This is a genomic window from Agrococcus sp. AC640b, from assembly GCF_979255995.1.
Genome location: NZ_CEEDMM010000016.1, coordinates 1 through 54,640, shown reverse-complemented (window position 1 = coordinate 54,640; position 54,640 = coordinate 1). Strand labels below are relative to the sequence as shown.

46 protein-coding genes, 1 tRNA gene and 1 pseudogene are annotated in these 54,640 nt (G+C 72.7%); 20 read left to right on the top strand and 28 right to left on the bottom strand.

All coding sequences use genetic code 11. The features are described from left to right. Positions 1 to 204 (top strand): annotated as a pseudogene (locus ACZ6H8_RS07805) (hypothetical protein); the annotation flags it as partial. 36 nt (positions 205 to 240) lie between these two features. Here ACZ6H8_RS07805 and ACZ6H8_RS07800 read toward each other — a convergent pair. Genes ACZ6H8_RS07800 through ACZ6H8_RS07775 form a run of 6 tightly spaced genes read right to left on the bottom strand, consistent with a single transcriptional unit; the run spans position 241 to position 4,336 of the window. Next, positions 241 to 885 carry a hypothetical protein gene (locus ACZ6H8_RS07800; protein ID WP_464146106.1) on the bottom strand — a complete coding sequence of 215 codons (645 nt, stop codon included), beginning with the start codon at positions 883 to 885 and terminating at the stop codon, positions 241 to 243. A 10-nt stretch (positions 886 to 895) separates the two neighbouring features. Next, positions 896 to 1,582, bottom strand: coding sequence for a metal-dependent transcriptional regulator (locus ACZ6H8_RS07795; RefSeq protein WP_464146104.1), 687 nt, complete (start codon positions 1,580 to 1,582; stop codon positions 896 to 898). Between the two features lie 9 nt (positions 1,583 to 1,591). Continuing rightward, entirely contained in the window at positions 1,592 to 2,206 is a 615-nt protein-coding gene (gene rdgB / locus ACZ6H8_RS07790) for an RdgB/HAM1 family non-canonical purine NTP pyrophosphatase (RefSeq protein WP_464146102.1), read from the bottom strand. Beyond that, positions 2,203 to 2,925: a ribonuclease PH gene (rph, locus tag ACZ6H8_RS07785; protein WP_464146100.1), complete on the bottom strand. Its 723-nt coding sequence runs from the start codon at positions 2,923 to 2,925 to the stop codon at positions 2,203 to 2,205. The genes rdgB and rph overlap by 4 nt, the downstream gene beginning before the upstream one ends. 1 nt (position 2,926) lies before the next feature. Then, complete coding sequence (gene murI / locus ACZ6H8_RS07780; RefSeq protein ID WP_464146098.1) at positions 2,927 to 3,760, bottom strand: glutamate racemase; 834 nt, start codon at positions 3,758 to 3,760, stop codon at positions 2,927 to 2,929. Positions 3,761 to 3,769: 9 nt separating this feature from the next. Continuing rightward, entirely contained in the window at positions 3,770 to 4,336 is a 567-nt protein-coding gene (locus tag ACZ6H8_RS07775; RefSeq protein WP_464146096.1) for an N-acetyltransferase family protein, read from the bottom strand. Positions 4,337 to 4,361: 25 nt separating this feature from the next. On the opposite strand from ACZ6H8_RS07775, the gene ACZ6H8_RS07770 reads away from it, so the two are divergent. Then, entirely contained in the window at positions 4,362 to 5,699 is a 1,338-nt protein-coding gene (locus tag ACZ6H8_RS07770) for a nicotinate phosphoribosyltransferase (protein ID WP_464146094.1), read from the top strand. Here the strand turns inward: ACZ6H8_RS07770 and ACZ6H8_RS07765 are convergent. From ACZ6H8_RS07765 to ACZ6H8_RS07755, 3 genes are read right to left on the bottom strand one after another with little or no spacing between them, the layout of a single operon-like run. Next, positions 5,675 to 5,947 carry a DUF3039 domain-containing protein gene (locus tag ACZ6H8_RS07765; protein ID WP_464146092.1) on the bottom strand — a complete coding sequence of 91 codons (273 nt, stop codon included), beginning with the start codon at positions 5,945 to 5,947 and terminating at the stop codon, positions 5,675 to 5,677. The two genes, ACZ6H8_RS07770 and ACZ6H8_RS07765, sit on opposite strands and share 25 nt — an antisense overlap. 4 nt (positions 5,948 to 5,951) lie before the next feature. Beyond that, positions 5,952 to 7,385, bottom strand: coding sequence for a hypothetical protein (locus ACZ6H8_RS07760; protein WP_464146090.1), 1,434 nt, complete (start codon positions 7,383 to 7,385; stop codon positions 5,952 to 5,954). Then, complete coding sequence (locus ACZ6H8_RS07755; RefSeq protein ID WP_464146088.1) at positions 7,361 to 8,731, bottom strand: ABC transporter ATP-binding protein; 1,371 nt, start codon at positions 8,729 to 8,731, stop codon at positions 7,361 to 7,363. The genes ACZ6H8_RS07760 and ACZ6H8_RS07755 overlap by 25 nt, the downstream gene beginning before the upstream one ends. Before the next feature lie 202 nt (positions 8,732 to 8,933). Here ACZ6H8_RS07755 and ACZ6H8_RS07750 point away from each other — a divergent pair, with 202 nt between their 5' ends. The 4 genes from ACZ6H8_RS07750 to ACZ6H8_RS07735 all read left to right on the top strand — a co-directional run bounded on the left by ACZ6H8_RS07750 (position 8,934) and on the right by ACZ6H8_RS07735 (position 12,103). Next, on the top strand, positions 8,934 to 9,623 hold the full coding sequence (locus ACZ6H8_RS07750; protein ID WP_464146086.1) for a phosphocholine cytidylyltransferase family protein: 690 nt from the start codon (positions 8,934 to 8,936) through the stop codon (positions 9,621 to 9,623). 70 nt (positions 9,624 to 9,693) lie between these two features. After that, entirely contained in the window at positions 9,694 to 10,491 is a 798-nt protein-coding gene (locus tag ACZ6H8_RS07745) for an ABC transporter permease (protein ID WP_464146084.1), read from the top strand. Beyond that, entirely contained in the window at positions 10,491 to 11,228 is a 738-nt protein-coding gene (locus ACZ6H8_RS07740; protein ID WP_464146082.1) for an ABC transporter ATP-binding protein, read from the top strand. Before ACZ6H8_RS07745 ends, ACZ6H8_RS07740 begins: the two co-directional genes overlap by 1 nt. Continuing rightward, positions 11,225 to 12,103: a hypothetical protein gene (locus tag ACZ6H8_RS07735; protein WP_464146081.1), complete on the top strand. Its 879-nt coding sequence runs from the start codon at positions 11,225 to 11,227 to the stop codon at positions 12,101 to 12,103. The genes ACZ6H8_RS07740 and ACZ6H8_RS07735 overlap by 4 nt, the downstream gene beginning before the upstream one ends. Here ACZ6H8_RS07735 and ACZ6H8_RS07730 read toward each other — a convergent pair. Then, positions 12,093 to 13,379, bottom strand: coding sequence for a CDP-glycerol glycerophosphotransferase family protein (locus ACZ6H8_RS07730; protein ID WP_464146079.1), 1,287 nt, complete (start codon positions 13,377 to 13,379; stop codon positions 12,093 to 12,095). The two genes, ACZ6H8_RS07735 and ACZ6H8_RS07730, sit on opposite strands and share 11 nt — an antisense overlap. A gap of 32 nt (positions 13,380 to 13,411) precedes the next feature. Between ACZ6H8_RS07730 and ACZ6H8_RS07725 the strand changes: the two genes are divergently transcribed. After that, the gene (locus tag ACZ6H8_RS07725) at positions 13,412 to 14,476 is read left to right on the top strand and encodes a glycosyltransferase family 2 protein (protein WP_464146077.1); all 1,065 of its coding nucleotides are present in this window, start codon (positions 13,412 to 13,414) and stop codon (positions 14,474 to 14,476) included. On the opposite strand, the gene ACZ6H8_RS07720 is transcribed toward ACZ6H8_RS07725, so the two are convergent. Beyond that, the gene (locus ACZ6H8_RS07720) at positions 14,473 to 17,190 is read right to left on the bottom strand and encodes a CDP-glycerol glycerophosphotransferase family protein (RefSeq protein ID WP_464146075.1); all 2,718 of its coding nucleotides are present in this window, start codon (positions 17,188 to 17,190) and stop codon (positions 14,473 to 14,475) included. The genes ACZ6H8_RS07725 and ACZ6H8_RS07720 overlap by 4 nt on opposite strands. 104 nt (positions 17,191 to 17,294) lie before the next feature. Beyond that, positions 17,295 to 18,764 (bottom strand): S1C family serine protease, encoded by a 1,470-nt coding sequence (locus ACZ6H8_RS07715; RefSeq protein WP_464146074.1) that lies wholly within the window; start codon positions 18,762 to 18,764, stop codon positions 17,295 to 17,297. Positions 18,765 to 18,864: 100 nt separating this feature from the next. Between ACZ6H8_RS07715 and ACZ6H8_RS07710 the strand changes: the two genes are divergently transcribed. Next, complete coding sequence (locus tag ACZ6H8_RS07710) at positions 18,865 to 20,073, top strand: aminotransferase class I/II-fold pyridoxal phosphate-dependent enzyme (RefSeq protein ID WP_464146072.1); 1,209 nt, start codon at positions 18,865 to 18,867, stop codon at positions 20,071 to 20,073. A 4-nt stretch (positions 20,074 to 20,077) separates the two neighbouring features. On the opposite strand, the gene ACZ6H8_RS07705 is transcribed toward ACZ6H8_RS07710, so the two are convergent. After that, a complete protein-coding gene (locus tag ACZ6H8_RS07705) occupies positions 20,078 to 20,899 on the bottom strand; it encodes a carbon-nitrogen hydrolase family protein (protein ID WP_464146070.1) in 822 nt (273 codons plus the stop codon). A gap of 69 nt (positions 20,900 to 20,968) precedes the next feature. On the opposite strand from ACZ6H8_RS07705, the gene ACZ6H8_RS07700 reads away from it, so the two are divergent. Both ACZ6H8_RS07700 and ACZ6H8_RS07695 read left to right on the top strand, forming a co-directional pair. Beyond that, positions 20,969 to 21,304, top strand: coding sequence for a thiamine-binding protein (locus tag ACZ6H8_RS07700; RefSeq protein ID WP_464146069.1), 336 nt, complete (start codon positions 20,969 to 20,971; stop codon positions 21,302 to 21,304). Beyond that, on the top strand, positions 21,301 to 22,008 hold the full coding sequence (locus ACZ6H8_RS07695) for an AIM24 family protein (RefSeq protein ID WP_464146067.1): 708 nt from the start codon (positions 21,301 to 21,303) through the stop codon (positions 22,006 to 22,008). Before ACZ6H8_RS07700 ends, ACZ6H8_RS07695 begins: the two co-directional genes overlap by 4 nt. 37 nt (positions 22,009 to 22,045) lie before the next feature. Here the strand turns inward: ACZ6H8_RS07695 and ACZ6H8_RS07690 are convergent, their stop codons facing one another. The 4 genes from ACZ6H8_RS07690 to ACZ6H8_RS07675 form a co-directional block, all read right to left on the bottom strand. Next, on the bottom strand, positions 22,046 to 22,387 hold the full coding sequence (locus tag ACZ6H8_RS07690) for a CHY zinc finger protein (protein ID WP_464146066.1): 342 nt from the start codon (positions 22,385 to 22,387) through the stop codon (positions 22,046 to 22,048). Between the two features lie 89 nt (positions 22,388 to 22,476). Beyond that, positions 22,477 to 22,553, bottom strand: a tRNA-Met gene (locus ACZ6H8_RS07685). A gap of 62 nt (positions 22,554 to 22,615) precedes the next feature. Further along, complete coding sequence (locus ACZ6H8_RS07680) at positions 22,616 to 25,612, bottom strand: UPF0182 family membrane protein (RefSeq protein WP_464146065.1); 2,997 nt, start codon at positions 25,610 to 25,612, stop codon at positions 22,616 to 22,618. A gap of 96 nt (positions 25,613 to 25,708) precedes the next feature. Continuing rightward, positions 25,709 to 26,773, bottom strand: a complete 1,065-nt coding sequence (locus ACZ6H8_RS07675; protein ID WP_464146063.1) for a YlbL family protein — start codon at positions 26,771 to 26,773, stop codon at positions 25,709 to 25,711. 83 nt (positions 26,774 to 26,856) lie between these two features. On the opposite strand from ACZ6H8_RS07675, the gene ACZ6H8_RS07670 reads away from it, so the two are divergent. Further along, positions 26,857 to 28,221 (top strand): zinc-dependent metalloprotease, encoded by a 1,365-nt coding sequence (locus ACZ6H8_RS07670; RefSeq protein ID WP_464146062.1) that lies wholly within the window; start codon positions 26,857 to 26,859, stop codon positions 28,219 to 28,221. Between the two features lie 732 nt (positions 28,222 to 28,953). Here ACZ6H8_RS07670 and ACZ6H8_RS07665 read toward each other — a convergent pair. Together ACZ6H8_RS07665 and nudC are read right to left on the bottom strand one after the other, a co-directional pair. Then, positions 28,954 to 30,639, bottom strand: a complete 1,686-nt coding sequence (locus ACZ6H8_RS07665; RefSeq protein WP_464146060.1) for an ATP-dependent helicase — start codon at positions 30,637 to 30,639, stop codon at positions 28,954 to 28,956. Next, positions 30,636 to 31,538, bottom strand: a complete 903-nt coding sequence (gene nudC, locus ACZ6H8_RS07660) for an NAD(+) diphosphatase (RefSeq protein WP_464146058.1) — start codon at positions 31,536 to 31,538, stop codon at positions 30,636 to 30,638. Before nudC ends, ACZ6H8_RS07665 begins: the two co-directional genes overlap by 4 nt. 66 nt (positions 31,539 to 31,604) lie before the next feature. Between nudC and ACZ6H8_RS07655 the strand changes: the two genes are divergently transcribed. Then, positions 31,605 to 32,696 carry a phosphotransferase gene (locus tag ACZ6H8_RS07655; protein WP_464146057.1) on the top strand — a complete coding sequence of 364 codons (1,092 nt, stop codon included), beginning with the start codon at positions 31,605 to 31,607 and terminating at the stop codon, positions 32,694 to 32,696. Between the two features lie 27 nt (positions 32,697 to 32,723). Here the strand turns inward: ACZ6H8_RS07655 and ACZ6H8_RS07650 are convergent, their stop codons facing one another. Both ACZ6H8_RS07650 and ACZ6H8_RS07645 read right to left on the bottom strand, forming a co-directional pair. Then, positions 32,724 to 35,870 carry a UvrD-helicase domain-containing protein gene (locus ACZ6H8_RS07650; protein WP_464146056.1) on the bottom strand — a complete coding sequence of 1,049 codons (3,147 nt, stop codon included), beginning with the start codon at positions 35,868 to 35,870 and terminating at the stop codon, positions 32,724 to 32,726. Continuing rightward, positions 35,867 to 38,893, bottom strand: a complete 3,027-nt coding sequence (locus ACZ6H8_RS07645) for a PD-(D/E)XK nuclease family protein (protein WP_464146054.1) — start codon at positions 38,891 to 38,893, stop codon at positions 35,867 to 35,869. The genes ACZ6H8_RS07650 and ACZ6H8_RS07645 overlap by 4 nt, the downstream gene beginning before the upstream one ends. A gap of 96 nt (positions 38,894 to 38,989) precedes the next feature. Here ACZ6H8_RS07645 and ACZ6H8_RS07640 point away from each other — a divergent pair, with 96 nt between their 5' ends. Continuing rightward, positions 38,990 to 39,208, top strand: coding sequence for a DUF3107 domain-containing protein (locus ACZ6H8_RS07640; RefSeq protein ID WP_464146052.1), 219 nt, complete (start codon positions 38,990 to 38,992; stop codon positions 39,206 to 39,208). Further along, complete coding sequence (locus tag ACZ6H8_RS07635; protein ID WP_464146050.1) at positions 39,208 to 39,501, top strand: hypothetical protein; 294 nt, start codon at positions 39,208 to 39,210, stop codon at positions 39,499 to 39,501. Before ACZ6H8_RS07640 ends, ACZ6H8_RS07635 begins: the two co-directional genes overlap by 1 nt. A gap of 16 nt (positions 39,502 to 39,517) precedes the next feature. Here ACZ6H8_RS07635 and ACZ6H8_RS07630 read toward each other — a convergent pair whose 3' ends face one another. Beyond that, a complete protein-coding gene (locus ACZ6H8_RS07630) occupies positions 39,518 to 40,234 on the bottom strand; it encodes a ferritin-like fold-containing protein (RefSeq protein WP_464146048.1) in 717 nt (238 codons plus the stop codon). 132 nt (positions 40,235 to 40,366) lie between these two features. Here ACZ6H8_RS07630 and ACZ6H8_RS07625 point away from each other — a divergent pair, with 132 nt between their 5' ends. Then, on the top strand, positions 40,367 to 41,833 hold the full coding sequence (locus ACZ6H8_RS07625) for a DEAD/DEAH box helicase (protein WP_464146108.1): 1,467 nt from the start codon (positions 40,367 to 40,369) through the stop codon (positions 41,831 to 41,833). A gap of 50 nt (positions 41,834 to 41,883) precedes the next feature. On the opposite strand, the gene ACZ6H8_RS07620 is transcribed toward ACZ6H8_RS07625, so the two are convergent. Together ACZ6H8_RS07620 and ACZ6H8_RS07615 are read right to left on the bottom strand one after the other, a co-directional pair. Then, positions 41,884 to 42,564 (bottom strand): suppressor of fused domain protein, encoded by a 681-nt coding sequence (locus ACZ6H8_RS07620; RefSeq protein WP_464146046.1) that lies wholly within the window; start codon positions 42,562 to 42,564, stop codon positions 41,884 to 41,886. A gap of 106 nt (positions 42,565 to 42,670) precedes the next feature. Then, positions 42,671 to 43,531: a PHP domain-containing protein gene (locus ACZ6H8_RS07615; protein ID WP_464146044.1), complete on the bottom strand. Its 861-nt coding sequence runs from the start codon at positions 43,529 to 43,531 to the stop codon at positions 42,671 to 42,673. A 50-nt stretch (positions 43,532 to 43,581) separates the two neighbouring features. Between ACZ6H8_RS07615 and ACZ6H8_RS07610 the strand changes: the two genes are divergently transcribed. Continuing rightward, positions 43,582 to 44,589, top strand: coding sequence for an endonuclease/exonuclease/phosphatase family protein (locus tag ACZ6H8_RS07610; RefSeq protein WP_464146042.1), 1,008 nt, complete (start codon positions 43,582 to 43,584; stop codon positions 44,587 to 44,589). A gap of 386 nt (positions 44,590 to 44,975) precedes the next feature. Here the strand turns inward: ACZ6H8_RS07610 and ACZ6H8_RS07605 are convergent, their stop codons facing one another. From ACZ6H8_RS07605 to ACZ6H8_RS07595, 3 genes are read right to left on the bottom strand one after another with little or no spacing between them, the layout of a single operon-like run. After that, positions 44,976 to 45,770, bottom strand: a complete 795-nt coding sequence (locus ACZ6H8_RS07605) for a ferritin family protein (RefSeq protein WP_464146040.1) — start codon at positions 45,768 to 45,770, stop codon at positions 44,976 to 44,978. A gap of 51 nt (positions 45,771 to 45,821) precedes the next feature. Then, on the bottom strand, positions 45,822 to 48,113 hold the full coding sequence (locus ACZ6H8_RS07600; protein WP_464146039.1) for an HAD-IB family hydrolase: 2,292 nt from the start codon (positions 48,111 to 48,113) through the stop codon (positions 45,822 to 45,824). Next, a complete protein-coding gene (locus tag ACZ6H8_RS07595) occupies positions 48,110 to 48,910 on the bottom strand; it encodes a hypothetical protein (RefSeq protein WP_464146038.1) in 801 nt (266 codons plus the stop codon). The genes ACZ6H8_RS07600 and ACZ6H8_RS07595 overlap by 4 nt, the downstream gene beginning before the upstream one ends. Before the next feature lie 63 nt (positions 48,911 to 48,973). On the opposite strand from ACZ6H8_RS07595, the gene ACZ6H8_RS07590 reads away from it, so the two are divergent. Genes ACZ6H8_RS07590 through ACZ6H8_RS07580 form a run of 3 tightly spaced genes read left to right on the top strand, consistent with a single transcriptional unit; the run spans position 48,974 to position 52,104 of the window. Further along, complete coding sequence (locus ACZ6H8_RS07590; RefSeq protein WP_464146036.1) at positions 48,974 to 49,729, top strand: SDR family NAD(P)-dependent oxidoreductase; 756 nt, start codon at positions 48,974 to 48,976, stop codon at positions 49,727 to 49,729. A gap of 9 nt (positions 49,730 to 49,738) precedes the next feature. Next, on the top strand, positions 49,739 to 50,440 hold the full coding sequence (locus tag ACZ6H8_RS07585) for a lysophospholipid acyltransferase family protein (protein WP_464146034.1): 702 nt from the start codon (positions 49,739 to 49,741) through the stop codon (positions 50,438 to 50,440). Then, complete coding sequence (locus ACZ6H8_RS07580) at positions 50,437 to 52,104, top strand: FAD-binding oxidoreductase (RefSeq protein ID WP_464146033.1); 1,668 nt, start codon at positions 50,437 to 50,439, stop codon at positions 52,102 to 52,104. Before ACZ6H8_RS07585 ends, ACZ6H8_RS07580 begins: the two co-directional genes overlap by 4 nt. A gap of 29 nt (positions 52,105 to 52,133) precedes the next feature. Here ACZ6H8_RS07580 and ACZ6H8_RS07575 read toward each other — a convergent pair whose 3' ends face one another. Next, a complete protein-coding gene (locus ACZ6H8_RS07575) occupies positions 52,134 to 52,856 on the bottom strand; it encodes an esterase/lipase family protein (RefSeq protein ID WP_464146031.1) in 723 nt (240 codons plus the stop codon). 49 nt (positions 52,857 to 52,905) lie between these two features. Here ACZ6H8_RS07575 and ACZ6H8_RS07570 point away from each other — a divergent pair, with 49 nt between their 5' ends. Further along, on the top strand, positions 52,906 to 54,396 hold the full coding sequence (locus ACZ6H8_RS07570) for an aminopeptidase P family protein (RefSeq protein ID WP_464146029.1): 1,491 nt from the start codon (positions 52,906 to 52,908) through the stop codon (positions 54,394 to 54,396). The last annotated feature ends 244 nt before the right edge of the window (positions 54,397 to 54,640 follow it).

The window sequence follows — 54,640 nt, the reverse complement described above, 5'->3', positions numbered from 1 at the left end:
CACACCCTCAAGCACGCCACCGCCTGGACCGTCGCACACCCACACCCCGGCGAGCTCCGCTGGCGATCACCACTCGGACACACATACATCGACAAGCCACCACCGGCAGGACCGACCTTCACAGACCTGCAACCCACCTCCGCTGCCCCCGACCCGGAAGACCGCTGGGGCGACGCACACGACGACGCCGACGCGCCCTTCTGACGTCAAGCCGAGCGTGCTCCCTGCGCACGCCGTCGCTCAGGCGAGCAGCTCGGCGAAGCCCGGCAGGTCCTGCGGGCGATGTCCGGCGCCGACCAGCACCCGATGCGTCGCGCCCGCCGTCACGAGCGCGGCAGCGATCGCCTCGTACTCCGCGTTCCACGCGCCGGTGACGACCGTCGTCGCGACCCCGCGCACGTCGTCGGCGACGATGCCGTGGCCCCACGGCGACGGCACGCCGGCGAACCACGTGGCCGTCGCCCGCTCCGCGTCCCATCGTCCGTCGTCGAAGGGACCGCCGAGCAGGATCGGCCGCGCAGCGCGCCAGAACGCCTCGATGCCGTCGTCTGCGAGGGCGCGGTGCGCCCTGCCCATGCCGGTCACGTGCGCCTCGATCGCCGGGTCGCCGCGCGCCACGTCGTACAGCGCAGGCTCGAGGAGCACCAGCCGACGCGGCCGCACGATCGAGAGGGCGAGCACTGCCGGGATCGCACCGTGCGAATGCGCGACGACGGTGGACCGCTCCGTGGTCGCCGCCGCCACGACCTCGGCCTGCGCGAGCACGTCTCGCGTACCCGTGAGGTCGAGCGCATGCCCGCCAGCGACCCCCGAGCGTCGCCACGCAGCGGCACCCGCCGCACCCGCACCGTGCACGAGCACGAGGTCGGCGGGCACCGCGGGCACGACGCAGGCCTCAGCCCTCGTGCGTGTGCGTGGGCTCCTGGCACGGCGCCGACAGCCAGATCGCGGCTGCGACGTCGTCGCCGACGGTGTGCTCCGCGCCGTCGACCTCGACCGTGAGACCGCCGGTGAAGCGTCCGCGACCGACGTAGCGCATGCGCTCGTCGAGCTCGACGCCCTGGTCGGCGAGGAACCGCAGCAGCTCGGGGTCGGCATCCGAGATGCGCACGACCGTGCCCACGTAGCCGTCGTGCGCCTCTGCGAGCAGCGTCGCGCTCGGCTGCCTCGTCGTGCCATCGGCTGCGGGGATCGGGTCGCCGTGCGGATCGCGCTCCGGATCGCCGAGCGCGTGCGCGATCGACTCGACGAGCCGGTCGCTCATGCCGTGCTCGAGCACCTCCGCCTCGTCGTGCACCTCGTCCCACGCGTAGCCGTGCTGCTGCACGAGCCACGTCTCGATGAGCCGATGCCTGCGCACCTGCCGCAACGCGAGCGCACGCCCCTCGTCGGTGAGCGCGATCGTGCCGTACGGGCGGTGGTCGACGAGCCCCTGCGCGCTCAGCTTCTTCACCATCTCGGTCACGGTCGACGCCGCGAGACCCAGGTTCGTCGCGAGCCGCGACGGCGTCACGGGCTCCGGCTGCCACTCCGTGTAGGCGTAGATCGCCTTCACGTAGTCCTCGACGGCGGTCGTCTGCATGGCGGGAGGCTATCCCTCGGCAGGCGCGTGCGCGACGGACGCGGACGCGGCGAGCGCAGCCGCGAGCGCGCGGAACGCGCGCCGCCGGTGGCTCAGCGCGTCCTTGTCCTCCGGCGACAGCTGCGCCGCCGAGACGGGCGCGTCGTCCGGCTGGAAGATCGGGTCGTACCCGAAGCCTCCCTCGCCGGCAGCGGCTTCGAGCACCGAGCCGCGCCAGACGCCCATCTCGACCAGCTCGCGCTCGCCGTCGACGTAGGCTGCGGCGCACACGAATGCGGCGCCGCGGTCGGCGACCCCCTCGAGGTTGCGCAGCAGCAGCTCGAGGTTGTCGCGGTCGTCTCGCGTCCCCGCGTAGCGGGCAGAGAAGATGCCGGGCGCACCCTCGAGCGCGTCGACGGCGATGCCGGAGTCGTCGGCGATCGACGCGACGCCTGTCTCCTCGAACGCCTCGCGTGCCTTGATGAGCGCGTTCTCGGCGAACGTCACGCCGTCCTCCACCGCCTCGGGCCCCTCGTACGCCTCGAGCACGGCATCCGGCAGGTCGTCGGCGAGGATGCGCTGCAGCTCGGCGACCTTGTGCGCGTTGTGGGTCGCGACGACGATGCGCGTGCGTGCCTCGCTCATGCGAGCACCTCCCGCTGCAGCCTGGCGAGCTCGTCGCAGCCTGCGACCCCGAGGTCGAGCAGCGACCCCAGCTCGCTGCGGTCGAACGGGGCCCCCTCCGCAGTGCCCTGCACCTCGACGAACAGCCCCCTGCCCGTGACGACGACGTTCATGTCGGTCTCGGCGCGCGAGTCCTCGACGTATGCGAGGTCGAGCAGCGGCTCGCCGTCGACGATGCCGACCGAGATCGCCGACACCGAGTCGATGAGCGGCGTCGCCGATGCGGGGATGCGCTTCTGGCCCTTCGCCCACTCGATCGCGTCGGCGAGCGCGACGTACGCACCGGTGATCGATGCGCAGCGCGTGCCGCCGTCGGCCTGCAGCACGTCGCAGTCGACGACGATCGACAGCTCGCCGAGCGCCCGCATGTCGACGACGGCGCGGAGCGAGCGACCCACGAGGCGCGAGATCTCATGCGTCCGACCGCCGATGCGGCCCTTGACGCTCTCGCGATCCATGCGCTCGTTCGTCGATCGCGGCAGCATCGAGTACTCGGCGGTGACCCACCCCTTGCCCTTGCCCGCCATCCACCTGGGCACCGACGGCTGCACCGACGCGGTGCACAGCACCTTGGTGCCGCCGACGGAGATGAGCGCGGAGCCCTCGGCCTGCGCGGACCAGCCGCGCTCGATCGAGACGGGGCGCAGCGCATCCGCCGTCCTGCCGTCGTTGCGTGTCATGTCAGATCCTCTCGGGGAGCTCGATGACTCCCGTCTGCGTGAACTCCACGTGCGTCACCTCGGGGCCGAGGAATCGACGAGCGAGGCGCAGGAACGGCTCCTGCGCCTCGGTCGTCGCCTCGAAGGCGTAGGTCGGCTGCGTCGACGGCGCAGCGAGCGCCCCGGCGTCGGACAGCCGCCGATACACGTCGGATGCGGTCTCCTCGGCGCTCGAGATCAGCCGCACGTCAGGTCCCATGACGTAGCCGATCGCGCCCGCGAGCAGCGGATAGTGGGTGCAGCCGAGCACGAGCGTGTCGATGCCGGCTGCGCGCAACGGCTCGAGGAGCTCGCGCGCGGACGCGAGCACCTCGTCGCCCGTCGTGACGCCCGACTCGACGAAGTCGACGAACGGCGGGCACGCGGCGGCGTCGACGTGACCGATGCCCGCCTGCGCGAACGAACGCTGGTACGCGTGCGAGCCGATGGTGCCTGCGGTGCCGATGACGCCGATCGACCCGGTGCGCGTCGCACGGATCGCAGCGCGCACGGCGGGCTGGATCACCTCGACGACGGGGATGCCCATGCCCAGCTCGTACCGCTCGTAGGCGACGTCGTACATCGCCGCCGATGCGGTGTTGCAGGCGATGACGAGCATCTTCACGTCGCGATCGACGAGCGTGTCGAGCGCTGCGAGCGCGAGCCTGCGCACGTCGTCCTGCGAGCGCGGGCCGTACGGGCCGTTCGCGGTGTCGCCGATGTAGGTGAGCGACTCGTTCGGCAGCTGGTCGATGAGCGCGCGAGCGACGGTGAGACCGCCGAGCCCGCTGTCGAAGACTCCGATCGGGCGCTGCACCCGACCAGCCTAGCCGCGGCCCGAGTCGACGCCCGTGCGGACCATCCTGCGCATGGGCACGTGGTTCCACGTCGGCCCCGTCGAGACCTCCTCGCCCCACATCGCGAAGCCGCGACGCTCGTAGAACCGGCGGGCGCGCTCGTTGCCTGCGATGAGCCACAAGGTGATCGGCTCGTCGTCGACCACGAGCGCCAGCAGGCGGTCGGCGAGTCCGGTGCCGTGCTGCGAGGGTGCGACGTACAGGGTGTCGAGCGCCCGATCGACGGGCGCGGGTGCGAAGCCGAGCCCCTCCTCCCATGCCATGGGGCTCGCGGTCGTCGACGCGACGCCCACGATGGCGCCGTCGAGCCATGCGACGGCGATGCGGGAGACGCCCGACGCCAGCTCGTCACGCAGGGCTGCCGCGTCGTCGTCGAGACGCGCGAGCTGCTGCTCGAGGAAGTCGGGCTGCAGGCTGCCCTCGTAGGTGCGGGCCCGTTCGATCGCGACGAACCGCACCCACGCGGCGGCGTCGTGCGGGTCGAGCGTCTCGACCGTCGGCTGCGCTGCGCGCACGTGCTGAGCTTCCGTTCCCATGGCCGATCCAGCCTAGGCTGGCGACGTGACGACGGCACTGCAGACCGACCGGTACGAGCTGACGATGATCGACGCGACCCTCGCCACGGGTCGCGGTCTTCGCCCGAGCGTCTTCGAGGTGTTCGCGAGGCGGCTGCCCGGTGCACGTCGCTACGGCGTCGTCGCCGGCACCGGACGACTCCTGGATGCGATCGAGCGCTTCCGCTTCGACCATGCCGAGCTCGCCTTCCTGCGCTCGGAGCGCATCGTGTCGGACGCGACGCTCGACTGGCTCGCCGACTACCGGTTCTCCGGCGACGTGCGCGGCTACGGCGAGGGCGAGGCGTACTTCCCGAACAGCCCGCTGCTCGTCGTCGAGGGCTCGTTCGCCGAGTGCGTCGTGCTCGAGACCCTCGCGCTCTCGGTGCTGAACTACGACTCGGCGGTCGCGAACGCGGCGACGCGCATGGTGCAGGCCGCGAAGGGGCGTCCGCTGTCGGAGATGGGCTCGCGCCGCGCGAACGAGGATGCGGCGATCGCCGCGGCGCGCGCGGCGTACATCGCGGGCTTCCGCGCCACCTCGAACCTCGCAGCCGGCGCTGCGTGGGGCATCCCCACGATGGGCACGGCCGCGCACTCCTTCACCCTCCTGCACGACTCGGAGGAGGAGGCGTTCGCAGCGCAGGTGGCAGCCCTCGGCACGGGCACGACGCTGCTGGTCGACACCTACGACATCGAGCGCGGCGTCGAGACGGCCGTGCGGGTCGCCGGCACGGGCCTCGGCGGCGTGCGCATCGACTCCGGCGACCTCGTCGAGGTCGCGCAGCAGGTGCGCACGCAGCTCGACGCCCTCGGCGCGAAGGACACGCGCATCACGGTGACGAGCGACCTCGACGAGTACGCGATCGCCGGGCTCTCCGGCAGCCCCGTCGACGCGTTCGGCGTGGGCACGAGCGTCGTGACCGGCTCCGGCTCCCCCGCCGCGGGCATGGTGTACAAGCTCGTCGCCCACCGGGGCGACGACGGCTCGTGGGTGTCGGTCGCGAAGCAGTCGGACGGCAAGGCCTCGCACGGTGGCGAGAAGACCGCCGTGCGCACGCTCGTCGGCGGCGTCGCCACCGAGGAGACCGTGTTCGTCGGCGGCGAGCCGGACGCGTCGATCGGGCGCGCCCTGCAGGTGCCGCTCGTGCAGCAGGGCGTCATCGTCGACGAGCACCGCGGCGCCGCAGGCGTGGCTGCCGCGCGCGAGCGCTGCGCGGCCGCCGTCGCCGAGCTGCCTGGCGACGCGATCCGGCTCGCCCGCGGCGAGCCGGTGATCCCGACCGTCTTGCGCCGACCGTCACGGTCGGCGCGCCGGGGTCACTCGCCCTTGAGACCCTCGTAGATCTCCTTACACGTCGGGCAGATGGGGAACTTCTCGGGGTCGCGCCCCGGGGTCCACTTCTTGCCGCACAGCGCGCGCACCGCCTTGCCGGTGAGCGCCGACTGCAGGATCCGCTCCTTCTTCACGTAGTGCGAGAAGCGGTCGTGGTCGCCGTCGTCGACCTGCTCCTGCCGCAGCAGCTCCTCGAGCTCGCGGTCGAGCACGTCGGTGCCGCCGCCACCGGTGCCGGGGTTCGATGGATCGCTCATGCCCTCAGTCTCGCATGGCGGCTGCGAGCACCTCGGGGCCGCGGCGGTCGATGACCAGGCCGCCGACGGCGATGCCGAGCGCGAGCACGAGCACCGCGTAGCCGGCGCCGAGCCACCCCCACTGCTCGTCGGGCGACGAGAGCTCGAGGACGACGGGCGCCACGATCGGTGCCGACACGGCGATGGACGCCACGAGCGCACCAGCCTGCGTGAGCGCCGCTGCCCACGACTGCGCCGCGGGCGCCTGGAAGACGCTCGCCTCCGGCCCCGAGACCGGGTACGGCCACCGTGCGCTCACCACCGACGACACGGCGAGCGAGGAGCCCAGCAGCGCGAGGCTCGCTCCCAGCACCGGTGCGAGCAGGTCGAGGTCGCCGTGGACGCGCACGCCGACGACCGCTGCGAGCGACACGAGGGCGGCGGCGACCACCGCGAGGGGCAGCGTCCTGCCGAGCCGATCCTGCCAGCCGGGCACGCGTGCGGCGAGGTGCATCCACCATGCGGAGCCGTCGTAGGCGGTGTCGTCGTGGATCGACCAGCCGATGAACAGCGCGAGCGCCGCAACGGGCAGCAGCGTCCACGTCTCGCGGGGCAGCCCTGCGAGCCACAGCGGCACGGCGAGCAGCACCGGCAGCACGACGACGGCGATCGCGATCGCCTGGTAGCGGCGGTCGCGACCCCAGCCCGTCACCGTGCGTGCGAGCACGACGACCCACGGCTGCGCCGGCACGAGACGCAGCAGGCCGAGATGCTCGCGCAGGCGCGGTCGGTCGACGCGACCCATGCGCCACGCCACGATGGCGAGCCATGCCGCGGCGAGCAGCACGACGGTGCCGAGCGCGACGAGCACGCGGGCGGGCTCGAGCAGCCACCCCGTGGATGCTGCGAACGGCGATCCCGCCAGCACGCCGATGCCGGCGTCGAGGCCGCCGACGAGCGGCGCGGCCGCGAGCGCAGCGAGCAGCACGAGCAGGCTGCCTGCGATCCACGGCCACGTGCGCGCGCTCGCGCCGACGTCGACCACGAGCCGCACGAGCGCGACCGTCACGGCGAGGAGCGGTGCGGCGAGCACGACGAGCCCCGCGCCCTCGTCGAGCCCGCAGGCGATGCCGACGCCGAGCGCGACGACCGTGAGCGGCGACACGAGGGCGCCGAGCCCCGTGCCGAGCGCGACGGCGGGCGGCTGCGCGAGACCACGGAACGCGCGCGGGTCGAGCGCCGCGTCGCGCTGCCCCACCAGGCCGACGCCTGCCGCGACCAGCACCACCGCCGTCGTGGCGAGCGTCGAGGGGAACGCGTCGCGCGCGGCGAGCACGATCGCGGCTGCGGCGAGCGCGACGGCCGCCAGCCACGGCAGCAGCGCGCGGCCGAGCCCTCTCGGGTCGTGCCGCAGCGCGGCGAGGGCCGCGACCCTCAGTCGAGCGACGGCGAGAGCCACGGGAGGTCCTGGGCGGGCGACGAGCCGACGATCCTGGTGAAGCGCTCCTCGAGCCTCAGCCCGTCGCGCACGTCGTCGATGGCGCCTGCTGCACGGACCACGCCGTCGCGCAGCACGAGCACGTGATCGCATGCGCGCTCGACGAGCGTCATGTCGTGGCTCGTGAGCACGACGGCGCCGCCGCGGCGTCGGAGGTCGCCGAGGATCGACAGGATCGTGTCGGTCGCGACGGGGTCGATCGACTCGAACGGCTCGTCGAGCACGACGACGCGCGGCGCGTGGATGAGCGCGGCGGCGACGCCGACGAGCTGCTGCATGCCGATGGAGTAGTCGGAGACGAGGCGGTCGGCGTCGTCCGTCAGCTCGAATCGCTCGAGCAGGGTCGCCGCCCTCGAGATCGCGTCCTTGCGCGGCACGCGACGCAGCAGCGCTGCGTGCACGAGCAGCTGCCTGCCGGTGAGGCGGTCGAACAGACGCATGCGGTCGGGCACGACGCCCAGCTGCGACTGCACGCCGCGTGCGCGCACGTCCTTGCCGTTGACCTCGACCGTGCCCGCCGTGGGCCGCATGAGGCCGCCAGCGAGCGACACGGTCGTGGACTTGCCTGCACCGTTGAGCCCGACGATGCCGTGGCACTCCCCCGCGCGCACCACGAGGTCGATGCCGTCGACGGCGACGGTCGAGCCGAAGCGACGCGTGACGCCCGTGAGCTGCAGCACGATCGCGGGCGCGTCGGACGCGTCGGGCGCGTCGGACGCGTCGGACGTCGCCGTCGTCTCGGGCTCGTCGCCGACGGCTGCTGCACGGTCATCGGCGTCTGCGCGCTCCTGCCTCGCGAGCATCGTCGACGCGTCGGGGTCGGACTGCACCGTGACCACCTCGAACGGGTCGTCGTCGTCGGCGCGGACCTCGGGCTCGGTCGGCTCGGGCTCGACGACCGGCTCCGGCTCGACCACCGGCTCCGGCTCGACCACCGGCTCCGGCTCGACCACCGGCTCCGGCTCGACCACCGGCTCCGGCTCGACGACCGGCTCGGGCTCCGGCTCGGCGACGGGCGCGGGCTGCGCAGCAGACGCCTTCGCCTGCGCAGCGCCCAGGGCGCGATTGCGAGCTCGCGTCGCAGCGGCCTTGCGCGCCGCCTCGCGACGTCGCTCCGTCTGCTCCTGGGGACTCAGCTCCGCCCACGGTCGTCTCTGATCTCCAGCACCCACGCCATCCACCGTATCGACCGTCGGCTGGGCATCCGACGACGCGCCGCCGCCGCGGCCGGACACGAACGCGCGCCATGCGTCGCGCGCCGCAGAGGATCGCGAGGCGTCACCCGCGGGCACGTCGTCCGGCTCCATGGATCGAGCGTACGCAGCGGGGCTGGACGGGGGCCTCGCGAGCGTCCGCGAATCGCCCCGTCCACAGCGATCCCACCGCCGCCAACGGTCGTTTGCTACGCTGGAGGACGGCACAGTGAGGTGTCTCCCGGGTTCCACCCGGGTGAACGTCAGGGAAACAGGCCACCATTGGCCGTCCCGCACCACCGCATTGGAGAAGGCAATGACCACGCAGATCGTGATCCTCGCAGCAGGCATGGGCTCGCGCCTGGGCCGTTCGCTGCCCAAGAGCCTGACGATGCTCAACGACGGCCGCACCATCATGCAGCAGCAGGTCGAGAACGTCCGGGCGACGTTCGACGACGCGCGCATCACCACCGTCGTCGGCTACAAGGCCGACCACATCATCGACGCGTTCCCCGAGAACACGTACGTCTACAACGACGAGTACGACGTCACGAACACCTCGAAGTCGCTGCTGCGGGCGCTGCGCGCCTCGAAGCCGGGCGGCGTGCTGTGGATGAACGGCGACGTCGTCTTCCACCCCGGCCTGCTCGCTCGCGTCGCCGACCGCGTCGCCGCCGACCAGTCGACCGTCGCCGTCGACACCTCGAAGGTCTCCGACGAGGAGGTCAAGTACACGCTCGACGCTCGCGGCAACATCCAGGAGCTGTCGAAGACCGTCAAGGGCGGGCTCGGCGAGGCCATCGGCATCAACTACATCGCGTCGACCGACAAGGCCACGCTCATCCGCCACCTGCAGCGCTGCGATGCGCAGGACTACTTCGAGCGGGGCATCGAGACGGCGATCGCCGAGGCGGGCATCCGCGTGCAGCCGCTCGACATCTCCGACCTGTTCGCGGTGGAGGTCGACTTCGCCGAGGACCTCGAGCGCGCGAACCTGTACGTCTGATCGCTCGCGCGACGCCGGCCGCCCCGTGGCGGCCGGCGTCGTCGTGTGCGCAGCCACCTAGGATGCGAGAGTGACCGCCCCGACCCACGCGCGCGACTCCTGGTCGCCCGCTCGTCGCTACCGGCACAGCCTCTGGCTGCTCACCTCGCGCGACCTGCGCGTGCGGTACTCGACGTCGTTCCTCGGCTACCTGTGGAGCGTGCTCGACCCGCTCGCGATGAGCGCGATCTACTACTTCGTCTTCACCGTCGTCTTCCAGCGCGACGTCGGCTTCGAGCCGTACATCGTGTTCCTCCTCAGCGGCCTGCTGCCGTGGATGTGGCTGAGCGGCGCCGTCTCCGACTCGACGAGGGCCTTCATCAAGGAGGCGAGGCTCATCCGGTCGACGAAGGTGCCGCCGACGATCTGGGTCGCACGCCTCACGCTCGCGAAGGGCATCGAGTTCGTCGCATCGATGCCGGTGCTCGCGCTGTTCGCGATCTTCTCGGGTGCGACGGTCGGCTGGGAGGTGCTCCTGTTCCCGCTCGGCATCCTGCTGCAGGCGGCGCTCGTGCTCGGCATCGGCCTCATCGTCGCGCCGCTGACGATCTTCTTCCGCGACCTGGAGCGCGCGGTGAAGCTCGTGCTGCGGTTCGCCTTCTACGCGACGCCCATCATCTACTCCCTGCACGACCTGCCGCCGCAGCTGCAGACGCTCGGGGCCTTCAACCCGCTGGCCGGCATCCTGTCGATCTACCGCTCCGCGTTCTTCCCTGAGGCGCTCGACTGGGTGGCCGTCGGCATCTCGGCCGGCATGACCGCCCTCGTGCTGCTCGTCGGCGTGCTCGTGTTCCGCAGGAGCATCCGCGCGGTGCTGAAGGAGGTGTGATGGCCGTCATCGACGTGGCGGGGCTCGGCATCCGCTTCAAGCGCTCGCGGTCGTCGAGACGCTCGTTCAAGGACCTGTTCGCCGGCAAGCAGCGCCGCACGCGGCCAGGCGAGTTCTGGGCGCTGCGCGACGTGTCGTTCTCCGTCGAGGCGGGCGAGGCGATCGGCGTCGTCGGTCGCAACGGACAGGGCAAGTCGACGCTGCTGAAGCTCGTCGCGGGCGTCGTGCTGCCCGACGAGGGCTCGGTCGACGTGCACGGCGGCGTCGCGCCCCTCATCGAGATCACGGGCGGCTTCGTCGCCGACCTCACGGTGCGCGAGAACGTGTACCTCGCGGCAGGCCTCCACGGTATGACGAAGGCCGAGATCGACGCGGCGTTCGACGAGATCATCGCGTTCGCAGGCATCGACGACTTCGTCGGCACGCCGTACAAGCACCTCTCGAGCGGCATGAAGGTGCGCCTCGCGTTCTCGGTCGTCTCGCGACTCGACGAGCCCATCATGCTCGTCGACGAGGTGCTGGCCGTGGGCGACAAGGCGTTCCGCGAGCAGTGCTACCGACGCATCGAGAGCCTGCTGGCGGAGGGGCGCACGCTCTTCCTCGTGTCGCACAACGAACGCGACCTGAAGCGCTTCTGCACCAGGGGGTTGTACCTCGACAAGGGGGCGCTCATCATGGATGGGCCGATCGAGGCAGTGCTCGAACGCTACGGGAACGAGCACGGGGGGAAGACATGAGCGACGACGTGCAGCAGGACATGGGCTGGCTGGTCAGGACGATCGACACGGTGGTCGAGAAGCAGCGACCGCTCGTGGTGAGCCATCTGCGGGAGGTGCGCAGACGCAACCCGCAGATCACGCCGGAGCAGCTCATCTCGCGGCTCGAGAGGCAGTACCTGGCTGCCGTGTCGACGTCGGGAGCCGCCGTGGGGGCGACGGCCGTCGCGCCCGGCGTCGGCACCGCCGCATCCCTGGGGCTCACGGTCGCCGAGACCGTCGCGTTCCTCGAGGCGAGCGCGTTCTTCGCGCAGGCCGTCACCGAGGTGCACGGCCTGCACGTGCGCGACCCCGAGCGCTCGAAGGCGCTCGTGATGTCGCTCATGCTCGGCAAGGAGGGCTCGTCGCTCGTGAAGCGACTCACCGAGCAGTCGTTGGGACGCGGCGCCGCAGGAGGCGCGTTCTGGGGGCAGCTCATCACGACGACCCTGCCGTCGGGCTTCGTCGCGAACACGGTCGTCGACTACCTGAAGCGTGCGTTCTTCCGCCGCATGACGGCGCAGACCGGGAAGTCGATGCTGGGCCGCGCGCTGCCGTTCGGCATCGGCGCGGTCGTCGGCGGCGTCGGCAACCACATCCTGGGTCGCCACATCGTGCGCAACGCCCGCGAGGCCTTCGGTCCCGCTCCGGCATGGTTCGATGCCGAGCTCGAGCCGGTCGAGAAGGCGCAGCGCCCGAAGCGCCTGCGCCGCGGCGCGATGTCGGAGGACATGCAGCGCACGTACGACGCGAACCGCAAGCCCGGCTTCGGCGGCCGCGCGCTCGAGCGGCTGCGTCGCACGGGCAAGCACGACGACGGCGCCGGCGACCAGCCGCCCGCGGATCCTACGGCGTAGAGCCCTCGACGGCCTCCGGCGCGTCGTCGTCGATCTCGACCTCGAACCTGTCGGTGCGGTGCCGTTCGGCGTGCTCGGCCCAGACCGCCAGCAGACGGTCGATGGCGGCATGGAATCGCGCGGTGGCGCTGCCTGGGCTCGTGTCGCCGAAGTAGTGGGTGCTCCACTGCTCGAGCCGTGCGAGCGCCTCCGCGTCCTCCGCGACCCTGTCGATCTCCGCGAGCGGGTCGGCGAGGCCGGCCTCGAGCCATTCGCAGGCACCGAGGTAGCCGCGCTCGTCGACGTCGGCCTCCTGCGACACGGGGCGTGCGATGAGGATGGGCTTGCCGACGGCGAGGCGGTCGTAGACCATCGCGGACACGTCGGTGATCGCGACGTCGGCGTCGGCGAGCTGCCAGCCGAGCTGCGGACCGTCGTCGTAGACGTGGTGCGCGGACGCGTCGCGACGGTTCGCGGCCTCGATCATGCTCACGATGCGCTCATGCGCCGCCTTGTACGCGGGATCGAGCACCCCGGAGCGCGGGTGCGGGCGGTAGACGAGTCGGTGCGCGTCGCTCGCGAGCACCGCGGCGGCGACGTCGAGCCCGTGCGACACGATCGACCCGTACGCGCCCGCCGGCCGGTCGCCCTCCCACGTGGGCGCGTACAGCACGACGCGGCGGCCGTCGCTCGGGTAGGGCACGTCGCCTGCGAAGTGATCGGCCTGCGGCCTGCCGATCTCGATCGTGCGCCGCTCGAGGTCGTAGTCCCACAGCTTCGCGCTCAGGCGGTCGCGCGCCGCCTGCCCGGCGATGAGCGCGTAGTCGTACGCCTTGAACTGGTTCGTGGTCATGTACATCTTGTCGGACTCGCCGTGGTTGATGAACACATGCCACATGCGCCCGTAGCGCATCATCTGGAAGTTGCGCGCGTTCTGGTTCACGTACAGCACCAGCCGCGGTCCTCGGTGCTCGAGGAACGCCTCGAGGTCGCTCACCTGCGTCACCGACCACACGGGCAGGTCGGTCTCCTGCCACAGCTGCAGCGCGGCACCGGGGCTGCGGGCGAGGATGCCGACCGAGTGGGTGGCGGAGAGCTCGCGCAGCGGCTCGTACCACTGGCGCAGCTGGTACAGGTTCACGGGGCCGTCCGCGTAGTAGACGACGATGTCGACGTCGCCGGGATGCGTCGTCTCATGCTGCGCCCGGGTGCGGGCGACCTCGGCCCGGTTCCGTCTGGAGGTCAGCCCGTTCCGGAGGAGTCGGCGGGCAGCGGTGAGGTCGCGGCGCAACGGCATGGGCTCCAGCCTACGTCTGCCATGCTTGCTCGGTGACTCGAACGGACCCCTGGCCTGGCGTCTCGTACGTCATGCCGGTGCTCAACGAGGAGCGCTACCTCGCTGCCGCGGTCGAGACGGTCATGGCGCAGGACTACCCGGGCGAACGCGAGCTCGTGCTGGCGCTCGGACCCTCGAACGACGGCACCGACGCGGTCGCCGAACGGCTCGCCGCCGCCGACCAGCGCATCCGGCTCGTGCCGAACCCGGGCGTCGACATCCCCATCGGGCTGAATCTCGCCATCGCGGCGAGCAGGCACGAGATCGTCGTGCGCGTCGACGCGCACACGCAGATCCCCGCCGACTACACGCGCATCGCGGTGCGCTCGCTCGAGGCGTCGGGGGCTGCGAACGTCGGCGGCCTCATGCTCGCGACGGGCGAGACGCCGCTGCAGCGCGCGGTGGCGCGCGGCTACCGGTCTCGCATCGGCCTCGGCGGTGGCTCGTACCACGTCGGCGGCGAGGCGGGCCCGACGGACTCCGCGTACCTCGGGGTGTTCCGCAGGTCGGCGCTGGAGTCGGTGGGCGGCTACGACGAGACGCTGCGACGCGGCGAGGACTGGGAGCTGAACTACCGGCTGCGCAAGGCCGGGCACCTCGTGTGGTTCGACCCTGCGCTGCAGGTGCGGTACTGGCCGCGGGAGACGTGGCCGAAGCTCGCCAGGCAGTTCCACTCGACCGGCGTGTGGCGCGGCGAGCTCGTGCGTCGCGTGGGCGCGGGCAACGGCGTGCGGTTCTTCGTGCCGCCTGCGCTCGTCGTGGCGATCGCGCTCGCGGTGCTCGGCGGGCTCGCCGCGGCGATCGCCGCGCTCGTGGCATCGGTGCCGCTGTGGCTCGCGGTCGTCTCCGCGCTGCTGGGGCTCGCGCCCGCCGCCTACCTCGCGCTCCTGCTCGGCGTCGTGATCGCGACGCCCGGCTCCCTCGGCGACCGGCTGCGCTTCGCAGGCGTGGTCGCCGTCATGCATCTGGCATGGGGAACGGGCTTCCTGCAGGGGGTCGTGCGCGGGGCGGGCACGAACCGCGACCTGTCGCGCAGCGAGGGGCCGGTCGGCGGCTAGACGCGCGCGTCGTCGTCATCGTCGAGGATGCCCTCTGCGAGCATCCGCTCGACGACGCGCATGCCCGCGTGGCCGTCGTCGAGGGGTGCGAAGCGTGCGCGCCACGCTGCACGACGCTCGTCCCATCCGTCGCCAGGGCCCGCTGCCAGCACGGCCTCGACCACCTCGTCGAACGTGCGGGCGAACGGACCAGGCGCCGTCTCGGCGAGGTCGAACGTGAAGCCGCGCAACCGGTCGCGGTAGTCGTCGAGGTCCGGCACGGCGAACACCGTGGGCAGCTCGAGCCCTGCGGCGTCGAACATGATCGACGAGTAGTCGGTCACGAGCACGTCGGCGGCGACGAGCAGCTCTGCGACGTCCGGGTACGTCGTCGCGTCGACGACGCCGACGCCGGCGAGCGCGGCCCCGCCTCCGGCGTGCGAGCGCGCGTGGCCGCGCACGACGACGCGCCACCCATCGCCGAGCTCGGCTGCGAGCGCTGCGACGTCGACGTGGTCGACGACCGCGACGCGGTCGTCGCGCCACGTGGGCGCGTACAACGCGATGCGCGTCTGCATCGGCACGCCGAGGCGAGCGCGGATCGCGGCGCGATCGCCGTGGCGCAGCAGGTCGCCACGCGGGTACCCGAGCTGCCACACGGGGCCGCGGAAGGCGTACGCGGCCCGCAGGTGCTCGGCGGCGAACGGGTTCTGCGCGAGCAGCACGTCCCAGCGCCTGCCCTCGCGGATCGACGCGATCCTCGTGCGCAGCCCCTGGCCGGCACGTTCGAGCGCGAGCCTCTTGAGCGGCGTGCCGTGCCACGTCTGCACGACGCGCTGGTGCCGCATGCGGCGGTGTCGCTTGCGCAGCCAGTCGTTGACGACGATCGAGCGCGCGCCCGCCCGCATCCGCCACCACGCCTCGGTGCCCTCGACGACGCGCACGGCACCGTGCGGGATGGGCACGGAGCCGTCGACCGTCGACCACGCGCGCACGACGCCGGGCACGCGCGCTGCGAGCGCGCGGTCGACGCCTGCGGGATTGCACGACGCCGCCGTGCCGTAGAACGCCTCGAGCATGACGGCCGCCTGCGGCTCGGGAGCGCCGAGGTGCCTGCGCTGCATGGCGCGCTGCGCGCCGGGCGCGCGCTCCGCGTCGGTGAGCGGTGGGGCGAGCACGATGGCCACGGATGCCTCCCGCGGCTCGACCGCGATGCGCGCGTCGAGCGCGAGCTCGGGACGCGGCAGCGCGGCAGGGGGCGCGAGCTCGATGCGCGCGCCCGAGGCATCGACGAGCTCGACGACCCACGCGTCGCTCGGCAGCACGAGCGCGTCGCCGCCCCAGCGTGCCCGCGTGAGGGGCACGGCTGCCTCGACGAGGTCGTCGTGCACGGCGAGGTCTCCCGCGATCGACTCGCGCGCGCCGCGCACGCGCACGGCGACCGGCCGCGTCGCGCCCGAGTCGATGCGCAGCCGCATGCGGTCGCCGTCGCGCCAGATCGCTCGGATCGTGGCGGGCGCGCGCGGCTCGGCCGGCGGCTCGCCGTGGCCGAGCGCCGCGTCGATCGCCTGCAGCACGCGCTGCGTGGATCCGCCCAGCAGCGTCACGTGGTCGGCGACGAGCGTGCGCGCATGGGCGAGTCGCTCGTCGCGTGCCGGGCCGGGCTCGGCGACGTCGCTCGCCCATGCCAGCAGCGCATCCCACGTGCGCTCGTGCCTGCCACCGGCGAACGCCGCGTAGGAGTCGTACAGGCCGCGGGAGGCGGCGTAGGAGGCGACGTCGGGCGCGAGCAGCAGCGTCGGGATCGCGAGGGTCGCCGCGTCGTAGGCGATCGACGAGAAGTCGGTGACGAGCAGGTCGACGCCCGGCAGCGCCGGCGTGACGTCGGCGAGGAGGTCGTGGCCGAGCAGCCCGATGCGGTCGCAGAGCGCCGGGCCCGCCATGTAGTCGCCGAGCCCGTGCGGATGCGAACGCACCACGAGCCGCGCGTCGTGGGTCTCGAGCCACGCGGCGATGCGCCGCCACTCGTCTGCGGAGGGCACCGCGGGGTCGGGCTTGCCGTCGCGCCACGTGGGCGCATAGAGCACCGTCGCGCGGCCGCGCGCGCCCGATCGGTCGAGGAGCGCGGTCGCCGCCGCACGAGCGCCGGGCTCGTCGGCGGTGGCGAGCACGTCGACGCGCGCGTCGCCGAGCACGCGCACGACGTCGGCGCCGAGCCCCAGGGCGCTGCGCATGCGACTCGCGGCGCGCTCGGAGGCCACGGGCAGCAGGCGGATGCGCGAGGCCGAGCGGCGGTGCGCCTCGCGCAGCAGTCGACGCACGGGGGCGACGTCGGGCACGCCTGCGACGCGCAGCCAGCCCGGGGCATCCCGGTGCAGGTGCTTGAGCGGGATGCCGTGCCACAGGTGCACGACGTACGCGCCGTGCACGCCGGCGCGGCTCACGTCGCCGAACCCGTGCGTCACGACGACGACGCCGGCGCGCAGCGTCGCGACGAAGGCGCCCCAGCCGCGGACGGTGCGGATGCCGTGGGCTGCCGCGTCGGCTGCGTCGCGCTCGGTGCGCACGACCCACGCCACGTCGTCGCCGCGTGCGTGGGCTGCGAGCGCGAGCGGCAGGGCCCCCTCGCCGACGCCCGAGCCGCAGCCGACGACCCAACGCCGTCGATCCCTGGGGACGACGAGCGACGCGGCCGCGCCGAGCGCGACGGCCGGCAGGGCGAGCAGCGTGCGCAACGTGCGCCGCGAGACCTGAAGTGCGATGACGCCAGCATACGAGAGCGGCGCGCCATCGCCTGGGATCCACCCGTGCGATGACGCGCCGCGTCGCCGATGCGTCGCTAGAGCGTGCCGAGCGTCACGTCGACGTCCTGCTCGGATCCTGCGCGCAGGATCGTGAGCGTCACGCTCGCCCCGCCGGCCTCGGCGCGCACCTGCGCTGTGAGGTCGGTGGCGCTCGCGACCGAGGTGCCGTCGACTGCCGTCACGACGTCGCCCGCCTGGAGCCCCGCGCCCGCGGCTGCGCCGTCGGCCGTGACCTCGGCGAGCTGTGCTCCCGTGCGGCCGACGCTCACGTCCGTCACGTCCGTCACCGACGCGCCCAGCAGCCCGTGCGTCGCCGAGCCGTTCGACACGATCTCGTCGACGACGCGCTGCACGAGCGACGACTCGATCGCGAAGCCGATGCCGATGGAGCCGCCGGTCGACGAGTCCTCCGACATCGATGCGATCGCGACGTTGACGCCGATGAGCTGGCCCGCCGCGTTCAGCAGGGCGCCGCCGGAGTTGCCGGGGTTGATCGACGCATCCGTCTGCACGACGGGGATCGAGACGCTCTCCTGCGCCGCCTGCGTGCCCTGCTGGCTCCAGAAGCCGAACGGCGACTGCTGCGACTCCTCCGAGTCGCCATCCTGCGGAGCGCTCGAGGCGATCTGCAGGCCGCGGTCGACGGCGGAGACGATGCCGTCGGTCACCGAGTTCGACAGGCCCAGCGGCGAGCCGATCGCGATGGCGGTGTCGCCGACCGAGACGTCCGACGATTCGGCGAACGTGATGACCGGGAGGTCGGCGTCGACCCGAAGCACCGCGAGGTCGACGGTCGGGTCGGTGCCGATCACGGTCGCCGCCAGCAGCTGCCCATCGGTCGTCTGCACCGTGATCTGCGCGTCGGAGGCGGCACCGTCGAGCGTGACGACGTGGTTGTTCGTCACGATGATGCCTCCATCGCCGACGACGACGCCCGAGCCCGTGCCCGAGCCCGACGACGCGACGGCCTGCACGGTCACGACCGACTCGGAGGCGGTCTGCGCCACGTCGGCGATCGTCTGCGGATCGGTGGACGAGGCGCCCGTGATCGTCACGTCGCTCGACGCCGACGGCGACGGGCCGCCGTCCTGGGCGATGAGCGTCGCAGCCGTCGCGCCTGCTGCGCCACCGAGCACGGTGCCGCCGAGGAGCCCGACGAGCGCGAGCACCGCGATGGGGCGGCGCTTGCGACGCGTGGGGGCCTGCGCGGCGGTACCGGGCGCCGCGGCGTAGGCGGCCGCGGCGTCGTGCGAGCCGAACGGCTCGTGCGAGCCGAACGGCTCGTGCGAGCCGAAGGGCACAGAGGCGGGGTGCTGCCACGCGGGCTGCTGCGCGTGCGTCGGCTGCTGCCACGCGGCTGGCTGCGCGGGTGCCGACGGCGCCTGCGCGGCCGGCGGCGTGGGCACCTCGTGGCGGGGCTGGCCCCAGGTCGCCTCCTGCTGAGGCTCGTGCGGCCATCCGGTCGCGTCGTCCGGCGGCGTCTGGCCGCGATCGTCGTTCGTCATGACACCATGGGACGCCTCCCATCCATGCGATTCCTATGCGCCTTCGATGCCGCGGGTTCGGAACCTGAGGGCCTGCTGCGCGTTCCGATACCGTGGGGGCATGGCCGACGCACCGTGGCGCAGGACGGCGGCAGCCGCAGGGCTGCTGGGATCGACGGGCGAGATCGCACCGACGATCTTCGCCGAGATGACGGCGCTCGCGACGCGCACGGGGGCGGTGAACCTCGGGCAGGGCTTCCCCGACTTCGACGGACCCTCGGTGGTGCTCGAGGCGGCGCAGCGCGCGATCCGCGACGGCGTGAACCAGTACTCCCCCGGTCGCGGGCACCCCGAGCTGCTCGAGGCCATCGCCGAGCATCAGCGCCACTGGTACGGGCTCGGCACGACGACGAGCGAGGTGCTCGTGACCGCAGGCGCCACCGAGGCGCTCGCCGCGACGATGCTCGCCTACCTCGAGCCGGGCGACGAGGTCGTCGTCTTCGAGCCGTACTACGACGCGTACGCGGCGGTCGCAGGGCTCGCGGGCGCCAGGCTCGTGCCCATCCCCCTGTCTCCGCCCACGTTCGAGCCCGACGTCGCGCTCATCGAGCGGGCGTTCTCGTCGCGCACGCGCATGGTGATCGTGAACTCGCCGCACAATCCCACGGGCGTCGTGTTCGACGAGGACGTGCTGCGCGAGGTCGTGCGGTGCGCAGAGCACCGCGACGCGCTCATCGTCACCGACGAGGTGTACGAGCACCTCGTGTACGACGGCAGGCACGTGCCCATCGCCGCCATCGAGGGAGCCCGCGATCGCCTCGTGTCGATCGGCTCGGGCGGCAAGACGTTCTCGACGACCGGGTGGAAGGTCGGCTGGCTCGTGTCGACGCCGGAGCGCGTGCGGCAGATCCTGTCGGTGAAGCAGTACCTGACGTTCGTGAACGGCGCCCCGTTCCAGCCTGCGATCGCCGCGGGGCTGCGGATGGACGACGAGGCCTTCGACATGCTCGCAGCGTCGTTCGCACGCAAGCGAGATCTGCTCACGCGCGGGCTGCGGTCCGTGGGCTTCACGGTGCCCGATGCGCAGGCAGGCTACTTCGTGCTCGCCGACGGCTCGAGCCTCGGGTTCCCGGATGCGACGGACCTCGCCCGCAGGCTGCCGGAGCTCGCCGGCGTCGTCGGCGTGCCGCTGGCACCGTTCGCGCGTGCGTCGCGACGCGACCTGCGCCCGTGGATGCGGTTCGCGTTCTGCAAGCGCGACGAGGTGCTCGTCGACGCGGTCGAGCGGCTCGGCGCGCTGCGCGGGCTCGCGCAGGCGCCGACCGCGTAGCCGCTCAGCCGCTCGCGACGCCGTGGCGGCGGTTCGCCAGCGACGGGTTGCGCTCGCGGACGCTCGCCGTGCGGGCGGCGTCGATGGGTGCGACGGCGATGCCCTCGGCCTCGCCGAGCTGCGCGAGCGCGACGCCCATGGGGTCGACGACGAGCGAGCGGCCCGCGCCGACCGGGGGTGCATGGTCGGCGGCGACGACGTGCACGGTGTTCTCGATCGCTCGCGCCGCGACGAGCGTGACCCAGTGGTGCTCCTTCAGCGGGCCGCGCACCCACTCCGCGGGCACGACGAGCACGTCGGCGCCCGCATCCACGAGCAACCGCGACTGCTCGGGGAATCGCACGTCGTAGCAGGTCTGGATGCCGACGGCGTGGCCGTCGACGTCGATCACGGGCCGCTGCGCCGGGTCGCCTGGCGTGAGCCAGTCGGACTCGCGGGCGCCGAACGCGTCGTACAGGTGCACCTTGCGGTAGGCGGCGAGCACGCGCTCGCCGTCGACGGCGACGACGGTGTTCGCCACGCCGTCCGGCTGCCCGTCGCGGCCCGCGAGCCGCTCCACCATGCCCGCGACCACGACGGCGCCTGCTGCCCGCGCGGCCTGCTGCAGCGTCACGACGAAGGGCCCGTCGAGCGGCTCGGCGACGTGCGCGGCGAGCGCCGCCATGTCGGCGTCGAACGCCTGCGAGTACTCCGGCAGCACGATGAGGCGCGCGCCGCGCGCCGCGGCCTGCGCGACGAGCGCTGCGATCCGTTCGCGGTTCGCTGCGGGGTCGGGGCCCGGCGCCCACTGGACGGCGGCGGCGAGGAGGGGGGCTGGCTGTGCCATGGCTCCAGCCTAGGCAGCGCCGCTCCGCCTGCGCGCGAGAGGATGGCGGCATCTCACGAAGGGAGCGACATGCTCGTCGCATTCTCGGTCGCGCCTGGCACGGCGGGACCTGACGGGTCGGTCCACGACGCCGTCGCCAAGGCGGTCCGCATCGTCCGCGAGTCGGGCCTGCCGAACCGCACCGACGCCATGTTCACGACGATCGAGGGCGAGTGGGACGAGGTGATGGCGGTCGTGAAGGCGGCGACCGACGCGATCCTCGAGATCTCGCCCCGCGCCTCGCTGGTGCTGAAGGCCGACATCCGGCCAGGATGGGCCTCGGAGCTCGACGGCAAGGTCGACCGCCTCGAGCAGGCCCTCGGGGCGCGAGCCCCGCAGCAGCAGGCACCGGAGGAGGACCGATGAAGAGCGAGCTCTTCGCGCAGGCGTACCACGAGAAGCAGACCCAGGAGCGGTGGGTCAAGCAGTCCGATCGCATGATGCGCGTCAACGTCACCGGCACCGACGTCATCGCCGCCAAGGGGTCGATGGTCGCGTACCAGGGGCAGATCCAGTTCCAGCACGAGGGCTCGGGCTCCGTCGAGAAGTTCCTCAAGAAGGCCGTCACGGGCGAGGGCGCGCCGCTCATGCGCATGCAGGGGCAGGGCGAGGTGTTCCTCGCACGCGACGCGCAGAACATCTTCACCGTCACGCTCGAGAACGAGGGGCTCACGGTCAACGGCGAGAGCCTCCTCGCGTTCGATCACACGCTGCAGTGGGACATCAAGATGCTGCGCGGCGGCGGCTTCATGGCAGGCGGCCTGTTCAACCTCGAGATCGGCGGCCACGGCACCGTCGCCGTCACGTGCGACGGGGAGCCGCTGCTGCTCGACTGCTCGCAGCAGCCCACGTTCGTCGACCCGCAGGCCGCGGTGTGCTGGTCGTCGAACCTGCAGCCGCAGGTCGTGAACTCGATGAACATGCGCTCGCTGCTGCGCGGCGGCACGGGCGAGGCGTTCCAGCTGGCCTTCCACGGCCCCGGCTTCGTCATCGTGCAGCCCAGCGAGGGCCGCCCGAAGACGACGGGGCAGAACGGCGGCGGCTCGAGCGGCGTCAGCCTGTTCGGCTGACCCTCGGCGCGAGCTGCGACGGCCCGTCTCCCGGCGCTCACGCCGCGGGAGGCGGGCCGTCGAAGTACCGGTGCCAGTGCAGAGCGCAGCCGGGGTTGAACGCGGCAGCGCATGCCGGGCAGACATCCGCGGCGCCGTACTCGGCGATCGTCAGCAGGTGGCCGCACACGCCGCACAGCACTGCGCGCTCGTCCCGCGCGTCCGCCGGCCACGTGACGGCCGGGTGCCCCGCCGTCTCGGCATGGCACGCGTCGCACGGGAAGAAGGCGCCGCAGCACGCGAAGCGGATCGCGACGACGTCGAGCGGCGACGACCAGTGGATGCAGCGGGTCTCGTCGTCGACCGTGAGGCCGAGCACGAGCGGGCGCTGACGCGGCATCCGCTCCCCCTCGATCGCCCCTGGCCGGGATCTCGAGACCCCCACCAATGGCAGAAGGCCCGCCATCTGGCGGGCCTTCTGCATTCACATGGTTGCGGGGACAGGATTTGAACCTGCGACCTCCGGGTTATGAGCCCGGCGAGCTACCGAACTGCTCCACCCCGCGGCACGAGATATGACTCTAGCACGGCTTCGAGCCCCTCTCGAACCACGGGGTGGAATCGGTCGCTACGGCGTCGTCTCCTCGCCGTCCGCGGTGCCCTCGTCGGAGCCTGCGTCGTCGCTCGAGCCGTCGCCGGTCTCGCCCGTGATCTGCCCGATGAGGGTGTTGGCCTGGTCCACGGCCTGCTGCAGCCGCTCGTCGGCCTCAGCGGCCGCCACGAGGTCGTTCGAGGCGTAGGCCGCCTCACGCTCCTCGAGCGCCGTCGCAGCCTCCTGGAGCGCCGCTGCGAGCTGCGTCTGCAGGTCGCCGACCGGCTCGGCCCCCTCCTCGCCCTCGACGGGCTCGCCCGTCTCGGGATCGACGGGCGTCACGCCCTCGTCGCCAGCCTGCGCACCCGAGTCGCCGCCGAACAAGGCGTCGAGCGCCTCGTCGAGCGTCTCCTCGAACGCGATCTCGTTGCCGAACGACACGAGCACGCTGTCGAGCACCGGGAACGTCGTGCCACCGGTCGACTGCAGGTAGATGGGCTGCACGTAGAGCATGCCGCCACCCACCGGCAGCGTCAGCAGGTTGCCGTACACGACATCCGACTGGCCGTCCTGCAGCAGGTTGAGCACCTGGCCGATCTGCGAGTCGGTGTTGAAGTTGTTCTGCGCCTGCCCGGGCCCTGGGATCTGCTGATCCTCCGGGATGTTCTGCAACGTGAGCTGGCCGTAGTTCTCGGCCACCTCCCCAGCCGTCGCTCCCGCATCCGAGTTCACCGACAGGTACCCGTAGAGCAGCTCGCGGCCGCTCGAGGGCGGGATGAACGTCGAGTACAGCGAGAACGCCGGATCCTCGCCGTTGATCGCCATCGTCAGGTAGTACGGCGGCTGCGCGGTGTCGTCGCCGTCAGGGTTCGTCGGGTTCTCGGGCGTGCGCCACACGTCGGTGCCCGAGTAGAACTCGCTCGCCTCCGTGACGTGGAACTCGCCGAGGATGGCCCGCTGCACCTTGAACAGGTCGGCCGGGTAGCGCACGTGCGCCAGCAGGTCGCCCGACATCTCGCTCACCGGCTGCAGCGAGCTGGGGTAGATCTGGTCGTAGGCCTGGAGGATCGGGTCCTCCTCGTCCCACGCGTACAGCGTCACCGAGCCGTCGAAGGCGTTCACGACGGCCTTCACCGAGTTGCGGATGTAGTTGACCTGGTCGTCGATGCCTGCGGGAGGCGTCGGGTTCTGCGAGTCGGCGATGGCTCCCGCCAGCGACGTCTGCGCCGAGCCCGGGTACTGGGCCGTCGTCGTGAAGCCGTCGACGATCCACACGATCTCGTTGTCGACGACCGACGGGTACGGGTCCTGGTCGAGCGTCAGGTACGGCGCCACCTGCTGCACCCGCTCGAGCGGGCTGCGGTTGTACAGGATCTGCGAGTCGTCGGCGACGGCGTTCGAGAACAGGATCTGCTCCGACTGGAACTTGATCGCGTACACGAGCCTCGACAGGAAGCCGCCCACCTCGGGGCCGCCCTGACCCTCGTACGGCGTCACGGTGCCTGCACCGATGTTGCCCTCGGCGCTCGTCGCCTCCGGGTCGCCCTCCGCCTCGGTCTCGACCGTCTCGTCCTCCTGCGTGCCACCGCCGACGATCGAGTACTCCGGGCTGTTCTCGCCGAAGTACACGCGCTGCTCGAAGTCGCCGAGCTGGCCCGTCGCCGGGATGCCCTGCTGCAGGAACACCGGTCGGCCGTCTGCGGCACGCTGGTTGCCGAACGCGCCCACGAGGCCGTAGCCGTACGTGTAGATGATGTGCTGGTTGTACCAGTCCTGCTCCGCGAGGAAGTCGGGGCTCAGCTCGCGCAACGCCACCACGGCGTCCTGCGTGACGCCGTCGATCACGTAGCGGTCCACGTCGAGCGACTCGTCGAACGCGTAGTACTGCCGCAGGCCCTGCAGCGCCGAGAACGTCACGCCCACGACCTCAGGGTCCTGCAGGCGGATGCTCGCGGTCGTCGCCTGGTCGGCAGCGAGCGCCCCCGCCTCCGGGTTCGTCTCGACGGCGACGTCGACCTCGGTCATCTCGTCGACGCCGTACGCGAAGCGCGTCGCGTCGATGTTGTCCTGGATGTACGGCTGCTCGAGCGTTCCTGCCGACGGGTCGACCTGGATGCGCTGGATGATCGCCGGGTAGCCGAAGCCGATGATGATCGAGGCGACGACGAGCAGCGCCGTGCCGACGATCGAGTGCCGCCAGCGACCGATGACGGCCGTGACGACGAAGAAGATCGCCACGAGCGCTGCGATGCCGGCGAGGATCTGCTGGCCGGGGATGCCCGCGTTCGCCTCGGTGAAGCCGGGACCGGTGTACACCTCGCCGCCGAGCGACGGCGACGTCATCGTCTGGTACTGGCTGAGCCACGTGCTCAGCGCGAAGACCGCCATCCACAGCGCCACGAGGACGCCGATCTGGATGCGGGCGCTGCGCGAGATGCGCAGCTCACGGTCCGTGACGCGCACGGCGCCGTACAGGTACGCCGTCGCGATCGTCGCGAGCCCGCATGCGAACAGCACCGCGAGCGCGAACGACGTCACCTCCTGGTAGAACGGCAGCTCGAACACGTAGAACGACGCGTCGAGGCCGAACTGCGAGTCGGTCTGCCCGAACGGCTGGCGGTTGAGCCAGAGCAGCGCGATGTCCCAGCGCGACGCGGCGGCGAGGCCGGCGAAGAGGCCGAAGACGGCGGGCACGACCCACATCGCCAGGCGACGCAGCGGCGCGACGAGCTCCTGGTAGCGATCGAGCTGGCTCGACAGCTGCGCGTACATGGGGCGCGAGCGGAACGCGACCTGCATCGCGAGCGCCAAGGGCACCGCCATCGCGAGGAACCCGATGGCGAACATGCTCGCCATCGCGACCCAGCGCACCTGCAGCACCTGCACGAAGCCCAGCTGGTCGAACCAGAGGATGTCGGCGTAGAAGCCGGAGAAGAACATGAACCCCACCACGATGGCCGCGACGACCGCGAGCGTGATGATGAGGGGCGAACGGCGCAGCGCGGTCTGGGCGCTGCCGGAAGTCTCGGTCAAGAGTCGGCTCCAGGGTCGACGGGGGGTCCACGCATCCTACCCGCGTGGGCTATGGCCTCCCCCGGTGCGTCCGCTCCCCGCGGAGCGGACGCCGCGTCAGCCGGCCGTGCAGGTCGGCAGGGCGTCGACGTCGCCGCCGGAGGCGACCGTCTCGATCGCCGTCATCGCATCGTCGAGCGTGTCGACCGCGACGACCCGGAGCCCGCCCGGCACGTTCCCGACGACCTCGCCGCAGTTCTCGACCGGCGCCAGGAACCAGGTGGCGCCCGCCGCGAGCGCACCGTGCATCTTCTGCTCGATGCCGCCGATGGGGCCGACGTCGCCTGTCGCGGAGATCGTGCCCGTGCCCGCCCAGTCGACGCCGCCCGTGAGCGAGCCCGGCGTGAGGCGCTCCACGATCCCGAGCGCGAACATCATGCCTGCGCTCGGACCGCCGACGTCCGGCAGGTCGATCGACACGTCGATGGGGAACGTGAAGGCGTTCTGCGGCACGATGCCCACGAGCCGCTGACCCTGCTCCTCGACGGGCTCGATCGTCACGGTCAGCCGCTCGCCGTCGCGCTCGACGTCGAACGTCGACGCGCCCTCGACCGACGCGATCGAGGCGCGGATCGACGTCACGTCGTACGCGACCTCGCCGTTGACGGCGAGGATGCGATCGCCCACCTCGAGCACGCCCTCCGCTGGGCTGCCCTGCAGCACCTGCGCGATCGTCACCTCCGCGTCGATCTCGTAGCCCTCGTGCAGCAGCGCCGCCGCGACGGCAGCAGCCTGCGACGACTCCATCTCGATGCGGCCGGCCTCGTTCGACTGCTCGATCGTCTCCTGCGGCGCGTACACGGCATCCATGGGGAGGATCTCGTCGGCGGGGTCGAGGAAGGCGCCCGCGACGTCGACCCACGTCAGCGGCCGCTCCGGGTTGCCCGCGATCGAGACCGTGAGCAGGGTGAGCGACCCGTCGACGTCGTCGTGGTCGAGGTCGGCGGGCACGGAAATGAGGGGGCCCGCGTCGGTCTCGCCGAGCGTGTCGAACGTGGGCCCTGGCTGCTCGACGACGTACGGGGACGGCAGGAACGCCATGCCCAGCAGGGCGCCGAGCGATGCGAACACGGCCACCCAGCCACCGATCGCGCGCCGATCGCGCCGCCGCGGGAAGAGCATCGGTGCCTCCTGTTCGCCGTCGGCGCAGGCTCGGATGCCCGCGAACGGCCCGCCGCCTGCGAGCCCGGCGATAGCGTAGCCCCATGGCCGATCAGTCCCCCGACCAGGACCCGGACCGCGATCCGGAGGCAGAGCTGCGCGACATGCTGCAGCAGTTCCTCGGCGGTCAGATCGATCCGCAGCAGCTCGCAGGCGCCGCCGGCATCCCCGCGGACCCCGCGCTGCTGCAGCAGCTCATGGCGCAGCTGCAGTCGGCGCTGCAGCGCACGGGCGACGGGATCGACTGGAGCGTCGCGAGGCAGCAGGCCGTGCAGGTCGTGAGCCGCGACCCCGGCAGCGTCTCCACCGAGGAGCGCGACGCGGTGCAGCAGGCTGCACGCCTCGCCGCGACATGGCTCGACGAGGCCACCCGCATCGGCACGATCTCCGACATCACCCTGCTCTCCAGGCAGCAGTGGGCGGAGGCGACGATGCCCGTGTGGCAGGAGATGAGCGATCCCGTCGCGGCCTCGATCGCCGACGCCCTCACCGACGCCATGCGGCAGCAGGCGCCCGAGGAGGCGCAGGAGATGATCGCGGGAGCCGGCAGGCTGCTGCGCAACGTCGGCGGCACGCTCTTCGCGATGCAGCTCGGCCAGGTCGTCGGCCAGCTCTCCAGCGAGGTGCTCTCGGGCGGCGACGTCGGCTTCCCGCTGCTCGACGAGCAGGCGGCGATGCTCCCCGTCAACCTGCAGGGCCTGCCGGAGAGCCTCGAGATCCCCGCCGACCAGGTGCACATCTGGCTCGCGACGCGCGAGCTCGCCCACGCCCGCCTCTTCCACCACGCGAAGTGGCTGCGACTGCACGTGCTCTCGTCGGTGCGCGAGTACGCGGAGGGCATCCGCATCGACGTCGAACGACTCGAGGAGCTCGCCGCCGACCTCGACATGTCCGACTTGCAGAACCCGCAGGCGCTGCGCGAGGCGCTCTCCTCCGGCTCGCTCATCCCGCCGAAGACCGACGAGCAGCTGCAGAGCCTCGGCAGGCTCGAGACGACGATCGCGCTCATCGAGGGATGGGTCGACTGCGTCACGGCCGACGCCGCCTCGCGTCTGCCGCGACGCGACGCGATCGCAGAGGCGGTGCGCCGGCGCCGCGCGACGGGCGGGCCGGCCGAGCGCGCGTTCGGCACGCTCGTGGGGCTCGAGATCCGTCCGCGCAGGCTGCGCGAGGCGTCCGCGTTCTGGCGCGCCGTGACCGAGGCCGTCGGCGCCGACGTGCGCGACTCGCTGTGGGACCACCCCGACCTGCTGCCGACCGCCGCCGACGTCGACGACCCGGCGCGCGTCATCGCGTCGCTGCAGGGCGGCACGCCCGAGCCCGACGACGTCGACCGTGCGCTGCAGGACCTGCTGGGCGACGAGGGCGGCGACCGACCGCACGAGCGCGAGGACGGCACGGCCGACTGAGCCGAGCGCGCCGATCGGTCGCTGTGGACAGCGGCGGCCGACGGCGACGCGCGTCGCCCATCCTGTCGCGCATGCTGCGCCTCGACCCCGCCCTGCCGATCATCTGGACGACGCCGACGAGCCTGCGCATCGGGGCGCAGCGAGCGCTCGCGACGCTGGTCGACGTCGACGACGCGACCGCGGCGCTGCTCGACCGCATGCATCGGGGCGTCGTGCCGTCGGAGCCCGCCGTCGTGCTCGGCGACGCCCGCGCCGCGCGCCTCCTCGCAGCGCTCGGGCCCGTGCTCGTCGGCCACCATCGACCGCGGCTGCGCGTCGAGGTCACGGGCTCCGGCCCCGTCGCCGGCACCCTGCGACGCGTGCTCGAGGAGGACGGCCACCGCATCGCGCGCCGCAGCATCGACGTGTCGATCCCCGTCGCCGACTGGCGTCTGCCCGACCTCGAGCGACAGCGGCTGCTCATGCGCGACCGCGTGCACGTGCCCGTCGTCGTCGGCGATCAGCGCATCGTCGTCGGCCCGTGGACCGTGCCAGGACGATCCGCGTGCCCTCGCTGCGCCGACCTCGCCGACGCGCACGCGGCCGTGCCGCACGGCCTGCCCGCGATCGACGCCGTGCCAGCCGCCGCCGTCGCCCAGACCGTCGCGCACGTCGCCGTGCTCGTGAACCTCGCAGCGCTCGACCGGAGCGAGGCGGGTGCGGGCGCGAGCATCGCGCTCGACACCGGGGCGGTCAGCGTCGAGCGGTGGCTGCCGCACCCCGACTGCGGGTGTCGAGCTCTGCCAGGAACCGCGACGGCGTCCTCGTCATCCGACCCGACGCCGCCGAATGCGACAGCGACAGCGACGACCGAGCTCGCGTGATGCCGACGTAGCAGAGCCTGCGCTCCTCGTCGATCGCGTCGAGCGTCGAGGCGTACGAGATCGGCAGCAGACCCTCCGACAGCCCCACGATGCACACGTGCTCCCACTCGAGGCCCTTCGCAGCGTGCAGCGTCGCGATCGTCACGGCATCGACGCCAGGCTCGTGATCCGTCGCCGCGCGACGGGCGAGCTCGTCGGCGAACCCCGCGGCCGTCGCCCCCTCGGGGGCCTCCTCCGCGAGCGTCACGAGCGCGTGCAGCGCATCCCAGCGCGCACGCTCCTCCCCCTGCGTCGCCGGCGGCTCGTGCGCGTAGCCCAGCGGGTGGACGACGTCGATGACCGCCTGGAACAGCGGGCGACCATCGTCGGCGGTCTGCCGCAGCATCATCATCGCCGAGCGCACGGCAGGCAGCTCGAAGAACCGCTTCGCGCCCGCGAGGCGCACCGAGAGTCCCGCGTCGGCCAGCGCCTGCTCGATCGCAGCCGACTGCGCGTGGAAGCGCACGAGCACCGCGATCTCCGACGCCCGGGCACCGCCGGCCACGAGCGCGCGGCACCGCTCGGCGACGGCGCGCGCCTCCGCAGCATCCGACGGGTGCATCGTCACCTCCGGCTCCGGTCCCGAGCGCTCGGCACGCAGGTGGATGGCGTCGCGGCCGCGCATGAGCCGGTTCGCGGCGTCGACGATCTGCGTCGTCGACCGGTGGCTGCGCTCGAGGCGCACGACCGTCGCGTCCGGATGCCTGCCCATGAACTCCGGCAGGCTCCGCGCGTTCGCGCCGGCGAACGCGAAGACCGTCTGGCTCGGATCGCCGACGACGCACACCTCCTCGCGGCCACCGAGCCACGCGTCGAGCAGCCGCTGCTGCAGCGGCGACACGTCCTGGTACTCGTCGACCGTGAGGTGCCGGTACTGGCCGCGCACCGTGTCGGCGGCGATCGGCTCGCGCTCGAGCATGCCGGTCGTCGCGAGGATGACGTCCTCGAAGTCGATCTGCCGCCGGTCGTCCTTGAGCCGCTCGTACGTCTCGTGCAGCTCGAGCATCCTGCTCACCGGCAGGTCGCCTGGCATCGGCCGGCCGTGAGCGCTCGCCGCGTACTCCTCGAGCGTGAGCGCTCGCGCCTTGCGCCACTCGATCTCCGCCGCGAGATCGCGCAGCTGCGCCGTGTCGACCTTCAGCCGCAGCTGCAGCGCCGCGTCGGCGATGGTGCGGCCCTTCGTCGGCAGCACCTCCGGCATCCTGCCGCCTGCGAGCCGCGGCCAGAAGTGCGCGAGCTGCGCGAGCGCCGCCGAGTGGAACGTGCGCGCCTGCACCTCGGCCCCCAGCCCACGCAGGCGCGTGCGCATCTCCCCTGCCGCCTTCGTCGTGAACGTCACCGCCAGCACGCGCCGCGGATCGTAGACCCCCACCGCGACGCCGTACGCGATGCGGTGGGTGATGGCACGCGTCTTGCCGGTGCCCGCGCCTGCGAGCACGCACACCGCGCCCTGCACGGCGAGCGCGACCTCGCGCTGCTGCTCGTCGAGCCGCCCCAGGATCTCGTCGGGCGTCACCGATCCAGCCAGCGCTGGATGAGGTGCGCCGCGATCGATGCGTTGCCAGGCAGGCCCACGACGCCGGCGCGCACGTCGTCCCTCGTGAGCCACCGGATCTCGACGATCTCCTCGCCGTCGGGGCGAGCGGCCTCCGGGTCGAGCGCGACCGCCTCGAAGCCCACCATGAGGCTGCGCGGGAACGGCCACGGCTGGCTCGCCACGTAGCGCGGATCCTCGACGGTGACGCCCGCCTCCTCCGCGACCTCGCGCACGACGGTCGCCTCGAACGACTCGCCGAGGTCGACGAAGCCCGCGAAGAGCGAGAAGCGATCCGTCCATGCGGCGTTGCGGCCCAGCAGGATGCGCTCGTCGCTCGCGTCGGTCACGAGCACGATCACCGCCGGATCCATGCGCGGGAAGTGCTGCGCGCCAGCGCCGTCGATGCCGACCCATCCGCCCTGCTCGAAGGCCACGGGCGTGCCGTCGATGCCCGAGTACGACGTCTGCGCCTGCCAGCGGGCGAGGGCGACGGCCTGCGTGAGGATGCCCGCATCCTCAGCATCGAGCTCGGCGCCGATCTCGCGCAGGCTGCGCCACGCGCCGAGCTCCTGCCCGTCGCCGGCGCCGTCGACGAGCGCGCCGTCGACCGACGCGGCGAGCACGACGGCGCCCTGCGGCTGACCGCCTCTGCCGCCCGTGCGTCCGAGCCATGCCACGCGGGCGCCGTACGGCACGCGGTCTGCGGGCACGCGCACGATCGCGCCGTCGGCGACGAGCGTGCGGTCGCCGTCGACGAGCACGACGCGCGTCGACGCGTCGGCGAGCGCCTCCTCCAACGATCCCGCCCGCATGCGCGAGGCGTGGTCGCGGTCGAGCGAGGTGCGCGACAGGGGTGGGATCGAGGACGGGTTCGTCAATGCTGCCTTCCCGTCGCAGCGCGTGGCGACGCAGGAGCCGGTGATGCCCGCCGTACCCTTGCGATCATGGCTGCGAACCCCTTCACTCTAGCCGCGTTGGCGACCTCCGCCGTGCCCGGCATCGAGGTCGTGGGGGCCGTCGACGACGGCTCGGACGACGCGGCGGAGGCGGTCGCCGCCCGGATCGCCGACGGACGCGTCGTGCGGGTCGTCGTGCCACGCACCCCCGATGCGCTCGCACGTCTGCGCGACCAGGCCGTCACGCTGCACGTGTTCACGGGAGCCGTGCGCGACCGACTGCCCTTCGAGGTGCCCGAGACGCTCGGCACCGCACCGCTGCAGCGCACCGCCGTCATCGTGACGACGCGACTGGGAGGCGCGACGCTGCGGCTCGCCGACGTCTCTCCCGCGCATCCTGGGCTCGCGGGCTCGATCGGCGAGACGATCGCCGCCCTGCACGAGCTGCCGACGAGCATCGTGCTCGACGCCGGTCTCGCGCACCGGTCGGTCGCCGACATCCGACAGGCCCTCGTCGACGTCTTCGACCGCGTCGCCTCGACGGGCCGCGTGCCCGCTGCGCTGCTCGCCAGGTGGGAGGTGGCCCTCGAGGACGCCGCGCTGTGGCAGTTCCAGCCGCGCGTCGTGCACGGCGACCTGCAGGCTCCCGCGTTCCGCCGAGAGCACGCGACGATCACCGGCGTCGACGGCTGGCACGCCCTCGGCCTCGGCGATCCCGCGATCGACCTCGCCTGGCTGCTTGGCAACGAGCACGCATCGAGCGTCGACGAGGCCTTCGTCGCCTACGCGGGCGTGCGCGGCGCCGACCGACAGCTGCGACGCCGCGCGATGCTGCACGCCGAGCTCGACGTCGCACGATGGCTGCTGCACGGCGTCGAGTCCCGCGACGACGCGATCGTCGCCGACGCCGAGGGCATGCTCGCCCGCCTCGCCGACCGGGTCTCCGACGACGACGCATCGACGGCGCTGCAGCCGGAGCGCCTGCACACGATGGACCTCGCCGACGTGCAGCACATGCTCGACGAGCGCGGCACGTCGGTCGCGCGCGCGCAGCCCGCCGCGTCGGGCGGCCCGAGCGACGACGTCACGGAGGACCTCGGCGACGTCGAGCTGCCGCGGCCTGGGACCACCCGAGGCTGACGGTCGAGGCTGAGCGCAGCGCCTCGCTCAGCCCAGCCTGCCCCTCGCCGCCTCCCACGCGGTGCGCAGCTCGTCGAGGCTCAGCACGTGCTCGGGCCGCACGACCTCGTCGTGCTCGACGAAGTACAGCTCGGCGCGCACGCTGTCGGGGTCGACGCCCGCGTGCAGCGCGTACGCGGCGCGGTAGAGCGCCAGCTGCAGCCCGCGCTCGGCGACGTCGGCCCTCGACCGCGGCAGCGCCCCCGTCTTCCAGTCGACGAGGACGAGCTCGTCGCCGTCGCGCAGCACGGCGTCGATGCGGCACACCACCGAGGTCGACCCGAGCGGCAGATGCACCTCGAGCTCGGTCGCGACGTGCTCCATGCGCGCATACGGCGACGCGAGGAACGTCTCGCGCAGCCGCGCGAGCCGCTCGACGTCGACGGCCACGAGGTCGCCGCCGAGCGCGTCGTCGCCGCCGAGCCCATCGTCGTCGACGAGGTCTGCGAGCCCCGTCGTGCCGCGCTGCTCGACCCACTGGTGGAACAGCGTGCCCAGCCGCGTCGCGCGGAACGGTCGGCGCGGCATGGGGCGGACGCGAGCGAGCGCCTGCGCCTCGGGGTCGGCGAGCCAGTCCTTCGCCGTCGACGCGGAGATGCGGCTGGGAGCCACCGCCACCGCTGGCGCGTCGCGCTCGGCGAGGAGCAGCGCGATCTCGTCGTCGAACCGCGTCGCCGCCGCCGCGTCGGCCGCACGCACGGCGTCGGCGGCCCGCTCGACCACGTCGCGGCGGCGCCCGAGGGGGTCGGGTGGCCAGACGGACTGCTCGAGCTCGAGCACCGTCGGGTTCTCGGCGTGCTCCGGGGCGTCCGGCAGCGCGACGCCGAGCGCATCTGCCCCGTCGACGAGGAACCGCGACGGCTTCGCGATGCCCTTGTTCCTGCCGATCCACCACGCCGCCGACATCCACAGCGACGCCCGCGCCCGCGTCACCGCCACGTACGCGAGCCGTCGCTCCTCCGCGTGGAACTGATCGGCGAGCCCCTCGACGTACGCCTTGCGTTCCGTGCCGTACTCGCGAAGGTCGGCGACGCCGGACGGATCGAAGCGCGGCAGCTCGCCCGCGTCGCCTCGCAACGCATACGGCAGGGCGCCGACGGCGAGCCACCCGCGCGCGTCCTGCCGCTGCATCGGCAACGTCTTCTCCGAGAGGGAGGGCACGGCGACGAGGTCCCACTCGAGGCCCTTCGAGGCATGGATCGTCAGGATCTGCACGACGCCGGGCTCGGGCTCGGGTGCCGGCGCGTCGAGCGTGTCGTCGCGCGCGGCACGCTCGAGCCACGCCGCGAGCGCCTCGAGCGTCGCTGCGGGATCGGTGAGCGCGAACTGCTGCACCTCGGCGACGAACGCGTCGAGCGCGCGACGGGGTGCGCGAGCGGGGTTCGCGAGCACCTCGACGTCGAGCCGCAGCTGCCGCTCGACGAGGCGCACGAGCTCCGGCAGCGGCAGCGCGCGCTGCGCGCGCAGTCGACGGAAGGTGCGCGCAGCGTCGCGCAGCCGCTCGGCGCCCGGCTCCGAGAGCGCCTTCCACACCGCGGCGTCGTCAGACGCATCGAGCAGGTCGTCGAGTGCGTCGACGAGCGAGGCGGAGGCGTCGTCGTCCGTCGACTCGCGATCGGCGTCGCGAGCGCGCTCGGAGAGGAAGCGCGTCGCCACCCGCCGCGCGTGGTCACGCAGCGCTGCGAGGTCGCGCGGGCCGACGCGCCAGTGGGCGCCCGCGAGCAGCCGCAGCAGGTGACCGCCGGCCCGCGGATCCGCGAGCACCGACAGCGCCGAGCGCATGTCGACGATCTCGGGCTCGGCGAGCAAGCCTCCCGTGCCCACGACGTGGCACGCGATGCCGCGGCGCGTGAGGGCGTCGGCGAACGTCCACATGCGTCCACGCACCCGCAGCAGCACGGCCGCGGTCGTCGGCGGCCTGCCTGCGCCGCGCTCCGCGAACCAGGTCGCGAGCGCCTCGGCCTCGTCGTGCTGCGTCTCGAACAGCTCGAGCGCGATCTCGCCTGCCTGCGCGCCCGGGCGCGGCCGCAGGCGCTCGACGCCGTGCGCGGGCAGCGGCGCGGCGATGCGGTTCGCGACGTCGAGCACGCCAGCGGCGTTGCGCCAGCTCGTCGAGAGCGCGAAGCGCGCCGTGCCACCGAAGTCGTCATGGAAGCGCGCGAGCGTGCCTGCGCTCGCACCCCGCCATCCGTAGATCGACTGATTGGGGTCGCCCACCGCCATCACGGGGTCGCCGCCGAAGAGCGTCGTGAGCAGGCGCACCTGCGACACCGACGTGTCCTGGTACTCGTCGAGCAGCACGACGCCGTGCCGCGCGCGCACCTCGTCGACGAGCCGCGGGGCCGCCTGCAGCGCCTGCAGGGCGAAGCGCACCTGGTCGCTGAACTCGATGACCCCGAGCTCGCGCTTGCGCCGATCGTAGGTCTCGGCGAGCGCGGCGAGCGGCTCGAGGGCACGCATCGCGAGCACGTCCTTGTCGCGCTCCCTGCCGACGCCGATCTGGCCCCTGCCCACCTCGAGGCCGGCGATGCGCTCGAAGGGCCTCGCGAAGCCGTCGAGCACGCTCGGGTCGAGTGCGTTGTCGCCGAGCTCGGACGCGAGGCGGCGCAGGCCGTCGACGACGACGTCGTTCGACCGCAGCGCCGCGAGACGCAGGTCGTCGCTGCCGAGCGCGACGTCGCGCGCGAGCAGCCAGGCGGCGGTGTCGCCCAGCAGGTCGGCATCGGGGTCGCGGCCGAGCACGAGCGCGTGCTCCCGGTAGAGCTGGCTCGCGAACGCGTTGTACGTCGACACCGTGGGCTCGACCGCGGCGGCCGACTCGTCGAGGAGCCCTGCGCGCACGAGCTGCTGGATGCGCTCGACGAGCCGCACGCGCAGCTCGCTCGCCGCCTTGCGCGTGAACGTGAGGCCGAGGATGCGCTCGGGCTCGACCATGTCGTTCGCGAGCAGCCACAGCACGCGCATCGACATCGTCTCGGTCTTGCCGGAGCCCGCGCCCGCGACGACGAGCGCAGGCTCGAGCGGTGCCGTGATGACGGCGGCCTGCTCGTCGGTCGGGATGCGCGCGGCGCCGTCGGCGCCCGACGCCTCGTGCAGCCGCTCGGCGATCTCGGCTGGGCTGATCGGCTGGCTCACTCGGTCACCTGTCGTCGCACGTGGATCTCGCACTGGCCGTGCGCGAACTCGTTGAGGCAGTGCTCGAGGGGCACCGCCGTGAACGTCGCGGCCGCCATGCGTGCGGCGACGTCGACGACGCGCTCCTCGAACTCGGCGAGCTCGCTCGCCTCGAGCGGCGGCTGGTCGCCGATGGGCTTGGGGTCTCGCGGGTACAGCAGGCGCGCACCTGCCGACGTCGTCTCGGGTGCGACGGTCGCGATCGCGCCGCGTGCCGCTGCGAGCTGGTAGGCACGCAGCTGCGCGTGCGCCGCGATCGCAGGGCCGCTCGGCTTGTCCTTGCCCGTCTTGAGGTCGACGATGCGCACCTCGTCGCCGCGGCGCTCGATCCAGTCGATCGAGCCACGCAGCACGACGTCGCCGATCGCGAGCTCGAACCTGCGCTCGTGGTCGCCGACGTCGATGCGCCATCCCAGCTCGCGCTCGGTGCGCACGTACTCGGCGATCGCCACGACGATCTGCTCGACGATCGCGTGCTCGCGCGCGGACTCCCACGGCGAGCGGAACGCGAGCTCGGCCCACCGTGCCTCGACGGCCGCCATGAGCGATGCCGCGTCGGCGGCGTCGGCCTGCTCGACGGCGGCGTGCACGATCGTGCCGACCGCCTGCGGCGTCGCGGAGCCCGTGGGGGCGAGCCTGCTCACCGCCCAGTCGACGGCGCACGCCTCGAATCCCTCGAGCGCCGAGGGCGAGACGCCCATCGGCTCACCGCCGTCGACGAGGGGGGCATCGGTCGTGGCCTCCGCGAGACCCGCCCACTGCTCGGGCGCGGCGCCCGGCACGCCCTCGGCGGCGAGGCGTGCGAGCGCTGCCGCGGCGTCGCCGCGCAGGCCGGCGGACGAGTGCGGGTCGACGAGCATGCGGCGCAGCGTGCCGACGAGCTCGCGCAGCGTGCGTCCGCGCGCGTCGACCTCGCCAGGCGCCTCGGGCAGGACCGCGAGCCAGCGCGCCGGCCGCTCCTCCTCCGTGTCGATCGCCACGACGTGCACGGCCGCACGCGCCCGGGAGACCGCGTGCACGAGCATGCGCAGCTCGTCGTCGGCGACGTCGGTGACGGTCGTGACGCCACCGATCGCGTGCGCGCCCAGCAGCTGCGCGCCCAGCAGCGACCCCCGCGGCCGCAGGTTGGGCCATGCGCCCTCCTGCACGCCCGCGACGACGACGGTGTCGAGCTCGACCGACACGAGCTGCGACGGCGTGCCGATGCGCACCGACTCCGCCACCTGGCGGCCGGCGAGCGAGTCGAGCTCGAGCGCCGCCGAACGCCACGCGCGCACGAACTCGTCCGCCCGGACGTCGGGGTGGCGTTCCGCGTGCCTCGCCGCGTGGTCGAGCAGCGCGACGACGGCGTCGAGCCTGCGATGCGCCCACGACGCGTCGGCACCGCCTGCGAGCGCGGCATCGCGCCACGCCTCGGCGACGCCCGCGCCGTCCCACAGCCGCCACAGCAGCTCGACGGCCGTGTCGGGGTCGTCGCCGTGCGCGAGCTCCGCGGCGTAGCGCAGGCGCGAGCCGACGGCACGCGCGGTGCGCGCCTCGGGACCACCGACGCCGTCGAGCGCCGCGTCGTCTGCGAGCGCGTCGGCGAGGAGCTCGTCTCCGGAGGCGGGCGCGCGCCCATCTGCGATGGCTCGATGGCGCACGGCGCGGCGCAGGCGTCGCAGGCCGACCGCGTCGAGTCCCACGAGCGGCGACGTCAGGATGCGTCGCGCGACGTCGGGCGCGACGGGCTCGACCCCCGTGACGATCGACAGCATCGCGACGAGGTCGTCGGCCACGCTCGAGCCGCGCACCGCCGAGCCGCCACCCTCGCGCAGCGTCGGCACCTCGAGGTCGGCGAGCGAGCGCTCGAGCTCGGCGGCGAGCCTGCCCGATCGCGTCACGACCGCCATCGCGCCCCACGGCACGCCATCGACGAGGTGGCGCCTTCGCAGCAGCCTCGCGATGCGGCGCGACTGCTCCACCGCGCCGTCGACGCGATGCACGGCGACCGTGCCCTCGGCACCGAGCGCGTCCGCTGCGCGATGCGTGCCGCCGAGCGCGGTGCCGATGCGCTCGGACAGCCGGCCGATCGCGGCGCGCAGCACCGGACCGTGGCGGTGGTCGTGCGCGAGGTCGATGCGCGTGGAGAAGCCGAGGCGTGCGCCGATCGAGCCGAGGATCGACGGGTCGGCGCCGCGGAACATGTCGGTGGCCGTGTCGGGGTCGCCGAGCGCGACGATGGTCGTGCCCGTGGCGTGCAGCGCCTCGACGAGTCGCATCGCACCCTCGGTGAGCTCCTGCGCGTCGTCGACGACGAGCAGGCGGAGCCTGCGCGGGCCGGCGCGCACGATGTCGGCGGCGCGCGCCAGCAGGCTCGCGGCGTCGACGGCGCCCACGCCGTCGCGGTGCGCGAGGGCGAGCACCTGGTCGAGCTCGCGCTGCACAGCGCCGGCCGCCGCCCACTCGGGTCGGTCGTGCCGCATGGCGAGCTCGTCGAGCGCCGCCCGGTCGAGTCCCTGTTCGCGCGCCCTGGCCAGCACGTCGCGCAGCTCGGTGCGGAAGCCCTGCTGCTCGCGGACCTCGGCGCCGAGATGCTCGGGCCAGGCAGGCCCCGTGCCGAGGTCGACGTGGCCCGCGAGCAGGTCGGCGAGCATGCCGTCCTGCTCTGCGCCCGAGAGCAGCTGCGGTCGCTCCACGCCCATCGCGAGCGCCTCCTCGCCCAGCAGGGCGTACGCGAACGACGCCGCGGTGCGCGCGAGCGGGCCGGGCGTCACGACGTCGACGCGGGCGGCGAGCCGGTCGCGCAGCCGTGTCGCGGCGGCCCGCGATCCCGCGAGCACGAGCAGGTCGCCGCCCGTCCACCCCGGGCGTGCGAGCCGGTCGGCGACGAGCTCGACGACCGTCGTGGTCTTGCCCGATCCGGCGACGCCCAGCACGATGGCGCTCGCCTCCTCCTGCAGGTCGAGGACTGCGCGCTGCGAGGCGTCGAGGGTCACGGGCATCCCTCGACGCTACGGCTCCCCACCCACACCTCGGACACCCCGCCGCTGTCGGCGAACGTGGATGGGGAGCGCATGTCGAGCACGTATCCTTTCGACATGGACATCCGCATCGGCATCAAGGACACCGCACGCGAGATCGCGTTCGACTCCGCGCAGACGGTCGCCGAGGTCGAGCAGGCCGTCACGTCGGCGTTCGACGGCGGCCACCTCACGCTCGACGACGCCAAGGGACGCCGCTACCTCGTGCCCAGCGCGCAGATCGCATACGTCGAGATCGGGTCGGAGTCGACCAGGCGCATCGGGTTCGTCGCCTGATGGAGCTCATCTGGATGCCGGTGCTCGGCGCGGCGATCGGCGCCGTCCTGCGCTACGTCATCCCCGGCCGTGCCACGCACGGCATGATGCTGCTGCCCGCGCTGGGCGCGTGCACCACCGCCGTCGCATGGGTCGCGATGGTCGTGGGCGGCTGGAGCCTCGGCGACCCGTGGATCTGGCTGCTCGCCCTCGTGGCACCAGCCGTGGTCTGCACGGTCGCAGCCCTCGCGCTGGCGCGCGTGCGCCCGGCACGCGACGAGCAGCGCCTGCAGCAGCTGCTCTCCGTCCGGTAGCGAGCCGCTGCCGACGTCAGGCCGTGAGGCCGAGCGCATCCATGCGTCGGGTGTGCGCGGCGACGATGTCGTTGAACGCGGGCTCGAGCCGCTGCGACGGCGCGGAGGAGGCCTCCTGCGGCCCGTGCACCGCGAGGTACATCTGCAGCAGGGTGTCGCCGACGAGCCTGCGCCCCCACAGCGCCATGCGCGCTGCGAGCCTCGGGTTGGCGACGATCGCGCGCTGCAGCTCGCGCACGAGCAGCGGCTGGCCCGTCTCGCGCGTGAGCACCCGCAGCACCGCGTCGCGATCGTCCTCCGGCAGACCGCCGCCGTACGCGACGAAGAAGTCGGTGAGCAGACCCGTGGTCACGTGCAGCGACAGCAGCTGCTCGTACCAGTCGGCGCCGGCGACCTCCTTCGCGAACCGCTCGCTCGAGGCGTAGAACGGCTCGATCGCCTCGATGGGCTCGACGTCGCGCGGCAGCAGCTGCACGAGGTCGCGGTAGCGGGTCGAGACGATGCGCAGCGCCTCGACGAGGTTCGCCTTCGACGCGAGCGTCGGCGACTCGTCGACCGCCCTGCCCGCCTGCTGCAGCACGACGAGCTGGAGCGCGAGCAGCTGCCCCAGGTAGTGCTCGAGCCTCGGCTCGAGGTCCTGCAGGAGCACGCGATCGCCGTCGGCGACGACCTTGCGGGGTCGCAGGAGCGCCCTCGTCACCTCGCGCGGCGTGCGATCGAACCATCGGACCACGGCGGAAAGCCTAGCCATCGCTCGCGGTGCGCACCGGCATCCAGACGACGCGCCGGTAGACTCGCCCGGAATACGACGCATCCAAGAGACGGATCACACGTGACGTTCGCAGCACTGAACATCGAAGCCGACATGGTCGAGGCCCTCGCCTCCCACGGCATCGAGGACCCCTTCCCGATCCAGCAGCAGACCATCCCACTGGGTCTCAGCGGTCAGGACATCATCGGCCAGGCGAAGACCGGCACCGGCAAGACGTTCGCGTTCGGCCTGCCGATCGCGCAGCGCATCGGCCCCGACCCTGGGCCGGGCGTGCAGGTGCTCATCGTCGTGCCGACGCGCGAGCTCGCGGTGCAGGTCACCGAGGACATGGTGCTCATCACCGCCAATCGCCCCACGCAGATCGCCTCGATCTACGGCGGCAAGGCGTACGAGGGCCAGATCGAGCAGCTGAAGGCAGGTGCGCAGATCGTGGTCGGCACGCCCGGCCGCCTCCTCGACCTCGCCAACCAGCGCATCCTCGACCTGTCGAAGGTCACCGAGATCGTGCTCGACGAGGCCGACAAGATGCTCGACCTCGGCTTCCTGCCCGACATCGAGCGCATCTTCTCGCTCGTGCCGCCCGTGCGCCACACGATGCTGTTCTCGGCGACGATGCCCGGTCCGATCGTCGCCCTCGCGCGCCGCTTCATGTCGCGGCCCATCCACATCCGTGCGACCGACCCCGACGACTCGATCGCGCAGAAGAACATCCGCCACCTGGCGTACCGGGCGCACTCGCTCGACAAGGACGAGGTCATCGGCCGCATCCTGCAGGCAGAGGGCCGCGGCAAGACCGTGGTGTTCACGCGCACGAAGCGCGCGGCGTCGCGACTGTGCGAGGAGCTCATCGACCGCGGCTTCGAGGCTGCTGCCGTGCACGGCGACATGAGCCAGGAGGCGCGCGAGCGCGCGATGGCGTCGTTCAAGGCGGGCAAGAAGGACGTGCTGATCGCGACCGACGTCGCCGCGCGCGGCATCGACGTCGACGACGTGACCCACGTCATCAACCACACCATCCCCGAGGACGAGAAGACGTACCTGCACCGCGTGGGCCGCACGGGCCGCGCCGGCCGCACGGGCATCGCGATCACGTTCGTCGACTGGGAGGACCTCCACAAGTGGACCTTCATCGACCGTGCGCTCGAGCTGCAGATCCCCGAGCCCGCCGAGACGTACTCCTCGTCGCCGCACCTGTTCGAGGAGCTCTCGATCCCCGAGGGCTCGAAGGGCCGCCTGCGGGCGACGCCTCCCGACCGCGTCGCGAAGCGCGAGCTCGAGCGTGCAGCCGCGCGCCAGGCCGACGGCCGTGGGCGAGGCGGCGGCGGTCGTGACGGTCAGCGTCGCGACGGCGGACGCGGCGGCGAGCGCCGCGGCGGTCGCGGCACGGGCGACGCACCCCGCGAGACGCAGGCACCCGTGGAGTCGGCGCGGCAGCCCGCGGAGGGCCGCGGCACGCACGACGGCGGCGGCACGCAGCACCACGACGGCAACGCGGCACCGGCGAGGCGACGTCGTCGCCGTCGCTCGGGCGGCGGAGGCGCTGCGGCGCCCCAGGCCTGACGATCGCACGACGAGACCCCTCCTGCTCAGGCAGGAGGGGTCTCGTCGCGTCACACGACGGAGGCGCGTCCAGGGTCGACGGCGATCGTCACGCCTGCGGACTCGAGCCGGTCGATGAGGTCGTCGGAGCCGCGCGCGGTCGACTTCGCATGCGCCATCTCGGCGTCGGTGACCGGCAGCACCGCGAGGTACGAGACGCGGCCGACCGCCGTCGACGCCGACATGATGCCAGGGGGCAGGCCGAGCGGCGGGCCGATGAGCGCGGTCGAGAACGGCAGGCCGTCGTGGAAGGGCGCCCCGCTGGGGATCGTGTGCCCCCACGACACCCACGTGCTGCTGCGGCGAGGGTAGCGTGCGAGCCCCTTCACGAGGCGGATGGGCCAGTATGCGGACTCGTCGCGCAGTCGACCCTCGACGTCGGCCTCGCCTCCGGCGAGCCCCGGCCAGTCGGCGGGGACCCCGATGACGAGCTCCTGCCTCGCATGCTCTGCGAGCTCCGAGGGCACGTGCATCGGCAGGTCGGACATGCCGACGGTCGCGAGGGTGACGAACGGGCGACCCTCGGCGGGCGGGAAGACGACGAGGTCGATGCGCAGCTCGTCGGGCATCGACTCGGCCAGCACGGTGCTGGGCTCGCCCAGATGGCTGCGCAGGTGCTGCACGAGCGTCTGCGCATGCTCGTCGCCTGCTCGGGCGTCGGCGGGATCGGATGGAGACCAGGGCAGCCGCATGCCTCGTCCTCTCGGTGAAGGGATGCGTGCAGGGTACAAGAGGCTGCCTGGGCCGATGCTCCGTCTCGTCCCCCGCGAAGGGGCTGCTGCACGAGGACGCGCGTGCTCAGGCGGGCAGGACGGGCTCGGCGCCGGTGCCCTCGGCGAGGATCGCCTCGAGCGCCTCTGCGCTCGTGGTGTGCTCGCCGAACGCGTTGGGCTTGCCGCGTCCGTGCCAGTCGCTCGAGCCCGTCGTGACGAGCCCGAAGCGACGTGCCCGCTCCCGCAGCCACTGCCGAGCCTCCATCGGATTGTCGCGGTGGTCGACCTCCAGGCCGAACAGGCCGGCGTCGACGAGCCTCGCGAGAACGTCGTCGTCCATCGCCGCCTGCCCGCGGCCGGCGGGGTGGGCGATGACGGGCACGCCGCCCGCCTCGCGGATGATGCGCACCGCGTCGACGGGCGCGGGCGCGCGATGCGGCTGGTAGTAGCCGCCGCGCCAGTGCAGGATGCCCTCGAACGCGCTCGAGCGGTCGGGCACGATGCCGAGCGTCACGAGGGCGTCGGCGATGTGGGGGCGGCCGATCGTCGCGTTCGGGGCCGCGTGGTCCTGCACGTCCTGCCACGTCAGCGGATGGTCGGCGCCGATGCGCTCGACCATGCGCCTGGCCCGTTCGACCCGTTCGAGGCGGATGCGGTCGCGCTCGGCGAGGAACGCGGGCGCCATGGGATCGGGCAGGTAGCCGAGCACGTGCACGCTCGCCCACTGCTGCTGCGCCGAGAACTCGACGCCGGGCACGAGCCCCATGCCGACCTCGCGCGCCGCCTCGGACGCGGCACCCCAGCCTGCGGTCGTGTCGTGATCGGTGATCGCGACGACCCCGATCCCTGCCGCGTGCGCCTGCAGCACGAGCTCGCGCGGCGACTCCGTGCCGTCCGACTCCGTGGAGTGGGCGTGCAGGTCGATGCACCCCCACTGCTTCGCCATGCCTCCATCGTAGGAGTCGATCCATAGCCGAGCCGCCTACCCTGGATCCGATGAAGGTGCTCGGCTGGCTGATCGGCATCGCGGTCGCGGCCGCGTTGCTCGTCGCGGCGTGGCCGCAGACGTTCGGTCTCGAGCAGTCGCCGGTGGTCGCGCAGGTCGTGTCGTTGCGCATGGGCGTCGTCGGCATCGCCGCGGTGCTGGGCGTCGTGTTCCTGCTGCTCATGGCTGCGAAGCGCATCCGGAGGTTCGCGGGAGCGGTCGTGGTCATGCTGCTCGTGTTCATGGTCGCGTCGTCGGGCATCCACCTGTCGCGGGGCATCGACGACTCGGTCGCGGTCGCCGAGGAGGGCGACGTCGTCGTGCTGACGTGGAACACGCTGGGCGATGCGCCGGGGGCGGAGGCGATCGCGGCGCTCGTGCGCGACACGGGCGCCGACGTCGTGATGCTGCCGGAGACGACGATCGAGACGGGCACGCAGGTGGCGGTGACGCTCGGTGCGGAGGGCAACCCGTTCTGGGCGCTCACGACCGACTTCGCGAACGCGGACTACGGCGCGCTCAACACGACGCTGCTCGTGTCTGCGTCGCTCGGCACGTACACGGCGCAGCCGTCGGTCGACGTCGGGCAGACGAACACGTTGCCGACCGTGATCGCGACGCCCGACTCGGGCGTGGGGCCGACGCTCGTCGCGACGCACCCGGTGGCGCCCATCCCGCAGCAGATGGCGAACTGGCGCGACGATCTCGACTTCGTCGCCGCGCTGTGCCAGCAGGGCGAGTCGGTCATCGTCGGTGGCGACTTCAACTCGACCCTCGACCACTGGGCGTCGTTGGGCACGGGCACGGGCGACCTGGGCACGTGCGTCGATGCGGCGGGCGAGGCGGGGTCGGGTGCCGTGGGCACGTGGCCGACGTGGGCGCCGGCGTGGCTCGGCGCGCAGATCGACCATGTCGTCGCGTCGCCGGATTGGCGCGTCATGGATGCGCAGGTGCTGCTGGGCTACGACGACCTGGGCTCCGACCACCGCCCCGTCGTGGCGGTGCTGCGGCAGCGCTGACCCGGGATCGTCCTCGCGCGCCGCCGAATCGACACCTGAGGGGGCCGTCGGGTGCAGGACGCACGTGAGGTGCCGCTGACGTGCAGGTTGGACGCGTCGCCGGTCGGCGGACCGCACGACGCGCACTCCCGCGCAGCCAGCCTCGGGACGCGAGGACGAGTCCCACCCTCGGGGCAGCCAGGATGCGACCGCGACGCCGCCAACCGTGACGCGTCGCCGGCAGGCGCGCGCCAGCCGGTCGGCGGACCGCATGACGCGCACTCCCACGCAGCCAGCCTCGGGACGCCAAGGCAACGCCCATCCGCGGCGCGGTGACGACGCGACCGCGACGCTGCTCCGCCGAACGCGTCGCCGGTCGAGGCGTCCCGGCCCGAGGCGCCTGCGCCTCAGGCCGGGACGCCTCGACCGTCCATGGCCTTCTCCACGATCCGCAGCCCTTCGAGGCCGGGAAGGGCGGAGATCTTCGTGTCCATGTCGTGGATGAGCTTGCGTCCGTCTGGGCCTTGGAAGAGGTGGGTCATGACGTGCGTCACCTCGTCGTCGGTGTTGATGCCGGAGCCGACGGGCTGCCAGACCTTCGACATGACGAAGCGGGTGATGACGCGTGCCTTCTTCGACTTCTCGAGCCGCTTGCGCGCCTGGGTGGCGTAGAAGGCGATGTGCTTCGACTCCTGGATGGCGATGCGCTTGAGCAGCGGGGTGAGGACGGGGTGCGACTGCATCTTGGCGAGGCGGTTGTAGGCGGCGTTGGCGGAGTACTCGTTCGCGGCGCCCCACGTCATGTGCACGGCGACGAAGTCGTTGCCGACGACGTTGCCGAGCAGCGACTGCTTGACGGGGTCGAGGCGGTCCTTCCAGCCGAGCTTGAGGCGGGTGGCCTTGAGCACGTCGTAGTCGACGGTGATGCCGTGCTTGGCGAGGACGGCGGCGAGCGCCTCGCCGTGCCAGAACTCCTCGCGGTTCCACATCGTCATGAAGGCGCCCACCTCGGGCTCCTTGTGGGATGGGGTGGTGAGGAGGTCGCGCAGGTAGCAGACCGTGTGGTACTCCACGTCGCACATGTAGCGCAGGGTGCGCAGCGTCGACTCGGGCAGCGGGTCGGTGTCGAATGCGTCGAGGTCGAGGTCGCCCCATTCGACGCCCTCGGACTGCTTCGTGTACTTGTCGATGTCGAAGGCCATGCTGTCGGGCGTGCGCCCGTTCCCTTCTGCGCGGTGTGGTGCGTACCGCCGTCAGGCGGTGTGCTCGGGGATGGTTCGGAGCAGCGCCCGCGAACGGTTGGCGGGTCCTCGGCGCCAGCGCACCGAGGTCCAGCCTCGGCGGTCGGCCTCGCCGGCCAGGCGGCCGTCGGGGTTGACGGCGGTGGGCACGCCGACGAGCGCGAGCCATCCGAGGTCGGCGTGGCTGTCGCCGTAGCCGTAGGAGGCGGACAGGTCGAGGTCGTGCTCGGCTGCGTACTGGGTGAGCCAGGACGCTCGTGCCTCGTCGACAAGCGGCGGGGTGGCGAGGTAGCCGGTGAGGCGTCCGTCGCGTTCGTGCATGCTGCCGGCGACGACCTCGTCGAACAGGTCGGCGACGGGGGCTGCGAGCCGGTCGAAGGAGCCGGAGACGAGCACGGTGCGGTGTCCGGCTGCGCGATGCTGCAGCACGCGTTCGATGGCGTCGGCGCTCGCGTGCGACAGCATGCGCTCCCGATAGCCGCCCTGCACGATGCGCTCGAGGCGGGCGACGGACATGCCTTCGTAGCGGCGCATGAACTCGCGGATGAACTCGCCGCGGTCGCGGCGTTCGGCTGCGAGGTAGCGGGGGACGTCGGCGAGCATCCGCACGACCTCGGCGGGGTACGCGGTGCGGCGCACGCCCTGCGTGCGCACCCACAGGTACTGCTCGACGATGTTCGAGTCGATGAGGGTGCCTTCGAGGTCGAAGACGGCGATGACGTCGGTGCGCTTGGGCAGATCGGCCGCGGATGCGGCGATGGCTGCCTTCGCGCGTTCGCGGCGGCGCGCGGAGAACGAGGTGGCGAGCTCGGTGACGGCGGGCAGGTGCACGTCCTGCAGGTAGTGCTCCCAGTCGACGGCGGTGATGTCGAATCCGCGGTCGGCGGCGATCTCGGGCGGGAGCGACGCGTGGAGCGCCTTCGTGTTCGCGTCGTCGAAGATGATCTCCGACTGCACGTACACCTTGTAGAGCGCGATGAACTGGCGGAGGCGTCCGATGTCGCGCACCGCCTTGTCGGTCGACGACCTCCAGCGGCGGGTGCTGGCGGTCGTCGGCAGCGCCGTGAGCGCCTTCTGCGCGAAGGTCACGGCTCGCTGCTGCTGTGCGAGGCGGCGGTCGACGCGCGTGCCGCCTGGGAACGTCCAGTCGGGCACGATGACGGGGGCGTCGCCCTGCTGCATGGGGTGCGCGGTGAAGTAGGTGCGCACCGCCTCGAAGATCTCGTGGTACGGCAGCGGGTTGGAGCGTCCGGAGGCCACCTGGTAGTAGGCGGGGCTGCCTGCGGGCGGCGGCTGCGTGGCTGCGGCGATCGCGGCGTTGACGACGTGGTCGACGGGGATGACGTCGAGCACGGAGTCGGGTGAGCCTGGGAACTCGGGCAGCTGCCCCTTGCCGTAGGCGACGATGAGGGGGTCGGCGACCTTGAAGCCGTCGATCCAGCCGGGGTACGGGTGCTGCGCCGCCGACTCGATGATGGAGGGGCGCACGATCGACAGGCGACGCTGCGAACCCCACAGCTCCTCGGCGGCACGCTCGGCGAACGCCTTCGTGAGCGTGTAGACGTCGGTCCAGCCGAGGCTCTGCGCACGCGTGCGTCCGGCTTCGACGAGCTGGTCGGTGACCCACGCGCGGCGGGCCTCCTCGCTGGCCGATGCGACGGCGATGGGGCCGGCCTTGCCGTGCTCGGCGCGTGCGGCGTCGAGGAAGACGGTGAGCAGCTCCGGCATGCGCGACTGCAGCTCGACGCGCTCGCGCGCCTGCCGGGCGGCCTTGTGCTCGAGCCGCCAGTCGACGTCGTGCTCGAGGCTCTGCTCGAGCGCGACGCCCTTGCGCAGCCCGCCGACGTAGCAGGTGGAGATGTGCACGACGTGCGGGTCGGCGCCGGTGGCGAGGATGGCCTCGTAGAGGCCGACGGCGCCGCCGAGGTTCGTGTCGAACGACTCGTCGATCGGCGGGTCGAACGACACGCTCGCTGCCGAGTGGATGACGACGTCGATGCCCTTCGGCAGGGGCGCGACCTCGTCGAGCCCCGAGTCGACGACCGTGACGCGCGTGCCGATGGCGGCGTCGACGACGTCGTCGCCGACGCGGGCGCGCCATGCGTCGAACACGGGCTTGCGCAGCAGCGCGGCCGCGCGGTCCTCGGCCGTCTCGGCACCCTTGCCGCGGACGAGGATCGACACGGTCGTGTCGGGGAACGTCGCGAGCAGTCGCTCGAGGATCGCCTGGCCGACGAAGCCCGTCGCTCCGGTGAGGAGGACGTGCGCGTCGCCGAGGTCGTGCGGCGTGGGGGTGGGGCTCATGCCACCAGCCTGGCAGCCAGACGCGCGGCTGTCGCATCCATCCCCGGCAACGCCGCGACGCGGTCGCGGACCCGCTCGAGCGCTGCCCGGCCGGAGGCGCCTGCGAACGTGAGCCGTTCGAGCAGGTGCCGCGCCCTGGCGGGCACGTGGAGGGCGCCGATGGGCCATGCGGTGCCCAGCAGCGCGCGACGCGTGAGGCGTCGTGCGCGCTTCGACTCGGCGAGGCGACGCTCGGCCTCCTGGCCGAGGAAGTCGAGGTGGCGGGACTGCACGTCGTCGACGATGGCGGCGAGCGTGTCGATCGTCGCGTGCCTCGCGTGCCGACGCAGCGCTGCGAACGCCTCGCCGATGATCCACTCGTCGACGAGGCCTGCCGTGGCGTGCACGGCGACGACGTCGACGCCGTCGAGGTTCGCCAGCAGCGCGCGCCGCACGGGGCCGCGACGCTCGGCGAGCTCGCGCGGGCGGATCCTCGCCCTGCCGTGCAGCTCGGTCGAGTGGCCGTGGGCGTCGAGGATGGCGCGCAGGGCGTCGGCGATCCAGAACCGCTCGTACGACCACGTCACGAGGAAGGCGGTCATGCGCGCATCCTTGTGCGTCGCGGTGACGAGCAGGTCGCGCAGACGCCCCATCGTCGCGTTCTCGACGTGGTGCAGCACGGCGACGAGGCGCAGCGCGACGTCGTCGAGCGGCGCGACCGCGAATGCCTCGAGGTCGAGCGCGTCTCGGTGGCTGCCGCGCGCGTCGCGCGCGAAGGCGCGGACGTCGAACATGCGCTCGGTGGCGGTGGAGGTCATCGTCTCGACGATACCGGCTGGTGCATGGCCGGCCGGGGGTACGCCGCGGCTAGGGTTGGGCGCATGCGTGCGCTCGTCACCGGTGCGTCCTCCGGCATCGGAGCCGCGTTCGCGCGCGCCCTCGCTGCCAGGGGTCACGATCTCGTCCTCGTCGCTCGCGACCGCGTTCGACTCGAGGCGATGGCGGCCGAGCTGCCCGTCGACGTCGAGGTGCTGCCCGCCGACCTCGCGGTCCGCGACGAGCAGGAGCGCGTCGCCAGGCGCATCGAGTCGGAGGATGCCCCCATCGGCATGCTCGTGACCTGCGCGGGCTTCGGCATGCACGCGCCGATCATGAGCGCCGACCCGTCGGAGCACGACCGGGCGTGGGAGGTCATGGGGCGCTCGACGCAGCGCCTCGCCGCCGCCGCCGCCCGCACGATGCGGCCTCGTGGAGAGGGCGCGATCGTCACGGTCTCGTCGACGGCGGGGCTCACGGCCATGGGCGCGTACGCGGCGATCAAGGCGTGGGTGACGACGATGACCGAGGGGCTCGCGAACGAGCTGCACGGGTCCGGCGTCACCGTCACCGCGCTCATGCCCGGCTGGGTGCGCACCGAGTTCCACGCACGTGCGGGCATGGCGGCCTCCGGGCTCCCGGACGTGCTGTGGCTCGAGCCGGAGGCCGTCGTGCAGGCGTGCCTGCGCGACGTCGACCGAGGCAGGGTGCTGTCCATACCGAGCGTTCGCTACAAGGCGTTCGCCGGATTGCTGCGCGTCATGCCGCGTCCCGGCGTCCGTGCCCTGTCGCGCGCGCTCCGATCTCGTCGAGATCGATAGGTTGTCCTCGTGGCAGACGCCCGGCATCCCCGCGACCGCTTCGACTCGAAGGCGCATGAGGTCGCTCGCTTCGGCGCGCAACGCGGCCTGCTGAAGTCTGCGGTGCATGCGACGGTCACCCTCCGCGTCGTCGACGAGCACCGTGCCGCCGCCCTCGAGGGGCAGCCGTTCATCCTCGTCGCGAACCACTCGAGCCACCTCGACGCGCCCGTCATCCTCTCTGCGCTGCCGTGGCGCATCGCGAAGACGCTCGCGATCGGCGCCGCCGCCGACTACTTCTTCGACGTGTGGTGGCGTCGCGGGCTCACCGCGCTGTTCTTCAACGCGTTCCCCGTGCAGCGCTCGGGTCGTCGCAAGCAGGTCGTCTCCGCGAAGAGCCTGCTCGAGCGCGGCATCCCCGTGCTGCTGTTCCCGGAGGGCACGCGGTCGAAGTCGGGCAAGATGGCCGACTTCCGCCCCGGCTCCGCCGCGCTCGCGACGAACCTCGGCGTGCAGATCCTGCCGGTGGCGATCGTCGGTGCGCACGACGCCCATCCGCGAGGGTCGTCGTGGCCGAAGCCCGGGAGGATGCCCGTGACCGTCGTCTTCGGCGACGCGATCGCACCGAACGAGGGCGAGAACGCCCGTGACCTGACGGCGCGCGTGCGCGCAGAGGTCGTCCGACTGCTGGCCGCCAACGGCGGCCCTGACCCGAGGGAGCTCCAGGCATGACCGTCGAGCACATGAAGTGGTGGGGATGGGGCCGTGAGGGCGTCGCCTTCCACCACGAGGACAAGCCCGCGTTCGCGCCGTTCGTGCAGCACGCGGTCGGTCTCGACCTGCACGCTGCCGACGCCGTCGACACGCCTTCCTTCGACGAGATCGACGTGCCCGCGTCGCAGGCGCCCGACGCGCTGCTGGCCGAGCTCCGCGGTGCGATCGGCGACGCCCACGTCGTCACCGACGACCTCGACCGCGTCGTGCACACCTACGGCAAGTCGATCCGCGACCTCATCCGCGTGCGGGCAGGCATCCTCCCCCGCGTCCCCGACGTCGTCGCCTACCCGGGCGACGAGGCCGACGTGCAGCGCATCGTCGAGGTCGCGGTGGCCGCGAACGCCGTGCTCATCCCGTTCGGCGGCGGCTCGAACATCGCAGGCTCCCTCGAGCCCACGCCCACCGAGACCCGCCCCATCGTCTCGGTCGACCTCGGCCGCATGCGACTGCTCGTCGACATCGACGAGCCGTCGCAGATCGCGCGCATCCAGGCAGGCGCCCTCGGCCCCGACCTCGAGGCGCAGCTGAACGCGAAGGGTTGGACGCTCGGCCACTTCCCCGACTCCTTCACGCACTCGACGCTCGGCGGCTGGGTCGCGACGCGCTCGAGCGGCATGCAGTCCGACAAGTACGGCGACATCGCCGAGATCGCTCGCGGCATGCGCGTCGTGCGTCCGGATGGCGCGCTCGTCATCCGCGCGATGCCGAACGCGTCGACGGGCCCGAGCGTGCGTGAGATGGTGCTGGGCTCCGAGGGTCGACTCGGCATCATCACGGAGGTGTCGGTGCAGGTGCACCGCGTGCCGGAGGAGCGTGTCATCCACGCGTACTTCTTCCCCCGGTGGGCCGTCGCGCTCGGTGCGATGCAGGCGATCGCCGCGTCGGATGCGGCACCGTCGATCACGCGCGTGTCCGACGCACGCGAGACGGCGTTCTCGATGGCGACGAGCAAGGCGCGCACGGGCACCTCGCGCATCCTCGCCGAGGAGGTCCTCCCCCGGCTCATGCGGTCGAAGGGCTGGGATCTCGACGAGATCTGCATGTCGTTCATCGGCTACGAGGGCTCGCCCTCGCACGTGCGTCGTCAGCGCGCATCGGTGGAGCGGATCGTGAAGCAGTACGGCGGCATGGGCGTCGGCACCGGCCCAGGCGTGCTCTACGACCAGAAGAAGTTCGACACGCCCTACCTGCGCGACTTCCTGCTCGACCGCGGCGCCGTCGCCGACGTCTCCGAGACCGTCGCGCCCTGGTCGCGACTGCTCGAGCTCTACGATGCGACGGTCGCCTCGGCGAACGCCGCGTACGAGCAGATCGGCCAGCCCGGTTGGATCATGTGCCATCTGTCGCACTCGTACCACGTGGGTGCATGCCTGTACTTCACGTTCGCGTGGGTCGCGGGCGGCGACGAGATCGCCGAGTACGAGACGGTGAAGTCGGCCATCCAGCAGTCGTTCGTCGACCACGGCGGCGCGATCTCGCACCACCACGGCGTCGGCTTCGAGCACGCGCCGTGGCTCGAGCAGGACATCTCATCGGAGGGCGTCGCGGTCATGCGCGGCCTGTTCGCCGCCTCCGACCCGCAGCGCATCCTCAACCCCGGGGCGATCATCCCCGAGTGAGGCTCGGGGCCCCCGCCGCGGTCTGAGGATCAGCGGGCCCGCAGGCGCTCGATCGCAGCCACGACCTGGTCGAGCGTCTCGGGCGCGCGCACGCTCGAGAAGTGGCCGGCGGCGTGCAGGAGCACGACCTCCGAGCCCGCGAGCGGCGCATGCGCGGGCACGTGCGGATCCCACGACGGCACGAGCTCGACGATGCGCGCGTTCGCGGCCGTCTCGGCGGCGAGCGCCACGAGGGCGGGCGAGCCATCGCGTAGCTCGGCCAGCGAGCGCCACCACGGCACGAGCCGCGCGCGCGTCGAGCCCGCGAAGGGCGTGGCGATGGTCACGAGCCCCACGAGCCGCACGTCGGCGGGCGTCTCCCCCGCGATGGCGTCGCGCGTCCAGTCGACGAGCACGCGCTTGCCCGTGAGCCCGCCCTTCGAGTGCGCCACGAGCACGACGTCGCCCGTGAGGTCCTCGATGGCGGCGCGCACGAGCGGCACGCCGTCGACGAACGGCGCGAGGTTGTACCCGAGCGCGGGCACGGCGCGCACGCCGAGCCCGCGAGCGGCGAGGCGCGTCGCGAGCGGCTCGAGGTAGCGCCACGGCTCCCACACGCCCGGCAGCAGCACGACCGTGACGCCGCCGGTCGGCGCGGGCACGTCGAACGGCACCGTGCGTCGCACGAACGCGTGCAGCTGACCGCGCGTCGCATCCGCGTAGTCCCGCGCCCACGTCGCAGCACGTGCGAGCGTGCGCCGCAGCCACCCCATCCGTCGATCCTAGGCGCGCCCCTGGCACGCTCGATGCGAGGATGGAGGCATGAGCGAGACGCAGACGACCGCAGCCGAGACGACGGCGGAGCCGCAGGCGAACGAGCGCAACGCGGGCCGATCGACGACGCCGTTGTCGAGCCGCTTCGTCGAGCACGTGCAGCAGGGATGGGCCGATCGCACCGAGGTGCTGCCCGAGCCGCGCCCCGCAGCGGCGGAGGCAGCGGCTCGCCGCGCAGCGCTGTCGCAGCGGCACCCGGGTGCGCGCATCGTCGTGCCCGCCGGGCCGCGCAAGCAGCGCTCGAACGACACCGACTACGCCTTCCGTGCCGCCCCCGACTTCGCGATCCTCACCGGCTGGGGTGCCGACGCCGAGCCCGACGCCGTGCTCGTGCTCGAGCCCCGTGGCGACGGGCATGAGGCCACGCTGTACTTCCGCCAGCCGGCCGGCCGCGACACGACGGAGTTCTTCGCCAACGCCGAGATCGGCGAGTTCTGGATCGGCGCGCGGCCGTCGCTCGCGCACGTCGCCGCCGACCTCGGCATCGCGACGAAGGACCTCGCGGACGTCGCCGCCGTGCTCGACGACGACTCCGTGCCCGTGCTGGTGACGACCGAGGGCGACCCTGCGATCGTCGCGGGCCTCGGCGAGCGCGCCAACGCGTCGGCGGAGCACGAGGACGTCGTGGGTCGCGACCTCGCCGAGCTGCGCCTGGTGAAGTCGGCATGGGAGGTCGCCGAGGTGCAGCGCGCCGTCGACGCGACGAAGGCCGGCTTCGACGACGTCATCCGCGACCTCGCCGCAGCGAGCGCGCATCCGCGCGGCGAGCGCGTCGTCGAGGGCACGTTCCACCGGCGCGCGCGCATCGATGGGAACGCCGTCGGCTACGACACGATCGCCGCGTCGGGCTCCCACGCGTGCATCCTGCACTGGACCCGCAACGACGGTCCCGTGCGCGAGGGCGACCTCATCCTGCTCGACGCGGGCGTCGAGGTCGACAGCCTGTACACGGCCGACGTCACGCGCACCCTGCCGATCTCGGGCACGTTCAGCCCCGTGCAGCGGAAGGTGTACGAGGCGGTGCTCGAGGCTGCCGACGCCGCGTTCGCCGTCGCACGCCCCGGCATCGTGTTCAAGGAGATCCACGCAGCCGCGATGGAGGTCATCGCACGCCGCACCGCCGAGTGGGGCCTGCTGCCGATGACGGCCGAGGAGTCGCTCGAGCCGGAGAACCAGCTGCACCGCCGGTGGATGGTGCACGGCACGAGCCACCACCTCGGCCTCGACGTGCACGACTGCGCGCAGGCACGGCGCGAGTTCTACCACGACGGCATCGTGCAGGAGGGGATGGTCTTCACGATCGAGCCCGGACTGTACTTCCAGCCAGACGACCTCACGGTGCCGGAGGAGCTGCGCGGCATCGGCGTGCGCATCGAGGACGACGTCGTCGTCACGGCCGACGGCGTGCGCAACCTGTCGGCAGGCATCCCCCGCACGGCCGACGAGGTCGAGGCGTGGATGGCGGGCTTGCGCGGCTGAGTCGCGCGCACGTTCGGTCGCGCCCCGGTCCCGCTCCGCACCGCCGTCGCCCCCAGTCGCCCGAGACGGTCCCCGCACCGCTCCTCGAGGTGCGAGCGGAGCGAGCCTCGGACGGGGCGGGACGCACTCGAACCTGCCCTAGGAAGCTCTCCACAACCTCGACCGTCCGGCGATCGTCGCGGTGGCGGCGGAGGTCGGTGCGCGTTCGAGCGGTCGCCCTGTCGACGAGTCGCTCGTGCGTCGC

Bases quoted from the DNA above. Each gene is read 5' to 3' on its own strand.
- ACZ6H8_RS07670 (WP_464146062.1), top strand. From the start codon at position 26,857: ATGGCCGATCAGTCCCCCGACCAGGACCCGGACCGCGATCCGGAGGCA.
- ACZ6H8_RS07755 (WP_464146088.1), bottom strand. From the start codon at position 8,731: ATGGAGCCGGACGACGTGCCCGCGGGTGACGCCTCGCGATCCTCTGCG.
- ACZ6H8_RS07615 (WP_464146044.1), bottom strand. From the start codon at position 43,531: ATGGCGAAGCAGTGGGGGTGCATCGACCTGCACGCCCACTCCACGGAG.
- ACZ6H8_RS07700 (WP_464146069.1), top strand. From the start codon at position 20,969: ATGCTCGTCGCATTCTCGGTCGCGCCTGGCACGGCGGGACCTGACGGG.
- ACZ6H8_RS07655 (WP_464146057.1), top strand. From the start codon at position 31,605: ATGGCTGCGAACCCCTTCACTCTAGCCGCGTTGGCGACCTCCGCCGTG.
- ACZ6H8_RS07590 (WP_464146036.1), top strand. From the start codon at position 48,974: ATGCGTGCGCTCGTCACCGGTGCGTCCTCCGGCATCGGAGCCGCGTTC.
- ACZ6H8_RS07575 (WP_464146031.1), bottom strand. From the start codon at position 52,856: ATGGGGTGGCTGCGGCGCACGCTCGCACGTGCTGCGACGTGGGCGCGG.
- ACZ6H8_RS07635 (WP_464146050.1), top strand. From the start codon at position 39,208: ATGGAGCTCATCTGGATGCCGGTGCTCGGCGCGGCGATCGGCGCCGTC.
- ACZ6H8_RS07580 (WP_464146033.1), top strand. From the start codon at position 50,437: ATGACCGTCGAGCACATGAAGTGGTGGGGATGGGGCCGTGAGGGCGTC.
- ACZ6H8_RS07715 (WP_464146074.1), bottom strand. From the start codon at position 18,764: ATGACGAACGACGATCGCGGCCAGACGCCGCCGGACGACGCGACCGGA.
- ACZ6H8_RS07595 (WP_464146038.1), bottom strand. From the start codon at position 48,910: ATGACCTCCACCGCCACCGAGCGCATGTTCGACGTCCGCGCCTTCGCG.
- ACZ6H8_RS07625 (WP_464146108.1), top strand. From the start codon at position 40,367: ATGGTCGAGGCCCTCGCCTCCCACGGCATCGAGGACCCCTTCCCGATC.
- ACZ6H8_RS07765 (WP_464146092.1), bottom strand. From the start codon at position 5,947: ATGAGCGATCCATCGAACCCCGGCACCGGTGGCGGCGGCACCGACGTG.
- ACZ6H8_RS07600 (WP_464146039.1), bottom strand. From the start codon at position 48,113: ATGAGCCCCACCCCCACGCCGCACGACCTCGGCGACGCGCACGTCCTC.
- ACZ6H8_RS07730 (WP_464146079.1), bottom strand. From the start codon at position 13,379: ATGCCGTTGCGCCGCGACCTCACCGCTGCCCGCCGACTCCTCCGGAAC.
- ACZ6H8_RS07675 (WP_464146063.1), bottom strand. From the start codon at position 26,773: ATGCTCTTCCCGCGGCGGCGCGATCGGCGCGCGATCGGTGGCTGGGTG.
- ACZ6H8_RS07690 (WP_464146066.1), bottom strand. From the start codon at position 22,387: ATGCCGCGTCAGCGCCCGCTCGTGCTCGGCCTCACGGTCGACGACGAG.
- ACZ6H8_RS07705 (WP_464146070.1), bottom strand. From the start codon at position 20,899: ATGGCACAGCCAGCCCCCCTCCTCGCCGCCGCCGTCCAGTGGGCGCCG.
- ACZ6H8_RS07795 (WP_464146104.1), bottom strand. From the start codon at position 1,582: ATGCAGACGACCGCCGTCGAGGACTACGTGAAGGCGATCTACGCCTAC.
- ACZ6H8_RS07695 (WP_464146067.1), top strand. From the start codon at position 21,301: ATGAAGAGCGAGCTCTTCGCGCAGGCGTACCACGAGAAGCAGACCCAG.
- ACZ6H8_RS07620 (WP_464146046.1), bottom strand. From the start codon at position 42,564: ATGCGGCTGCCCTGGTCTCCATCCGATCCCGCCGACGCCCGAGCAGGC.
- ACZ6H8_RS07740 (WP_464146082.1), top strand. From the start codon at position 10,491: ATGGCCGTCATCGACGTGGCGGGGCTCGGCATCCGCTTCAAGCGCTCG.
- ACZ6H8_RS07640 (WP_464146052.1), top strand. From the start codon at position 38,990: ATGGACATCCGCATCGGCATCAAGGACACCGCACGCGAGATCGCGTTC.
- ACZ6H8_RS07710 (WP_464146072.1), top strand. From the start codon at position 18,865: ATGGCCGACGCACCGTGGCGCAGGACGGCGGCAGCCGCAGGGCTGCTG.
- ACZ6H8_RS07645 (WP_464146054.1), bottom strand. From the start codon at position 38,893: ATGCCCGTGACCCTCGACGCCTCGCAGCGCGCAGTCCTCGACCTGCAG.
- ACZ6H8_RS07750 (WP_464146086.1), top strand. From the start codon at position 8,934: ATGACCACGCAGATCGTGATCCTCGCAGCAGGCATGGGCTCGCGCCTG.
- ACZ6H8_RS07610 (WP_464146042.1), top strand. From the start codon at position 43,582: ATGAAGGTGCTCGGCTGGCTGATCGGCATCGCGGTCGCGGCCGCGTTG.
- ACZ6H8_RS07570 (WP_464146029.1), top strand. From the start codon at position 52,906: ATGAGCGAGACGCAGACGACCGCAGCCGAGACGACGGCGGAGCCGCAG.
- ACZ6H8_RS07605 (WP_464146040.1), bottom strand. From the start codon at position 45,770: ATGGCCTTCGACATCGACAAGTACACGAAGCAGTCCGAGGGCGTCGAA.
- rph (WP_464146100.1), bottom strand. From the start codon at position 2,925: ATGACACGCAACGACGGCAGGACGGCGGATGCGCTGCGCCCCGTCTCG.
- rdgB (WP_464146102.1), bottom strand. From the start codon at position 2,206: ATGAGCGAGGCACGCACGCGCATCGTCGTCGCGACCCACAACGCGCAC.
- ACZ6H8_RS07735 (WP_464146081.1), top strand. From the start codon at position 11,225: ATGAGCGACGACGTGCAGCAGGACATGGGCTGGCTGGTCAGGACGATC.
- ACZ6H8_RS07775 (WP_464146096.1), bottom strand. From the start codon at position 4,336: ATGGGAACGGAAGCTCAGCACGTGCGCGCAGCGCAGCCGACGGTCGAG.